Origin of the sequence: Pseudoduganella sp. R-43 (assembly GCF_049913255.1) — a bacterium.
Classification (GTDB): Bacteria; Pseudomonadota; Gammaproteobacteria; order Burkholderiales; family Burkholderiaceae_D; genus Rugamonas.
Window position 1 is genome coordinate 4,019,448 of the sequence record NZ_CP183988.1, and the last position, 56,721, is coordinate 4,076,168.

Sequence of the window (56,721 nt, forward strand, 5' to 3'; positions counted from 1 at the left end):
GCGGCACCTTTCTGCTTAAGGGTGTTGATCGCCAGATTCAGTTCGCCCGCCTGGCGCGCGCAACGGAGGTGCCAATGCCAGGAACGCCGTTGATGATGGCGCCGGCTTGTCCGGATTGATGTTGATGGCCACTGCTGCGAGCACTTGCGTGGCCGCCAGCTTTGCAGGCGCAACTGCGCCGCGTCTCACTACACTCATGTCTTCTCCATCCTATTTTTTTTGGCGATGCTGTCGATTGACAGTTTGGATTTCGCTTGAGGGACGGCACGTTCCACCTGCCCACCAAGTCGGCGGAGTGTAGCCCGAATATTGCGGCAAAAATACCCGCTGAAATGGGCTGCGGCATGCCATAACGGCCTCGGATGAAAAAAGCTGCACGGCCAGTAACGGTACTCGTGCAGATTTTGCTATTGATCTCTTAGCAGTCGGCTGTTCGATTCAGCCACCAACCTGGATCCCGTGGCCGCGCCGGCATCGCCGCACGCTGGATGCAAGGATGTGCAGCATCTATGCGACTATCTGCACCTTTGTAATATCTTCACAATTCGCGCTATTCCGGCCCGTATCCCGCCGTCTCCTTTTTGCAGCTCGCCTGGCCCGTACCGGCGGCGTGCGATACGGCACCATAGAGCGCAGTATCGGCTCACTGGAGCGGCACGCAGACCGATCGACTTTAATTTCCGGAAGAAGGCAGGCGTCGCACTCGAGGTACGAACGTTAAGCAACCGTAAATCGAATCATTGGTTGAGAGAAGGGTTTCACGCGAACGCCGGCGCCGGCGCCGGCGGGTACACCCGTGAAGGCGAGCGCGCTCAGCGCCGCCAGAGAAATGCGGGCTTAAGGCGTCGACTCCCGCGCCTCCGCTTTGCAGGCCTCCCGGAAAGCCTTGGGCGTGCATTGGTATTCTTCCTTGAAGAGCTTATTGAAGTACGAGGAATTCTTGTACCCGACCGAGTAGGCGATTTCAGCGATGCTGGCGTTGCTGTTTTCAACTAAGAGCCGCGATGCTTCGGTCAGTCTGAGCTTGTTCAGGTAACCAATAAAGGTATATCCCATTTCCGCCTTCAGTATGTCGTTGACCTTATTGCGGTTGACGCCGGTTTCGGATACCACGGTTTCCAGATCCAGTTCTGAATCGGCATAACGCGTCGCCAGCAATTTCAAAATGGCGGATTTTCCCTTTTCCCGGTGCGGCTCCAGCGCCAGCTGCTGATACGCCACCAGCGGCAGGTCTTTCTGCATCCGACCGTGCAGGTCATTGGCCAAAGCCGCCGCATACTGCTTGACGAACCAAAACCCGAAACCAGTCCAGGCTAGTATCAGGAACGCGGCGAGAAGATACAGGTAGCCGTATTTCCGCTCGTGCATTTCGATTCTGGCGATCTCAATACGCGATGGGACGCCGACGGGGCTCGCATTACTGGTGCCGACTTCGATCTGCGCAACCTCTGCCAGCGAATAGCCCTGGTCGGATGGATTGATTTTGTTCAGGGTGAGCCACCATTCCGGAATGGTCAAATGCGCTAGATCGAGTTCGGCTCGAGCTCCGTCTTGATTGCATTTGATGTATGCCGATGGCGAGCGGTAGGTCTCCAGCTGGTCCGGTTTGGAGAGCTTGTCATCGAAGGTGGTCAGGCCCACCCGGATTGTGCCGGCGGGGAAGCAGCGCAGCTCGAAACTGATCTTGCCGAACCTGGACCAGTCAAACAATGCCGGTTTGCCGCTGCGGTCCGTGAAGAACAGACTGGCCGATGCAAAGGAATAGGGAGTACTGTCCGACAGGACGTATTCCATGATGAGGCGCGTGCCATCGACTTTCGCGTTCAAGGGATTGGTCGCGTCGTTGCCGTTGTGCGACTTGCGCAACTGCCAGGAAAAATCTTCTTGCTCAAACAATGGGACGCGGTGATAGCTGCGGCTGACACACAAATACCCGACCAGGATACTCATACCGAGAAACAGGACCAGCCGAAGGAGTGCCTTTGAATGTAACGCGTGCATATAGATAAAGGTTGGATGGTCGGACAATGGCGAGCCCGCCGGCTGCCTGGGCCGCCGCAGTCGCGAATTCTCGCAATGTACAACATGTCCTGTTGTCTGTCACTGCCATCGCTCTGCCCAGGTCCTAAAACTCTCTCCGCCAGCCTGTTTGCGTTGAGTACTTACCTAACCCGCGTCTATCGATCAGCAAGACACGTTGGTCAAGGGCGCTCTTCAAGAAAGCCTGGTCGGAACAGTATCCTGGCTTTCATTTGCGAGGCACTTCTCGATCCGATCGGTGTTATAGCCGGCTTCATGCAACAAAGTCGATGCGGTGCGCCGGAGATCGTGGGGCGTGTAGTCGGCCAGCGGCCGGCCAGCGGCACGAGCAACCCGGGACACAGACGTTGTCACCTGGTTCAGCGTGGCATTCGAGATCGGCAGATCAGCATCGTAGCGTGAAGGCAGCACGTATATCGAGCCGGCGGCACAGGTACGCAGCGCAATAAATTTGTCGATAGCCTGCCGAAAGAGATAGCCGTTGTGCAGATTCCGCCGTGGGTCCCGAACGGCGAAGCTAAATCTGCAAAGCGCCAGCCATTGCAACCGGGGTACTTTGAAAACCAAAAAATAAAGCCCTGCAAAATAACAGGGCTGTTATTTAATCATTTTTGGAAACTTCCGTTTCCACAATGAAACCCTACTCCCACTCGATGGTCGCTGGCGGTTTACCGCTGATGTCGTACACCACACGGTTCAGCCCACGCACTTCATTGATAATGCGGTTGGACACCTTGCCCAGCAGCGAGTGCGGCAGGTGCGCCCAGTGCGCGGTCATGAAATCCTGGGTCTGCACGGCGCGCAGGGCTACGACGTAATCGTAGGTGCGGCCATCGCCCATCACGCCCACCGATTTCACCGGCAGGAACACTGCGAATGCCTGCGAAGTCGCGTCATACCAGTTCTGCGGTGCGTCCTCGCCTGCCATCACGGCGCCTTCGTATGGGGTGTTGCGCAGTTCTTCGATGAAGATGGCATCAGCGCGGCGCAGCAGGTCGGCGTATTCCTTCTTCACTTCGCCCAGGATGCGCACGCCCAGGCCTGGGCCAGGGAATGGATGGCGGTACACCATCTCGTGCGGCAGGCCCAGGGCCACGCCCAGCTTGCGCACCTCGTCCTTGAACAGTTCGCGCAGCGGCTCGAGCAGCTGCAGCTTCATGGTCTCCGGCAGGCCGCCCACGTTGTGGTGCGACTTGATGGTCTGGCCTTTCTTGCCCTTGCCCGCGGATTCGATCACGTCAGGGTAAATGGTGCCTTGCGCCAGCCACTTGGCGTTCACCAGCTTGGCCGATTCGGCCTGGAACACTTCCACGAACTCGCGGCCGATGATCTTGCGCTTCTGCTCCGGATCGGTCACGCCGGCCAGGTGGCCCATGAACTGTTCGGTCGCATCGACCTGGATCACTTTCACGCCCAGGTTCTTGGAGAACATGTCCATCACCATCTTGCCTTCGTTCAGGCGCAGCAGGCCGTGGTCGACGAAGACGCAGGTCAGCTGGTCGCCGATGGCGCGGTGGATCAGGGCTGCAGCCACGGACGAATCGACGCCGCCCGACAGGCCTAGGATCACTTCATCTTTGCCTACCTGGGCGCGGATCTTTTCCACGGCTTCGGTGATGTAGTCCGGCATGTTCCAGTCTGCCTTGCAGCCGCAGATCTCGTGCACGAAGCGGCCCAGCATGGCCTTGCCCTGCACGGTGTGGGTCACTTCCGGGTGCCATTGCACGGCGTAGAACTTGCGATCTTCGTCGGCCATGCCGGCGATCGGGCAGGATTCGGTGGATGCCATCAGCTTGAAGCCAGGTGGCAGGTCCAGCACCTTGTCGCCGTGGCTCATCCAGACCTTCAGCATGCCGTGGCCTTCATCGGTGACGAAGTCGTTGATGCCGTTCAGCAGCGCAGTGTGGTTGCGGGCGCGCACTTCAGCGTAGCCGAATTCGCGTACCAGGCCGTTTTCCACTTTGCCGCCCAGTTGCGCAGCCATGGTCTGCATGCCGTAGCAGATGCCCAGTACCGGCACGCCGATTTCAAATACGGCTTGCGGTGCGCGCGGGGAGTCGCCTTCCAGCGTGGAGTTGTGGGAGCCGGACAGGACGATGCCCGATGCGCCGTAGTTGCGAATGAATTCGTCGTCTACGTCGTATGGGTAAACCTCGGAGAACACACCCGCGTCGCGCACGCGGCGTGCGATCAGCTGGGTCACCTGGGAACCGAAATCAAGGATGAGGATTTTTGAATGCATATTTTCGGGGGCAAAAAATAGTGCGGCGACACTTGGTCGCCGCCTTGCGGAGTTTCTTATTCGGAGCGGTAGTTCGGCGCTTCTTTGGTGATCTGGACGTCGTGCACGTGCGATTCGCGCATGCCGGCCGACGTGATCTCGACAAATTCTGCCTTCTCTTTCAGTTCGTCGATGGTGGCGCAGCCGCAGTAGCCCATGGACTGGCGCACGCCGCCCACCAGCTGGAACAGGATCGCCAGCACGGAGCCCTTGTAGGCCACGCGGCCTTCAATGCCTTCCGGTACGAACTTGTCCTGCTTCGCGCTGGCGTCCTGGAAGTAGCGGTCTGCCGAACCATCGGCCATCGCACCCAGGGAGCCCATGCCGCGGTAGGACTTGTACGAACGGCCCTGGTACAGGATCACTTCGCCCGGTGCTTCTTCGGTACCGGCGAACATGGAGCCCATCATCACGGTCGATGCGCCGGCTGCCAGTGCTTTCGAAATGTCGCCCGAGAAGCGGATGCCGCCGTCGGCGATACATGGAACGCCGGTGCCCTTCAGCGCTTCGGCCACGTTGGAGATCGCGGTGATCTGCGGCACGCCCACGCCTGCAACGATACGGGTGGTGCAGATCGAACCTGGGCCGATGCCGACCTTGACCGCGTCCGCGCCGTATTCAACCAGCGCCTTCGCCGCGGCTGCGGTGGCGATATTGCCGCCGATGACGTCAACGTGCGGATACTTGGTCTTGATGTACTTCACGCGATCCAGGATGCCCTGGGAGTGGCCGTGGGCGGTGTCGACCACCAGCACGTCCACGCCTGCCGCTACCAGCAGGTCGATGCGTTCTTCGTCTTTCGCGCCGACGCCGACTGCCGCGCCAACCAGCAGCTTGCCGTGCTGGTCTTTTGATGCGTTCGGGTGCTCGGTCGATTTCTGGATGTCCTTGACGGTGATCAGGCCGCGCAGTTCAAACGCTTCGTTCACCACCAGCACGCGCTCCAGGCGGTGCTTGTTCATGAGGCGCTTGGCTTCTTCGGTGTTGGCTTCTTCGTTGACGGTGACCAGCTTTTCGCGCGGGGTCATCTTGGCGCGCACTTCAGCGTCCAGTTCTTTTTCAAAGCGCAGGTCGCGGTTGGTGATGATGCCGACCACTTCTTTGCCCTGAACGACCGGGAAGCCGGAAATACCATATTGCTCGGTCAGCTTGATCACGTCGCGGATCTTCATGTCCGGCGGAATGGTGATCGGGTCGCGCAGCACGCCAGCCTCGAAACGCTTGACCTTCGACACCTCACGCGCCTGGTCTTTCGGCTTCAGGTTCTTGTGAATGATGCCGATGCCGCCTTCCTGTGCCATCGCGATCGCCAGGCGGCTTTCAGTGACGGTATCCATTGCTGCGGACAGCAGGGGAATATTCAGGGAGATGTTACGGGTCAGGCGAGTCTTGAGAGACGTATCCGCAGGCAGGATGTTGGAATACGCGGGGACGAGGAGCACGTCATCGAAAGTGAGTGCTTTTTGGAGCAGACGCATAGTATTTCCTATAGGCGCAAAAGCAGATTATACAGGAAACATTCGCTTTCGTCTCGGCAATCCTCAAGCACAGTTCTGGCCTATATGGGCGAAGATGATGCTAGCGCTATCATCCAAACAACACCTTGCCGCACCGCACAATCCAAATTTGTTTACAAATTCTTGCGTTCGTCTAAACTTGATATCACTGATAGCGCTATCAGCCATTAAGGAGATTTATGGAGAACAATATGAACTTGCGCTGGGTTGTCATGGGCGTCAGTGGCGCCGGGAAAAGCGAGATCGGCGCGCGCCTGGCCGCGGCACTTGGCGTGCCCTTCCTTGAAGGCGATAGCTTTCACCCTGAAGAAAACGTGGCCAAGATGTCGGCCGGCATCCCTCTGAACGACGAGGACCGCGCGGGCTGGCTGCAAAAGCTGCGCTGTGAAATCAGTGCCGCCCGCGAACGCGGTGAGGGCCTGGTGCTGTCCTGCTCTTCGCTCAAGCGACGCTACCGCGACTTGCTTCGCAGCGGCGATCCGGAATTGCGCTTCGCCCACCTGCACGGCGAACGCGAAATCCTCGAGCAGCGCATGCGCACCCGCCCCGGCCATTACATGCCGGCCTCGCTGCTGGAAAGCCAACTGCGCGACCTCGAACCGCTGCAAGCCGACGAAGCCGGCGTCTATCTCGACCTGACACAGCCGCCGCAACAGCTGGTCAGCCAGATCCTGCAGCGCCAAGCCTAAAACCAACACTGGAGACAGCATGAAATCAGCCATCACCGCCAAGGTCGCCAAACGCCGCTGGGGCATAGGCGCCCTGCTAGGCATCGGCGTCCTGATCAACTATATCGACCGCATCGGCCTGTCGGTCGCCGCGCCGCAAATCCAGGAGGCCTTCAACCTGACGCCAGTCGACATGGGCCTTCTGTTCAGCGCCTTCGCCTGGTCTTACTCGCTGCTGCAGATCCCAGTCGGCATGGTACTGGACCGCTTCGGCCCGACCCGCGTTGGGCGCTGGGGCGCTTTCCTGTGGGGCCTGGCTTCCGTCATTACTGCCTTCTCCAGCGGCTTTGCCGGCATTTTCGCCGCCCGCATCCTGCTCGGCATTGCCGAAGCGCCGGCCTTCCCGGTCAGCTCCAAGGCCACCGGCTACTGGTTCCCGCGCAATGAACGCGGCACTGCCACCGCCATCTTCGATGCCGCCGCCAAATTCTCCAACGTGATCGGCGTGCCGCTGGTGGCCGTAACTGTGGTGGCCTTCGGCTGGCGCTGGGGCTTCGGCCTGACCGCGGTGCTGAGTTTCAGCTACTTCTTCGCCTTCCTGCTGTTGTATCGCGACCCGAGCGCCGATACCAGGTTGAGCAAGGCTGAACTCGATTACATCCAGCGCGGCGGCGCCGCACCGGAAGGCCCGGCAGAAGGCGGCGCCGTCAATATGCTGGGCTACCTGCTCACCAAGTCCAAGGTCTGGGGCCTGACCATCGGCTTTGCCGCCTACGGCTATACCTTCTACCTGTTCCTTACCTGGCTGCCTGGCTACCTGGTGCAGACCATGCACATGAGTATCATCAAGTCGGCCGGCTTTGCAGCCATTCCATGGGCCGTGGCGACGGTAACCGACCTCTTCGTCGGCGGCTGGCTGATCGACCACCTGATCGCCAAAGGCAAGAATGAATCCGTGGTGCGCAAGAGCGTGCTGGTGATCGGCATGCTGTTCGGCTTGGCGGTGTTCGGCGCGACGCAAACCACCGATCCGGCATGGGCCATCTTCTGGATCTCGATCGCACTGGGCGGCCTGGCATCCGCAGCACCGGTCGGCTGGTCGCTGCCCTCGCTGATCGCGCCGAAGGGCGGTGTCGGCACCGTCGGCGGCATCATGAACTTTGCTAATAACCTGATGGGTGCTGCTGCCCCTATCGTGACCGGCATGATCGTCGGCGCGACCAATTCCTTCGCCAACGCCTTCATGGTTGCCGGCGTGATCCTGCTGGTGGGCATTGTGTCCTTTGTCTTCGTACTTGGGAAAATCGAGCCCCTGCCAGATCCGGTCCCGCGTGGCAGCACGGTCCCTGCATAAGCGCGCCGCCCCCTAATCAAAAACGGAGACAGCATGAACAAACGCACTACTGCGGTGGCGACGCTCGCCCTTACCGTTTGCAGCAACGCCGCATTGGGGCAGAGCAATGTCGCTTTCTACGGCGTGATGGACCTTGGCATTTCACAGGACCGCGGCGGCCTGGCCGGCACCTCGACCCGCGTTACCAGCGGCATGGCGACCCAGAGCCGCTGGGGCTTCAAAGGCAACGAAGACCTGGGCGGCGGCCTGTCGGCCTTCTTCGTGATCGAAGGCGGCATCCACGGCGACGTGGGCAATTCGACCCAGAACAATACCTTGTTCGGCCGCACCAGCATCGTCGGCCTGCGCAGCGCCAAACTAGGCTCGGTGTCCATCGGCCTGCAGGACACGCCGCTGTTCACGACCCTGAACACGATTGTCGACCCGCTGCGCAACGGCATCGCTCGCTCCAACAACCTGATGCCTTCGACCGGGTTCCGCGCCAGCAACTCGGTACTGTTTCGCACCGCCGACATGCATGGCTTCAGTGCCGACTTCATGGTGGCGGCCGGCGAGGTGGCGGGTGACAGCAGCGCCAGCCGCGCGCTTGGCGGCTCGGTCGGCTACGCCAAAGGCCCCTTGAACATCCGGCTCGCCTACCACGACCGCAATAACGACAGCGCCAACGTGAAGAACACCGGCAGCGGGCGCAATTTCCTGCTCGGCGCAAATGTCGACTTCGAAGTGGCCAAGCTGTGGTTCGGCCTCGGCGTCGACAAGGGCTTGAACAGCGCGCCGTTGAACAGTTCAGGCGCGCCATTCGGCACTACGCCACCGACGCCATCGACCGACAGCCGCGACCTCCTCCTCGGTGTATCGGTCCCGTTCGGACCGCACACCATTGTCGCCACCGCCATTGCCAAGGACGACCGCGGCGTGCCGAAACAGGACGCGCAACAGTATGCCCTGGCCTATATGTACGCTTTCTCGAAGCGTACGGACGTCTACACCTCATACGCCCGCATCCGCAATCACAATGGCGCGGGCTATACAGAGGGCAATAGTGAAGAGCCGGGCTTGGGTGACCGCCAGTTCACGGTCGGCCTGCGCCACCGCTTCTGAGCTGTCACCGAACCAACGATTCTTTTGGGAAATAAATTTGACAACAGGGGGATTTCGGGGTGAAATGTGCGTTCTCACCCAAGGAATTCCCTCTATGAATCAACGTATTACCCGCCTGGCGCTGGCAACGGCGCTGATTGCCTGCACTTCCCTTGCCCAAGCGCAGTGGATGTGGGTGAACGACAAAGGCGTGAAGCAACTGTCCGACCAGCCGCCGCCACCGGGCACGCCACCAAACCGCATCCTGAAAGCACCACGCGGCGCTGCCGCTGCCGAGCTGCGCAAGGAAATGGCTGCGTCCGCCGCCAACGGTGACGAAGCCCCAGCCGCCGAAGAGAAAGCCGCACCAGTCAAGCCGACGTTGGCTGAACGCAACGCCGACTATAAGAAGCGCCAGCAGGAAGCCGCGGAAAAGACCGCCAAGGCCAATGAGCAGGCCAAGGTCGACGCCGAGAAGAAGAAGTACTGCGCGGAAGCCAAGAGCAATATCGGCATGCTGGAAAGCGGCGTTCGCGTATCCGAAATGGGCCCGAACGGCGAGCGCAACTTCATGTCCGACGAAGCCCGCGCGCAAAAGATCAAAGAACAGCGCGAGTCCGTCAACAACATCTGCAAATAAACGGGAACTCGCATTGCCGGGCATGGCCTGAGCATGCAACTGCCATGATCGGCGCCCTGCTGCGCCTGGCGCGAGTTTTCTAGGCTTTCTTCGCCCGGCGGCGCCGGGCGTCCTTCGGATCGGCGATCAGAGGACGGTAAATCTCGACCCGGTCGCGTGCACGGACCACGGTATCCAAGGTTTTCTTCTTGCCGTAAACCCCGACCGGCATCGTCACCAGGTTGATCTCCGGCGCCTCCTGCATGATGCCGCTGATCTCGATAGCCTGGCCGATCGTCGTGCCCTCATCCACTTCCAGCGCATACAGCAATGGCTGTGAAGCTGGCGCATAACACACGGTAATCTTGATACGTTCAGCCATAGACAGTCTCGGCACGCTTGCAGAAGGAATCGACCATGCTATTGGCAATCATGCCGAACACCGAACCGATCACCTGTTCCAGCAGCTTGCTGGAAAACTCGTAGTGCAAATCGAGTTCGACCTTGCAGGCATCATCGCGCAGGGCCTTGAAAGTCCAGGTACCGTCGAGGGTCTTGAATGGTCCGTCGACAAGCTTCATGCGGATTTCGCTGACCGGCGTATTCGTATTGGACGTGGTGAAGTGCTGCTTCACACCATGGAAATTGATCCCAACGCTGGCCACAACATGGTTCTCGCCCCGTTCGCGGACATCAACTCCGCCACACCAGGGCAAAAATTTGGGATAATCCTCGACCTTTGCCACTAAATCAAACATTTGCTCGGCGCTGTATCCCAGGAATACCGACTTGTGCACTACTGCCATTGAGTAACCGTTTGCTATGATGTTGTCCAAAGAACCCGTAGTTTAACCGACCCACGCATTTTTACCCATGTCCATTGCCGATAATCGCAAAGCCTTCCACGACTACTTCATCGAAGACAAGTATGAAGCAGGGATCGCGCTCGAGGGCTGGGAAGTCAAGGCGATCCGCGATGGGCGCGTTCAGATCAAGGAAGCTTACGTTACCATCCGCGATAACGAACTGTACCTGTTTGGCGCGCACATCAGCGCCCTGCCCACCGCTTCCACCCACATCCACCCGCAAGCAGTGCGCACGCGCAAGCTGCTGCTGCATCGCGCCGAGATTGACAAACTGGTCGGCAAGGTCGAGCGTGCCGGCTATACGCTGGTGCCGCTGAACCTGCATTTCAAAGGCGGCCGCATCAAATGCGAGATCGGCCTGGCCAAGGGCAAGAAGCAGCACGACAAGCGCGCCTCCGAGAAAGACCGCGACGCCAGCCGCGAGGTGGCGCAAGCCATGAAGCAGCACCGCCGATAACATTTCCAAGTGGCAACATTGATGGTACACTTTGCACCATCAATAATGCCCGGAAATGACATGGCGACCAAAATCGCATTCGCACTGATGGCAGCCGCTGCGCTCAGCGGCTGCAAGACTCCGTATTCGTCCGCACCGCTCGCCACCAATTTCCCCACCACCAGGCAGGAAAAGCTGCAGGCTGCGGCGCATTGGAACGCGATCGCCGGCCATCTGCAGCAACAGCTTATCGCCGAGCTGAAGAAGGCGCCGCCACGACCGCTGTATGTGGCAAGCCCTGTCAACCAGACTCCATTTCAACAGGCTATCAACAACCAGCTCATCTCCTCGCTGGTCAGGGACGGTTACGTGGTTTCGCGCACGCCCGCCGGCGCACTGCAAATCGACCTCGATATCCAGGCCATCACATTCAGCCCGAATCGCAAGCAAGCCCCGACGGTAGGCGTAGCAACCGCCATCGCCACGGGCGTTTGGGTGGTGGCCGAGCGTATTGGCGATCCGGTCGGCAAGCTTGGCCGCTTTGCAGGCGCAGCCGGGGTTGGCGCCGGCATCGACGCCTACCAATGGTACGGCAGCGAATTCGCGTCTGGACCAACGCCTCGCACCGAGATTATCATTACAGCGTCCGTGACCGATGAACATCGCTACCTTGCGCGCGCGGCTAACACCTACTATGTCGCCGACACCGATCGCGCCCTGTACGGCATACGGGACGAAGCCGTACTGCAAATTAGCCAGAGCTTCCAGGTAAAAGGAGACCGATGATGCGCGCTATCGCTGCCCTACTTCTTCCGCTCGCACTGGCAGGCTGCGCCTGGTTCTCCAACAAGCCGCCCGAGAACGACTACGCCTCCACCTCGCAAAACCAGTTTGTCGGGGCCAATTACCGGGCAGCAGACGCTCTGCTCGCGCAACTTAATGGCCGCGTGGCAGGCGACAAACCCTTGATCATGGCGACCGTGGTCAACATCGACGCGCTGGACCAGAGCTCCACGCTGGGCCGGCTGGTATCCGAACAGGTGTCGACGCGCCTGGCCCAGGGCGGCCTGCGCATGCTCGAAATGAAGCTGCGCAATTCGGTCTACATGAAGCGCCAACAAGGCGAAATGATGCTGACGCGCGAAGTGGGCGAAGTGGCGCACAACCACAATGCCCAGGCCGTAGTGGTCGGTTCATACGGCGAAACCAATGACGCCGTCTTCGTCAACATCAAGGTGGTACAGCCGCAAACCAACCAGGTAATGGCAGCCACCGACTACGTGCTGGCCAAGGACAGCGTAGTCCGTTCTATGCTGCTGGGACGCTGAGCAAGTCCACCAGCCGGGGCAGCACTTCCTGCGCGGGCGACTCCAGCTTCAGGGACAGCAGGCCGTCGGCGCGCGTCCTGCCTGCGTTGATCGCGGCAATCGGCTTGCCCGCCGCCGCAGCCATGCGGCAGAAGCGGTAGCCGGAAAACACCATCAGCGAAGAGCCGACCACCAGCAGCGCGTCGGCCGCCTCCATTTCAGCCAGTGCATGCGCGGTGCGTGCCGGCGGCACGTTATCGCCAAAGAAAACCACGTCGGGCATCAGCACACCGCCGCAGGCGGCGCAGGCCGGCGCATGGAAATCCACCAGCGCATCCGGTTCGATCGCAGCATCGCCGTCGGGCAGCGGCTGGGCAAGCATATTCGCCAGCTCGGGATTGTCACGCTTCAACTGCGGCTGCAGGCCGGCGCGCGAATAGCGGGCCTGGCATGCGAGACAGCTTACATGGTGCAGGTTGCCGTGCAATTCGATCAGGCGCTTGCTGCCGGCCCGCTGGTGCAAGCCATCGACGTTCTGCGTAATCACGCAATGCAGGTGGCCGCCGGCCTCCAGTTCGGCGATCGCGCGATGGCCGGCATTCGGCACGGCGCTCGCCATCGTGGGCCAGCCCACCATGCTGCGCGCCCAGTGGCGACGCCTGATCGCCTCGTCGCGGCGGAATTCCGGGCCCTGGATCGGCGTGCGTCCGCGCCGCACGCCGTCCTTGTCCCGATAGCCGGGAATGCCGGAGGCAGTACTCAGCCCCGCGCCGGTCAAGACCAGCACGCGGCTGTGGCGCGCCAGCCAGCGCGCCAGTTCAGCCTCAGTCGACAGCGGCGCATCCATTGGGCTTGAAAATGCGTTCGGTCGACGCCGGGTATTTTTCCAGCTTCGCTGTGGCGCGAGTTGGGCGCGGAGCGAAGTCGCCGCCGCAGTTCGGGCATTTGCCGTGCAGCTTCTCGTCCACGCAATCGGCGCAGAAAGTGCACTCGAAAGAACAGATCAAGGCATCCTGCGCACCGGGCGGCAAGTCCTTGTTACAGCATTCGCAGTTGGGTCGCATTTGCAGCATTTCCAGGTTCCTTTATTGATTCTTGTAGCTGATTGCATTCAGCAAAGCGCTGGTGGTGTCGATATCGGCCAGCGCCTCATTACTTGCGCGCGCAAAGCTGCGTTCACGGATGCGGGCCAGGCGTTCGAGCAATTCCTGCCTTGGCAGTCGCGATTGCACGATCGCCGCAGGATCAATGCCCTCGTAACGGCCCCCATTTGCTTCCAGCGTATCGAGCAGGCGCCGCACTTCAGCGTCGGCCAGGCTACCGTTGCCTGCTTGCTGTGCCGGCTGTTGCGCCAGTTGCTGGCGCATCGGCGCAAAGAAGGCCAGCGCCTCTTTCGACAACCCTTGCGGCTTGAGCGCCAGCAGCACCTGGCGGCCCTGCGGCCCGCCTGCGCGCAACAGGAAGTTCACTGCGCGCGTGAACACTTCCATGTCCGGGCTTTGCAGCAGCGGTTCAACGGCCGGCACGCTGGCTGGCGAGCCGACGAGCTGCAGCAAGTCCAGCACAGGTTTGACCAATGAAGGGTCGCGCAACAATGCGGCAAGATGACGCTCTGCCGCCGCGCCAAAGCGGCCATACAGCAAAGCGCGCACCCCGGTTTCGTCGATGGTAGAGCCTTGCTGCGGCAGCGGAATGCTCACGGCCTTGCGCAGGAAAGCGCGATCGACCAGCGGCAGCAGGCGCGCATCCTGGCTGGCCGCGGCAGCGTGCATCAGGCGGAATAGCTGCGGGCCATCGAGCGCCGCATCGGGATTGATGGCCAATGCCGCTTGCACGATAAGCGCCTCGTCGGATTCGGCGCCGTAAGCGGCCAGAAAGCAAGCGGCGTCCAGCAACAGGTGCTGGCTGGGGCGCGGCGAGCGCAATTCGGCAGCCAGTTCGCGGCGCAGCAAGGGAATTGCATCCTCACGGTAATCGCCGAAGAAGCGCCAGGCAGCATCGAGCTCGCGGCGCTGGGCTCCCGCTGCGGCGGCGTTGGCAGCCGCCGGCATGGCGCGGATCTGGGCGATGCGCGCAGTAATGGCGGCATCGGTAGCGGCATCGCCGGCATAAGCCGTGAAAGACGACGCTGCCAGGGCAGCGGCAAGAAGGCGCCTCATGCCGACAGCCTGCGCTGCAGGTCCGTCACGCCAGCGAGCCAATCCTCGTAATGTTCGCTGTCTTGCCACAACTCGCGCAACTCGGAAGCATCGGACAGCACCAGCCCCAGCACGCGCTGGGCCTTGTCGGCGATATCGGCCCGAGGCTTGTTGAGCTTCGCCTGCACCTCAGCCACCCACTCATCGACGCGCTCGGAATCCTCATCCCTCGCCCCGCCCTTGCCTTGCAGGCGCGACCAGGTTTCCACCGCCGCCAGCGCCTCGGCGCCAAATGGCGCCTCCAGGTACTCGGTGGTCTCCGCCTGCAACACGTTGTTCAACGTGTCCTCGATAAAGTAAAGGTCCCTCGATTCCTGCAGATCCTCCGCCCAATCCTGCGCGAAGTCATTGCCAAACGGTCCAACAGCCCAGGTTCCCACAAGCGCCTCCTGTATGATATAAGGCCGCATTGTACGCAATTACGGCAGACCTCGTGTCACACCCTGGGGTCACACCCCGAAAGTGACACGGGCTGAGCCATTTCCCGCTTGAGGCCGTGTCACACTTGGGGTGTGACCCCAAGGTGTGACACGGACTCTGCTGGAGCTTACTTCTGGGTCTTGACCACTTGCAGGGCGGTGGCGATCAGGCTACTCATTTCACCGACGTTGGCGGGCACGATCAGGCTGTTGTTGGTCTTGGCCAGTTCGCCGAAGGCGCTGACGTATTGCTCGGCCACTTTCAAGTTCATTGCCGCTTCGCCGCCGGGTTGCTGGATCGCTGCGCCAACCTGCTTCAGCGCGCCGGAAGTCGCTTCGGCAATTGCGAGGATGGCGGCAGCTTCGCCTTGCGCGCGGTTGATGGCCGCTTGCTTGTCGCCTTCGGAACGGGCAATCGCGGCTTCGCGCTCGCCGGTGGCGATGTTGATCTGCTCCTGCTTGCGGCCTTCGGAGGCTGCAATCAGCGCGCGCTTGCCGCGCTCGGCCGTGATCTGGGCCTGCATGGCGTGCAGGATTTCTTGCGGCGGCGTCAGGTCCTTGATTTCGTAGCGCAGCACTTTCACGCCCCAGTTGGCGGCCGATTCGTCGATCGCATTCACCACCGTGGAGTTGATGTGGTCGCGTTCTTCGAAAGTCTTGTCAAGCTCCATGCGTCCGATCACCGAGCGCAGCGTCGTTTGCGCCAGTTGCGTGATTGCGGCAATGTAGTTGGAGGATCCGTAGGAGGCGCGCATGGCATCGGTCACCTGGAAGTACAGGATGCCATCCACCTGCAACTGCGTATTGTCCTTGGTGATGCAAACCTGCGATGGCACATCCAGCGGTATCTCTTTCAGCACGTGCTTGTAGGCGATGCGGTCGATGAACGGCACCACGATATTCAGGCCGGGCCCCAGCGTGGCGTGGTATTTGCCAAGCCGCTCGACCACCCATGCGTGCTGCTGCGGCACCACATTGATGGTCTTGAAGACGAACACCAGCGCGACGATAAATACCACCAGCGTGACAGTGCCAAAACTGATTTCCATTCCCTTCTCCCTGTTATGCGCCGACGATCAGCCGGCTGCCGCGAATCTCGCGAATCCTGAATATGCCTGGTGCCGCTGCTTCGCCCGGCGCCAGTTCCACATCCCACATGGCGCCGCGATACATCACGCGTGCAGCGCCGTCCTGCCAGGCGGCCACGCTCACGGTCTGGCCGATGTCCAGGTTGACGTCCGGGTTGGACGCCGCCGGTGGCTGCGTGGTCTTGCCAAAGCGGCTGCGGCGCAGCAGCAGCGTGGCGATGGCGGCGACCATGGCGGCCACCAGCATCTGGCCCGGCATGTCGATGCGCGCCAGCGAAACAAGCGCGCCCGCCCCCATGCCGATGGCAATCATCAGCAGGTAGAACGTGCCGCTAAACAGTTCGAGGGTGACCAGCACGCCCGCGCCAATCGCCCACAACATCCAGTCAGCCATCACAACCTCCAAAAGTAAAAAACCCCCGCTGCCGACAAGGCCACGGGGGTTCAAGCCGCTTATCGGCGGTTTATTGTTGCATTTCTGCCAGCTTCTGCCAAGTGTCGATGACCGAGTCCGGGTTCAGCGACATGGTCTCGATACCCTGCTGCATCAGCCACACGGCCAGTTCCGGGTGGTCGGAAGGACCCTGGCCGCAAATGCCGATGTACTTGTTCAGCTTGATGCAGGCCGAAATGGCCATGCCCAGCAGCGCACGCACTGCTGGATCGCGCTCGTCGAAGTCGGCGGCCAGCAGTTCCATGCCGGAATCGCGGTCCAGGCCCAGGGTCAGCTGGGTCAGGTCGTTGGAGCCGATCGAGAAGCCGTCGAAGTGCTGCAGGAACTGCTCCGCCAGCACGGCGTTGGATGGCACTTCGCACATCATGATGACGCGCAGTCCATTTTCGCCGCGTTTCAGGCCGTTCTTGGCCAGCAGGCCAACCACTTTCTCCGCCTGGCCCAGGGTGCGCACGAACGGCACCATGATTTCGACGTTGGTGAGGCCCATTTCTTCACGCACGCGCTTCATCGCGACGCATTCCATCTCGAATGCGGCAGCGAAGTCTTCGGACAGGTAGCGCGCGGCGCCGCGGAAGCCCAGCATCGGATTTTCTTCATCCGGCTCGTAGCGCGAACCGCCGATCAGCTTCTTGTACTCGTTGGACTTGAAGTCGGACAGGCGCACGATCACTTTCTTCGGCCAGAAGGCAGCGGCGATGGTGGCGATGCCTTCCGCCAGCTTGTCGATGTAGAACTGCTTCGGCGAAGCGTGGCCGCGGGCGACCGACTCCACCGCCTTCTTCAGGTCGGCGTCGATGTTCGGGTATTCCAGGATCGCTTTCGGGTGCACGCCAATATTGTTATTGATGATGAACTCGAGGCGGGCCAGGCCCACGCCGTTGTTCGGCACGGACTGGAAGTCGAAGGCCAGCTGCGGGTTGCCCACGTTCAGCATGATCTTGGTCTTGATCGGAGGCAGTTCGCCGCGCGACACTTCGGAGATCTCGGTTTCCAGAAGGCCGTCGTAGATCTTGCCCTCGTCGCCTTCTGCGCAGGACACGGTCACGAAGTTGCCGTCTTTCAGGACGTCGGTTGCGTCGCCGCAGCCCACGACTGCCGGCACGCCCAGTTCACGCGCGATGATCGCTGCGTGGCAGGTGCGGCCGCCGCGGTTGGTGACGATGGCCGAGGCGCGCTTCATCACCGGCTCCCAGTTAGGGTCGGTCATGTCGGCTACCAGCACGTCGCCCGGCTGCACGCGTTCCATTTCGCTTGGGTCGTTGATCACGCGCACAGGACCGGCGCCAATCTTCTGGCCGATCGCACGGCCGGAGGTCAGCACGGTGCCGCTCGACTTCAGCTTGAAGCGCTGCTGCGAGTCAGTGGCTTTCTGCTGCGATTTCACGGTTTCAGGACGTGCCTGCAGGATGTACAGCTTGCCGTCGCGGCCATCCTTGCCCCACTCGATGTCCATCGGGCGGCCGTAGTGCTTCTCGATGATCATGGCGTACTTGGCCAGTTCGACGATTTCGGCATCGACCAGGGAGTAGCGGTTGCGCATCTCGATCGGCACATCGACGGTCTTCACGGAACGGCCGGCCTTGGCTTCGCTGGTGAATTCCATCTTGATCAGCTTGGAGCCGATATTGCGGCGGATGACGGCCGACTTGCCCTGTTCCAGCATCGGCTTGTGGACGTAGAATTCGTCCGGGTTCACGGCGCCCTGCACCACGGTTTCGCCCAGGCCGTAGGAGGAAGTGATGAAGACCACGTCCTTGAAGCCCGATTCGGTATCGATGGTGAACATCACGCCCGAAGCGCCCAGGTCGGAACGCACCATGCGCTGCACGCCGGCCGACAGCGCCACTTCAGCGTGGGTGAAGCCTTTGTGTACGCGATAGGAGATCGCGCGGTCGTTGTACAGCGATGCAAACACGTGCTTCATCGCTTCCAGCACGTTGTCGATGCCGACCACGTTCAGGAAGGATTCCTGCTGGCCTGCGAACGATGCGTCAGGCAGGTCTTCCGCGGTGGCGGAGGAGCGCACGGCGAACGACACTTCAGTGGTGGAGTCTGCGACCAGTTTGTCGTAGAAGGCGCGGATATCGGCTTCCAGGCGAGGCTGGAACGGAGTATCGATGATCCATTGGCGGATTTCTGCGCCCGATGCTGCCAGGGCGCGGACGTCGTCGACGTCCAGGTGTTCAAGGCGGTCAGCGATGCGCTTGGCCAGCGAAGGGCCACCGTCAACGCTGTGCGACAGGAAGTCGCGGAAGGCCTGGGCGGTGGTCGCGAAGCCGCCAGGCACCCGCACACCTGCGCCGGCCAGCTGGGAGATCATCTCCCCCAGCGACGCGTTCTTGCCGCCGACGGATTCGACATCCGTCATGCGCAAATTCTCGAACGAGGCAACGTACACCCCGTCGGATTGCTCCTTCAATGCTGCGTTAGTCATAAAGACACCTTTTTGATGATAAAAATCTTTACGCAGGCATGCTTGGCATCGTTCTTGTCATTCTTGGCGCCGTGCAGCACAATCTTACCGTTGGCAAGCATTTTACAGCCTGCGCAGCAAATTGACGATTCATCCACTGGAAAAGCTTTTTTGATGCCACAAGATCAACGTTTATTGCCGGCTTCGAGCCGCACCGTCTTTTTCGTCTCTGACGGCACGGGCATCACTGCCGAAACTTTCGGCCATTCCGTGCTGACGCAGTTCGACCTGCGCTTCCGCCAGATCCGTCTGCCCTTCATCGATACCTGCGACAAGGCTTATGATGCAGTGCGCAAAATTAACGAGATCGGGGCCGAGGATGGCGCCAAGCCGATTGTCTTTTCGACCCTGGTGAAAGCGGAGCTGTCGGAGGTGATCCAGCGCGCCAACGCCATGCACATGGACCTGATCCAGACCTTCGTCGCGCCGCTTGAGCAGGAATTGGGCGTCAAGTCGACCCACACCATCGGCCGGTCTCACAATGTGGTGGACAGCGAGGAATACAAGAACCGTATCGAAGCGATCAACTTCTCACTCGCGCACGATGATGGCCAGTCGAACAAGAACTTGTCCTCGGCGGACGTGATCCTGGTCGGCGTCTCGCGTTCCGGCAAAACCCCTACTTCGCTGTACCTGGCCATGCAATACGGCGTGAAAGCGGCCAATTACCCCCTGATTCCCGACGATTTCGAGCGCGGCAAGCTGCCTTCGGCGCTGTATGCGTACAAATCGAAGATTTTCGGCCTGAGCATCGAGCCGCAGCGCCTGTCGGAGATCCGCAACGAGCGCCGTGCCGGCTCCAAGTATGCTTCGCTGGAAAACTGCCGCTATGAGGTCAACGAGGCGGAAGCCATGATGCGGCGCGAAGGCATCCGCTGGCTCTCGTCCACCACCAAGTCGATCGAAGAGATTTCCACCACCATCCTGCAGGAAATCAAGCCGAACCGCTCGGTTTATTGAGGATTTCCGCCCGCATCGCCCGCTGGAACTCGGCCCACAGGGCTGCCAGCGGGCGTCCATAGGCGCCGCTCACCGCCCCGGCAAACGCGTCGCCCCGCCCGACCGCCGCCAGCAGGCGCTTGAACGCTGCCGGGTCTCTTTCGTCCATCCACGCTACCAGCACCGACGCCTGGCGGTAATACATGGCATGCGCCAGCCCGTAGCTGGGCGCCTGCTTGGGCGCGAACAGGGAGCCCTCATCTTCAGGAACCATGTGCCGGCCGTGTACGAAGGCCTGCACCGCCTCCTCACGTGTCACGTTGCCAGCGCCGCCACCGCCCGACAGATAGGTCGGCAAGCCTTCCCAGAACCAGTTGGGTAACTTGCCGATGCCGGACATGCCGATCCGCTGCACCAGGTGCAAGTGCGCCAGTTCGTGCGTCACGATGGCCTCCCTGCGCTCGGTTGCCCAGGCCTGCATTTTCGGCGCAAGGTGCACATCGCCCAGCACCACCACTCCGGCTGCGCGCGGGGCAACAGCGCCGTAACGCGAGAAACTCTCGTCACTGGCATACACATTGACGCGTACCGGAGCCACGTACGCCATGCCGAAGGCCCGTTCATCATGCCCGATGGCGGCCGGCAGGAGCGGCGCAATGGCTGCGCCGAAGGCCTCGGCGCCGGGCTCGCACCAAATGCGGGGATCGGGCGTGCACTGCGTGAAATGGTCCTTGCTGGACAGCCAGGCACGCGCGCCGTAAAAGGCCATCTGGCCAACGGGCGTGAAGGCAGCGGCGACCGGCAGGCTGACCGCGATTAGCAGCCCCGCAATCCATCGTTTTTTCATTAGAAGAAGTCTTTCCAGTCATCCAGCCAGCCGGGGATGTCGTCCACCGGCATCGGGTTGGCAATATAGAAACCCTGGGCATAGGTGCAGCCCAGCCCTTGCAGGAAGTCCCAGTCATCCCTGGTTTCCACACCCACTGCGCAGGCATGCCGCGACAGGCTGCGCGCCAGGCCAAGGCAGGTTTTGAGGACGGTGCCGATGGGGCGCTTGCGCGAGGCGCCATCGACGAAACCGGGATCGATCTTCAGCTCGGAGAACGGAATGGCGGCCAACAGCTGCAGGTTGGAGCGCCCGGTGCCGTAATCGTCGATCGCCAGCCCGAATCCCATCATGCGCAGGCGCAAAAGGCGTTCGATGAAATGCGGATTGGTGGTCAGTACTGAAGCTTCCGTGATCTCGAACGTGAGGTAGTCGGACAGGATGCGGTGGCGCTCCAGGCAGGCCGTCATCTGGGCGATGAATTGCGGGTGCGCCAGCGTGCCAGGGTCCACATTGAGCGAGATCGAAATCGGAATCCCCTTGTCGTGCAGGCCGCGACAGGCTGCGACCGACTTCTCGATCATGCACCAGTCGAGGAAATCGATGCGCCGCACGCTTTCGAGCACCGGCACAAATGCCGATGGACCAAGCACCCCATGCTCGGGATGGCGCCAGCGGGCGAACACTTCCAGCCCTTTGACAGTGCCGGTCTCCAGTTCGATCTTGGGCTGGAAATAGGGATCGAATTCGCGTCCCTGGAGCCCGCGCCCTACTTCGGCAAAGCTGAACTCGGGATGCTGCGGGCCCGCTTCCGGCTCGGCGGAAGGCTCCCGGTAGTTGGCAATCAGTTCCTGCAGCCTGGCCGAGGTGACTGGCTTGGCCGAACTGCCCAGCACATCGAGTCCATAGGCTTCGGCCATGGTCTCGACGGAAAACAGCACGTCGGCGCTTTGCGAGGCGAAGATGATGATGCCCGCCCGGCAGTCGATTTCGGCCAGGCGCCGTAGCACTTCCAGGCCGTCCATGCCGGGCAGCGTCAGGTCCATCAGGGCGATGTTGGCGGGGGGATTGAGGCCGATTTCCAGCAGGCGCAGTGCACTCAGCCCATCTGATGCCTGGGTCACCTGCCGGGCGCCCAAGTGGCGCAGCATGCCGGCCAATAGCTCACGCTGGACGGGTTCGCCCTCGGCGACCAGGAAGTGCAAGCTTGCAATTTCCATAACGCCCATTCCAGCATGGTTAGTTTTATTAAGCCAGATTTTGCCTTACTTGCTCGAAAAAGCATACTGCCGCGCATGCGGCGACATTCAGCGATTCGACCTTGCCCAGGTGGGGCACGATGACGCGGTGGGTGGCCGTGCTTAACAGCATGTCCGAGACACCCTGCCCTTCATGCCCGAAGATCCAGGCCACGGGGCGTTTCAGGTCCAGCCGGTACAACTGTTCGGCTGCGTAGCCGCTGGTGGCCAGGGTGGCGATTTGCGCGCCCTGCACCAGTTGCGGCAGGTCGACGTTTTCGTAGATATCGAGCACAAAGTGGGCGCCCATGGCGGCGCGCAGCACTTTCGGCGACCAGCAGAAGGCGGTGCCGGGTGCGCAATACACCTCCTTCACGCCTGCAGCGGCGGCGCTGCGCAGGATCGAACCGACGTTGCCCGGGTCCTGCACGTTATCCAGCAGGACGGCGTTGACGCTCAGCGCCTGAGGCACATCTTTTTGGGGCGTGGCGATCAGGAACATCAGGCCGACGCCGTGTTCGACCTGACTGACGGCGTGGTAAAGCTGGTCGGTCAGGCACAGGATATGGGCGTGCTCTGCCTCCAGGCGGGCGATGATGGCGGCCACCTCCGGGTTGTGCAGCGCGCCTTCGGCCACGATGGCTTGTTCGGGATGGCCGCGCAACTCGAGCCAGGTCTCGCACAGGTGCACGCCATCCAGCAGGCTGCGGCCGGCCTTGCGACGCGCCTGCGAGTTGGTGGCGAGCTTGGCCAGTTCCTTGTATTGCGCGTTGTCGCGCGAAGTGATGTTCTTCACAGGTCACGCTCCAGGACTTCACGCACCGGCGCAAAGCTGCGGCGGTGCACCGGCGAGGCGCCGTGCTCGCGCAAACGCTCCAGGTGCAGCGCCGTGCCATAGCCTTTGTGCTGGTCGAAGCCGTATTGCGGGTATTTCTTGTGCAGCTTGACCAGCGCGGCGTCGCGCGCGGTCTTGGCCAGGATGGAGGCGGCTGAAATGGATTCGATCTTGTCGTCCCCTTCCACGATGGCGATGCTCTGGATGCGCATGACCGGGCACTTATTGCCGTCGATCAGCGCGAGGGTCGGCACGGTTTGCAGCGCATACACCGCACGCTTCATGGCCAGGAGGCTGGCCTGGAGAATGTTCAGGCGGTCGATTTCCTCTTCCGAAGCCTTGGCCACGGCCCAGGCGATCGCGTGCTCGCGGATCAGGGGCGCCAGCTCGTCGCGCTTTGCCTCGTTGAGCTTCTTGGAATCGCGCAGGCCCGGAATCGGCCGGTTGCGATCGAGGATCACGGCAGCGGCAAACACCGGGCCGGCCAACGGACCGCGCCCGGCCTCATCGACGCCGCAAATGATCTCGTCGAGGGAATATGGAAGGTCGTCAAACAGACCGGATTGTTGGGACATCACTCAATTCTTTCTACTGTCCAGTTCGTGTCACACCTTGGGGTCACACCCCAAGTGTGACACGAACTGATCCATTCTCACGGCAGCGTCCGTGTCACCGTTGGGGTGTGACCCCATGGTGTGACACGGGCTTATCTGTTGATGACCTTAAGGACTGCCGCGGCGCCTTCCTGGGCGCTGTTACGCAGCAGGCTGTAATGCATGTCGGTAAAGCGTTGCGCCAGCTGCAGGCGGTGCGGGACGTCGCTCAGTTGTTTCCACATGGCGTCGGCCAGCGTCTCGGCTGTTGCGGCGTTCTGCAGCATTTCCGGTACCAGGAATTCGCGCGCCAGGATGTTCGGCAGGCCGATCCACGGCTGGTATCCCATATGCCTCATGATATGCCAGGATGCGGCCATCATCTTGTAGGCAATGACCATCGGCTTCTTGAACAGGGCTACCTCCAGCGAGGCGGTGCCGGAGGCTACCAGCACGGCATCGGCGGCGCAGATGGCTGTGTGCGACTGGCCATCCAGCAGCATCAGCTCGACATCCTGCAGGCCGGCTTCGGCCACCAGTTCCAGGAAATACTTGCGCTGCTTTTCGCCCGCCATCGGCACCACGAATTTCAGCGTGCGATCGCGCTGCTGCAGCAGCTTGCAGGCGCCAATGAAGGCGTCTGTGTTGTACTTCAGTTCGGCCATGCGGCTTCCCGGCATCACCGTGACGACGTTGGCATCTTCCGCAATGCCCAGTTGGCGGCGCGCGGCCGCTTCGTCCGGCTGCACGGGGATCACTTCTGCCAGTGGGTGGCCGACGTAAGTCACGGGCACGCCAGCCTTCTTGTAGATCTCTTCCTCGAACGGGAAGATCACCAGCATGTGCGAGACAGATTTGATGATCTTCTTGATCCGGCCGCCGCGCCAGGCCCAGATTTGCGGGCCGATATAGTGCACGGTCGGGATGCCTGCGGCGCGCAACTGCGCTTCCAGGCCCAGATTGAAGCCCGGATAGTCGGCGCCAATGAAGCAGGCAGGCCGTTCGGCCAGCAGCTGGTCACGCAGCGTGTTCTGGATGCCTTTCAGCTCGCGGTAGCGGGGAATGATCTCGAACAGCCCGCGCACGGTCATCTTCTCGATCGGCCATTGCGACTCGAAGCCATGTTCCATCATGGCCGGGCCGCCGATGCCGTGGAAGCGCGCTTCGGGCAGGTGCGGGCGCAGGCCGCCCAGCAGGCGGCCCGCCAGCAGGTCGCCGGAAGGTTCGCCGGCGACGACTGCAATCGATACGTCAGCGGACGATGCCACGGGTGGTCGTATCGAGGAATTCGCGCATCGAGCGCGCGGCGGCGGCGCAATCTTCCGGCAGCCCGGCTTCGGCTTCCAGCATGGCTGCCCTGGCTTCGTCCAGCGTCAGGCCGGAACGGTACAGGATCTTGTAGGCGTTGCGGATGGCGTTGATCTGCTCGCGCGTGAATCCGCGGCGTTTCAGCCCTTCGATGTTGACGCCATGCGCTGCTGCCGGATTGCCGTTCAACAGCACGTATGGCGGCACGTCCTGGGTCAGGCTGGTGCTCATGCCGACGAAGGCGTGGGCGCCGATCTTGCAGAACTGGTGCACGTTGGCGAAGCCGGACATGATCACCCAGTCGCCGATCTCGACGTGGCCCGCCATCTGCGCGTTGTTCGAGAAGATGGTGTTGTTGCCGACCACGCAGTCATGCGCCAGGTGGACGTAGGCCGAAATCCAGTTGTTGTTACCCAGCTTGGTCACGCCCTTGTCCTGCACCGTGCCGAGGTTGAAGGTGCAGAATTCGCGGATGGTGTTGTCGTCGCCGATTTCCAGGCGGGTCGGTTCGCCGTTCCATTTCTTGTCCTGCGGCGCGGCGCCGATGGAGGAGAACTGGAAGAACTTGTTGTTCTTGCCGATCGTGGTATGGCCCTCGATCACGACGTGCGGGCCCACCACGGTGTTCTCGCCAATCACCACGTTCGGGCCAATGATCGTGTAGGGGCCGATCTCGACGCCGGCAGCCAGTTCGGCTTTCGGGTCGACAATCGCTGTTGGGTGGATGGTTGCCATGGTCTTACTCCACGGAGCGGATGGTGCACATCAGCTCAGCTTCCAGCGCTACCTGGCCGTCGACCGAGCCGACCGCCTTGTATTTCCAGATGCCGCGCGCATTGCGCAGGATTTCCACGTCCATCTTCAGCTGGTCGCCAGGACCGACTGGGCGCTTGAAGCGCGCATTGTCGATACCGACGAAGTACACCACCGAATTCTCGTCCGGCTTGATGCCCATGGACTTGAACGACAGCAGGGCTGCGGTCTGCGCCATCGCTTCGATCATCAGCACGCCGGGCATGACAGGCTTGTGCGGGAAGTGGCCGTTGAAGAACTCTTCGTTCACGGTCACGTTCTTGATGGCGGTGATGGACTTGTTCTCTTCATAAGAGATGACGCGATCAACCAGCAGCAGCGGGTAGCGGTGCGGCAGGTAAGCCTTGATCTCGCAGATGTCCATCGTTTTGTTTTCGGTAGTCGTCATGATTCTTCGTCTTCGGTTTTAGTTTTAATGGTCTTTTCCAGCGCGCGCATTTTATCGCGCATGGTCGGCAGGTTCCGGACAATCGCAGCCGACTTCTCCCAGTCGCTGTTCTTGGCCAAGGGGTAGAAACCCGTGTATTGGCCTGGTTCGGTGATCGAGCGCGATACCAGGCTGCCCGACGAAATATGGACATGGTCCGCAATCGTCAGGTGGCCAAGGATCATCGCCGCGCCACCGAAAGTGCAGTACTTGCCGATTTTTGCGCTGCCTGCCACGCCGACGCAGCCGGCCATGGCCGTGTGCGCGCCGATATGGCAGTTGTGGCCGATCTGGATCTGGTTGTCCAGCTTCACGCCGTCTTCAATAATGGTATCCGCCAGCGCGCCGCGGTCCACGGTGGTGTTGGCGCCGATATCGACATCGTCGCCGATCACTACGCGGCCCACTTGCGGGATGCGTACGTAGACCCCGCCGTCATTGGCAAAGCCGAAGCCGTCGGTGCCGATCACCGCGCCCGAGTGGATGATGCCGCGCTTGCCAATCACGCACTTCGAATGGAAAGTCACATTGGCAAAGAAATGCGTGCCCTCGCCCACCCGCGCATCGCGGCCGATGGTGCAGCCGGCATCAAGCACCACGCCAGCGCCGATCACGGCGCCCGCTTCGACCACCACTTTGGGGCCGATATGGGCAGTGGCGTCCACGCTCGCAGCCGGGTCGACATACGCCGTCGGGTGCACGCCGGCCGGGCGCACATAGGCCGTCTGCGCTTCGAAGATCTGCGCGGCGCGAGCAAAGTACACGTAGGGATTCTTGACGACGATGCGGGCACCCTTGTAGGTTTCTGCCACGGTGGCATCGTCATTGGCGCTGACAATCAGGGCTGCCGCCTGGCTTTGCCCTGCTTGTGAACGGAATTTGCTGTTACTGAGGAAGCTGATATGCGAAGCGCCTGCATCGGTCAACGGCGCGATCCCGGCAACATAAAGTTCCGGGTCCCCCACCAGTTGGCCGCCCAGGCGCTCGACCAGTTCTCCTAGCCGAAGGCCCATCTGTAATCCAATCTATCTGTTATTTGTCCAACGCTTCCAGCACCTTGTTGGTGATGTCGATGCGCGGGCTGGCCCACACGGCGTCCTGCAGGACGATGTCGTAGCCTTCGGTATTTGCAAGCTGCTTGATGATCTTCGTCGCCTTTTCGGCAATCGCAGCACGCTCCTCGTTGGTGCGCTGGTTCAGGTCTTCGCGGAATTCACGCTGGCGGCGCTGGAAGTTCAGGTCCGCCTCGTAGGCTTCGCGCTGCAGCTTGCTGCGCTCCGGCTCGGGCTTGCTGGCGCCTTCCTTTTCCCATTTCTCGGCCGCCGCCTTGGAGCGCATGGCCAGTTCCTGCAGCGCTTTCTCGCGGCTGGAGAATTCCTCGCGCAGCTTGTTGTCGGCCGACTTGGCCAGCTTCGATTCGTTGTAGATGCGCTCGGCGCTCAGCCAGGCAATCCGGGAGGACTGCGCCAGCGCCGGTGCCGCGGCCATCATGCCCAGCGCCAGTACGGCAGCGATTTTGCCCAGGGTAGCGGTTGCAGTCTTCAACTCGATTCTCCGTCCAAATAAGTTGCTTTGGTGCACTAAATGCATCAGAAACCAGTGCCCATCTGGAACTGGAAGCGTTCCAGGCGGTCACCCAGTTTGTCGTTCAGAGGCAAAGCATAACTCAACTTCAGCGGCCCCACCGGGGAAATCCAGCTCAAGCCCAGGCCGGCCGAGAAGCGCAGCTCGGACAGGCGCATCTTCTGGCGTTCCTGGTAGACCTGGCCGCCATCGAGGAAGCCGAACCAGCGCAGCGAGCGGTCCTGGCCCTGGCCTGGGAACGGCATCTGCAGTTCGGCATTGCCGATCAGGCGCGAAGCACCGCCCAGCGAGTCGCCGTAGCGCGGGTCGACCGCGCCCAGCGAGGAACTCTGGTAGCCGCGCACCGAGCCGATGCCGCCGGCGTAGAAGTTCTTGAAGACCGGGTAGTTCTTGCCGCCGAAGCCGCGGCCATAGTCGACCTCGCCCTTCAGCGCCAGGGTGATCTTGTTGGTCAGCGGCTTGTACCACTGGGTTTCGTACACCGCTCGCCAGTACTTCGATTCGCCGATCGCATCCAGTTCCAGGTTGATGCGCTGCATGTAGCCGAGGGTCGGGGTCATGGCGGAGTCGCGGCTGTCGCGCGCCCACGCCGCGGTCAGCGGAACCGAGTAGGCGTTGACCGAGCCGACGCCGCTGGCCGGGCCGCCCAGGTCGCGCACGTACTGCTTGAAGTAGGTCGGCGACGATTCGTCGGTTTCCACGTTCGACTTTTCCAGCCCGATACCGAAGAAGATGGTGTCCTGCTCGGAGAACGGCACGCCGAAGCTCACGCGGCCGCCGGTCTGCTTGATGGTGTACAGGCCGGTGTTGACTGCAGGCGGGCGGAAGGTGCGCAGGTAGAGCTCATAGCTGCGCGAGATGCCGTCCGGCGTGAAGTACGGATTGGTGTGCGAGAACGCGATGGTGCGGCTGTACTTCGAGGTATTCAGTTCCAGGCCCACGGTGTTGCCCGAGCCGGCGAAGTTGGCCTGCTGGATCGCCGCGTTGAAGGTGAACTTTTCAGCCTGCGAGAAAGCGCCGCCGATCTGGAAATTGCCGGTCGGGCGTTCGACCACGGACAGGTTGATGTCCACCTGGTCGGAGGTGCCCTGCGCTTCCGGCGTGTCGACGGTCACGTCCTTGAAATAGCCGGTGCGGTCGACGCGGTCGCGCGAAGCCTTGATCTTGGAGGCGTCGTACCAGCTCGATTCGAACTGTCGGAACTCGCGGCGGATCACTTCGTCGCGGGTGGTGGTGTTGCCCGAGATATTGATGTGGCGCACATAGGCGCGCTTGCCCGGGTCGATGAAGAAGGTGAACGCGACTTCGCGCTTGGCCTGGTCGATCTCAGGGTTGGCATTCACGTTGGCGAAGGCGAAACCGAAGGTGCCGAGGCGGTCGGTAATCAGCTTGTTGGTGGCGGTCAGCAGCTTGCCGGAGTACAGCTTGCCCTTTTGCAGCAGCACCAGCTGGCGCAGTTCGTCTTCGCGGCCGAACATTTCGCCTTCGAACTTGATGTCGGAGACGGTGTACTTTTCACCCTCGGTGATATTGATGGTGATGTAGATGTCCTTCTTGTCCGGCGTGATCGAGACCTGGGTCGAATCCACGTTCATCTCGATATAGCCGTGGTCCAGGTACCAGGACTTCAGGGTCTCGATGTCGCCATTCAGCTTGGTCTTGGAATACTGGTCGGACTTGGTGTACCAGCTGAACCAGCCGCCGGTATTCAGGGCGATCTGCTCTTTCAGTTCCTTGTCGCTGAAAGCCTTGTTGCCGACGATATTGATCTGCTTGATGCGCGCCACGTCGCCTTCATCGACGTCGAAGTCGATGCTGACGCGGTTACGCTCCATCGGGGTAACGGTGGTGGTGATTTTCACGCCGTACAGGCCGCGCGACAGGTACTGACGCTTCAATTCCTGTTCGGCGCGGTCCACCGATGCCTTGTCGAAGGTCTTGGCTTCGCCGACGCCGATATCCTTCAGCGCCTTGACCAGCATGTCCTTCTCGAATTCGTGGGTGCCTTTGAAGTCCACCTTGGCGATCGCCGGGCGCTCTTCCACGATCACCACCAGCACATTGCCGTCGCGCTCCAGCTTCACATCCTTGAAGATGCCGGTCGCGTACAGGGCCTTGATGGTGGCTACGGATTTGTCGTCACTGAAGGTTTCGCCCACGCGCACCGGCAGGTAGCTGAACACGGTGCCGGCTTCGGTACGCTGGATGCCTTCGACGCGGATATCCTTGACGACGAACGACTCGGCGGCCATTGCGCTGCCGGAGCAGAAAGCCAGGACGGCTGCGCCTACCAGGGTACGGCGGAATTGGGGAGCGATACGATCAGTGTGTAATTTCATCGGCAAATCGAAAAAAATTAAAGCAGGCGGGCCAGGTCATTGAATATCGCCAGCGCCATTAAAGACACCAGCAATCCCAGTCCAATACGCTGCGCCATTTCGCCAAAGCGCTCGGAAACGGGGCGCCCTGTCAAAACTTCCAGCGAATAATACAGCAAATGCCCCCCATCCAGAACAGGAATTGGCAGCAAATTCATCAGTCCAAGGCTCACGCTGATAAAGGCGACGAAGGCAATAAAAGGCTCGGCGCCCATTTTCGCCGTTTCACCGGCATATTCGGCAATGGTCAGCGGGCCGGTAATATTCTTCAGCGAGACTTCACCAACAATCATGCGGCCCAGGATCTTGAAGGTCATCGTGCAGATTTCCTTTACCTGGCGCACCGCCTTGGCGCCTGCCTCCAGCGGGCCGTAGTGCACCACCATCGTATCAACAGCGCCCACCAGTTCGGCCTTGATCTTACCGACTGTTACAAGACCTTTGCTGTTTGCCTGCTTGTCCTCTACCGCATCCGGGGTCAGCTCGAGCTCCAGCCTGCGCCCCTCGCGCAGCACGGTCACGACCAGCTTTCGGCCCGGCGAGCGCAGGACTTCGGCCACGAAGCCGCGCGCATCGTCAATCGGCTGGCCGTCGACAGCCTGGATCACATCGCCCTTCAGCATTCCGGCGCGGCGGGCGGCGCCGCCCTCCTCCATGCGGCCAATGACTGGCGGCGGGCGCATCAGGTCGAGGCCGATCACCGCCGGCACGTCGTCCTCGAGGCTCACATGGCCCGCCGCTTCGGCCGGCAGCGAAGCGCGAACTTCGCCGTAACCGGGGCGTTCGACCACCAGGCTCAGGGCTTCCTTGTGAATTGCAGACTGGATGATGGCCCAGCGCAGCTCGGACCAGCCCTGCACCGGATCGCCATTGACCGACTTGACCAGGTCGCCCCGGTGCAGGCCGGCGGCAGCTGCTGCCGTCGCTTTCGCCGGTTCCGCAATACGGGCCGTCGGCTCGCGCACGCCGGACATGTACAGGCCGGCGTATAGGGCGATAGCAAGCAGGAAGTTGGCCAGCGGGCCGGCGGCCACGATGGCGATGCGTTTCCACACGCTCTGGCGGGTAAATTCACGGGCCAGGTCTTCGGCCGGCAGGCCGGATACATCGCCTTCGCGGGCATCCAGCATCTTCACGTAGCCGCCCAAGGGGATGGCAGACAAGGCCCATTCGGTCTGGTCCTTGCCGAACCTGCGCATCCAGACGATGCGGCCCATGCCGACCGAGAAGCGCAGCACCTTGACACCGCACCAGCGCGCCACCAGGTAGTGCCCCAACTCGTGGATGATGATCAGGGAACCGAGACAGACAATCGTGGCGAGAATGGTGCGGAAAGTGTCCATGGCTGGCTGCTTATCCGGCGATGATCCGTTCTGCTGCGGCCCGTGCCAGCGCATCCTGCGCCATCACGGCATCAATGCTGCTGGCCGCTCCATGCGGCAATTCGTCCATCACCTGGCGAATCACGCGGTCGATGCGGCGGAAGCCGATGCACTCGTCGAGGAAGGCCTGTACCGCCACCTCGTTGGCCGCATTCAGCAAGGCTGGCGCGGTGCCGCCTGCACGCAAGGCCTCGTAGGCCAGTGCCAGGCAAGGGAAACGGTTGAAGTCCGGCTTTTCGAACTGCAGGGTGCCGACCTGGGTCAGGTCAAGCTGTGCCACGCCGGAGGCGACGCGCTCCGGGTAAGCCAGCGCATGGGCGATCGGCGTGCGCATGTCCGGGTTGCCCAGTTCCGCCAGTACGGAGCCGTCGTTGTAGGACACCATCGAGTGGATCACCGATTGCGGGTGGATCACGACCTCGATCTGTTCGGCCGGGGCGCCGAACAGCCAGTGGGCCTCGATCACTTCCAGGCCCTTGTTCATCATGGTCGCGGAATCGACCGAAATCTTGCGGCCCATGACCCATTTAGGGTGCTTGCAGGCCTCGTCCGGGGTCACGTTTTCCAGCGTGGCGACGTCGCGCTTCAGGAACGGGCCACCGGAAGCGGTCAACAGGATCCTGGTAACGCCGAAGGCAGAAGGCACGCGGCCATAGCCTTGCGGCAGGCACTGGAAGATCGCATTGTGCTCGGAATCGATCGGCAGCAGCACGGCGCCGCTTTCGGCCACGGCATCCATAAACAACTGGCCGGACATGACCAGCGCTTCCTTGTTGGCCAGCATGACCTTCTTGCCGGCGCGGGCGGCAGCCAGGGTTGGCGCCAGACCGGCGGCGCCGACGATGGCGGCCATCACGGCATCGGTTTCGGAGGCTGCGGAAACCGCGCACAGCGCAGCTTCACCCCACTCCACTTCGGTGCGGCAGCCGGCGGCACGCAGCAAGGCGCCCAACTGGTCGGCGGCAGCGGCGCTGCCGACTACGGCGCGAGCCGGTCGGAACTGGACGCACTGTGCAGCCAGTTCTTCGACGCGGCTATGGGCGGTCAACGCGTAGACAGAATAACGGTCCGGGTGGCGCGCAATCACGTCCAGTGTGGAGACGCCGATCGAGCCAGTGGCGCCGAGGATGGTAATGCGTTGCATGGAATTCCTTAGAACAGCCTTGGAGTGATCAACGCAGCGATGGGCAGCACCGGCACCAGCGCGTCGATACGGTCAAGCACGCCGCCGTGGCCAGGCAGCAGGTTGCTGCTGTCCTTCATGCCGGAGCGGCGCTTGAGCATGGATTCAAACAGGTCGCCCACAATGGATGCGGCGACGATCAGCACCAGCACGGCCAGCATGATGCCCCAGCCCATGCGGGTCGCCAGGCGCACCGCGAAAGTGTCCTGCAGCAGGGGTACGGATGGCGCCAGCAGCACGGTCACGACGGCCAGCAGCAGCACGGCAACCAGGCCGCCTACCGCGCCCTCCCACGACTTGCCGGGAGAGATGGTCGGTGCCAGCTTATGCTTGCCGAAAGCCTTGCCGGAGAAATAGGCGAAGATGTCGGCCGCCCACACAATGGCCATGACCGACAGCAGGTAGACAGGGCCGCGCGCGAACAGCAGCAGGATGGCGACGAAGCAGGACACCAGGGTCACGGCGTACACCATGCTCAGCATGGTATTGCCCATGCCTTCGGCCGGCGGCAAGCCCAGTTTGAGGGCCGGCGCAAAGCGGATCAGCCAGATGGCCGCGCCGATGGCCAGCCAGAACCTGGCCTGTTCGAGTCCCGCGTTGAAGAAGAAGGTATAGACAAACGCCGCCGCCCACGCGGCCGCCACGACGATCGCGGCGCGGTTCTTGAACAGGCGGAAGGCTTCCCACACGGCAGCGGCAAAGAACACAGCCACCACCACATTCACCGCCGGCTGGTAGCCGGAGAACAGGACAGGCAACAATACCGCCAGCAGCAGGACGGCGGTAATCACGCGGGTTTTCAGCATTGTTTTAGCTCTTATTTGCTTTTCTTTGCCACCTGGTCGCCAGTGCGGCCAAAGCGGCGTTCACGGCCCTGGTAGGAGGCAATTGCCTCATCCAGGCGTTCGGCATTGAAGTCGGGCCAGTAGGTGTCGGTGAAGTGCAGTTCCGTATAGGCCAGTTGCCACAGCAGGAAATTGGAGATGCGCTCTTCACCGCCGGTACGGATGAACAGGTCCGGCTCCGGGGCATATGCCATCGACAGGTAGGGTGCCAGTTGCTCTTCCGAGAAATCGGTCGTGCCGGGGTGCTCGGCCACCATCTTGCCGATCGCCTGCATGATATCCCAGCGGCCGCCATAGTTGGCGCACACGGTGACGGTCATGCGGGTGTTGTTGGCGGTCTTGCGCTCGGCATTGGCGATCATGTCCTGCAGCTTCTGGTCGAAGCGCGACAGGTCGCCCACCACCTTCAGGCGGATGTTGTTCGCATGCATTTTCGACACCTCACGCTCCAGGGCCGTCACGAAAAGCTTCATCAGCAGCGATACCTCTTCTTCCGGCCGGCGCCAGTTCTCGGAACTGAACGCAAAGACGGTCAGGTACTCGATGCCCCGCTCGGCGCAGGCTTCCACCACGGTGCGCACCGCTTCCACGCCTTTGACGTGGCCCGCCACGCGCGGCAGGAAACGCTTGGTTGCCCAGCGCCCGTTGCCGTCCATGATGATCGCCAGGTGGCGCGGCACCTTGGGCGCATCAGGCACGTCGGTTGTCGAACTAGAATATTTCATAGGTGCGTAAACTAAAAATCCGGGGAGGCAGGGGCAATACCCCTATCCTCCCCGGTTTCGGGACCTTAGACGGTCAGGACTTCTTTCTCTTTTTCGGCGACGGTCTTGTCGATGTCGGCGATGAACTTGTCGGTCAGCTTCTGCACTTCGTCAGCTGCGCGGCGCTCTTCGTCTTCCGAAATGGCCTTGTCCTTCACCAGCTTCTTCAGGCCTTCGTTGGCGTCGCGGCGGATGTTGCGCACGGCGACTTTAGCGTCTTCGCCTTCGCCCTTGCACAGCTTGACCATTTCCTTGCGGCGCTCTTCGTTCAGCGGCGGGGTCGGCACGCGGATCATGTCGCCCTGCGAGGCCGGGTTCAGGCCCAGGTCGGAATCGCGGATCGCCTTTTCAATGACGGCGCCCATTTTCTTTTCGAACGGGGCTACGCCGATGGTGCGCGCGTCAACCAGGGTCAGGTTGGCGACCTGGTTCAGCGGGGTCGGGTTGCCATAGTAGTCCACCATCACGTGGTCCAGGATGCCTACGTGGGCGCGGCCGGTACGCACTTTGGCCAAGTCGGCCTTCAGGGTTTCCAGCGATTTGACCATGCGGTCCTGAGTATTCTTTTTAATGTCAGCGATAGACATTGCTGCTCTCCTGTTGCAATTACTTGAAATATTTTAAACGTGAACCAGTGTACCCTCTTCCTCGCCCATAATCACGTTCATCAACGCGCCCGGCTTGGTAATTGAGAATACTTTGATCGGCAGTTTCTGGTCGCGGCACAGCGCGAAGGCGGTGGCATCCATGACTTGCAGGTGCTTGGCGATCGCTTCGTCAAAGCTGATCTTGTGGTACATGGTGGCGTTCGGGTCTTTCTTCGGGTCGGCGGTGTAGATGCCGTCGACCTTGGTGGCCTTCAGCACGATTTCCGCGCTCACTTCCGAGCCGCGCAGGGCCGCTGCGGTGTCGGTGGTAAAGAACGGGTTGCCGGTGCCGGCGGCGAAGATCACGACCTTGCCCTCTTCCAGGTACTGCAGCGCTTTCGGGCGCACATAAGGCTCGACCACCTGCTCGATGCCGATAGCCGACATCACGCGCGCGGTCACGCCCACGTGCTTCATTGCGTCGGCCAGGGCCAGCGCGTTCATCACGGTAGCCAGCATGCCCATGTAGTCGGCGGTGGCACGGTCCATGCCCTGGGCGCCAGGCGCCACGCCACGGAAAATGTTGCCGCCGCCAATGACGACCGCCAGTTCAACGCCCAGCTTTGCTACTTCGGCGACGTCCGCCACCATGCGTTCGATGGTGCCGCGGTTGATGCCGTACGGGTCATCGCCCATCAGGGCTTCGCCGGACAATTTCAGGAGGACGCGCTTGAAGGCTGGTTTTGACATGAGCTGGGGCTCCTTTTAAATGTTTTGTTCGGTGTGGCTTCGGCGGCAATGATAACGGAAATGCCATTGTCCACCGTTTAATTCAGGATTGAAAGCCTTAAAAGAGGCTTAACAACCTTAAAACCGGTAAACCAGTGCCTGACCCGCAGGGTCAGGCACTTGCCCGCTGCCGCCGCGTATCGGGTGTCAGACCCTGCGGGTCTGACACTGGTTTACCGGTTTGGCAAGCAGCAGGCTTAAAAAAACGGGCCTTTCGGCCCGTTTTCTTGATTATGCGCCTTTGGAGGCAGCCATCTGGGCTGCGACTTCCGCCGCGAAATCGTCAACTTTCTTCTCAATGCCTTCGCCAACCACGTACATGGTGAATGCCTTAACGGTGGTGTTAGCGGCTTTCAGCATCTGCTCGACGGACTGCTTGTCGTTCTTCACGAAAGCCTGGTTCATCAGCGACACTTCTTTCAGGTACTTGGCAACGGCGCCATCGATGCGCTTGGCAACGATGTCGGCTGGCTGGGCTGGCTTGCCAGCGGCAACAGCGGCAGCAGCGTCTTCGTCCGACTTGGCCTGGGCAACCGAACGCTCTTTAGCGATCAGATCGGCAGGAACTTGCTCGGAGGACAGAGCCACTGGCTTCATTGCAGCGATGTGCATGGCCACGTCTTTACCAACTTGCTCGTCGGCGCCGTCGAACTCGACGATTACACCGATCTTGGTGCCGTGCAGGTATGCAGCCAGCTTGCCGGTGGTTTCGAAACGCTGGAAGCGACGGATCGACATGTTTTCGCCGATCTTGCCCACCAGGGCAGCGCGCACTTCTTCCAGGGTCTGGCCGTTGCCAGCTGGCAGGGCCAGCAGGGCAGCAACGTCAGCTGGGTTGTTTTCAGCGGCCAGCTTGGCAGCCAGGGCAGCCAGGGCCAGGAAGTCGTCGTTCTTGGCAACGAAGTCGGTCTCGGAGTTCACTTCAACCAGGGCGCCGATGTTGCCGGCGATGTGGGAAGCAACCACGCCTTCAGCGGTGATGCGTGCGGAAGCTTTGGCAGCCTTGCCGCCCAGCTTAACGCGCAGCAGCTCTTCCGCTTTGTCCATGTCGCCGCCGGCTTCGGTCAGCGCTTTTTTGCATTCCATCATTGGCGCGTCGGTCTTAGCGCGCAGTTCACCTACCATTGCTGCAGTAATTGCTGCCATGTGATTCTCCTGTATTCGGTTTGGGATTCAGTCCGGGGCGGCGCCAAAGGCAGCCTGCTCATCCGGGTAATTCTGTTTAAAAAAAAGGGGGAGCTGGTGGGCCACCCCTTTCTCAAGCTGAAGCTGCCTTGCGGCAGCCAGGCAGTTAAGCCTGCTCGTTAACTTCTACGAACTCGTCGCCAGCTGCAGTCTTGATGGATTCCAGGACTTCAGTGGTAGCGTTTGCACGACCTTCCAGGATCGCGTCTGCCACGCCGCGGGCGTACAGGGTGATCGCTTTGGAGGAGTCGTCGTTACCAGGGATAACGTGAGTCACGCCTTCTGGGGAATGGTTGGTATCGACCACGCCGATCACTGGGATGCCCAGTTTTGCGGCTTCGGTGATCGCGCCTTTGTGGTAGCCAACGTCAACCACGAAGATTGCGTCAGGAACACCGCCCATATCCTTGATACCGCCGATCGACTTCTGCAGCTTTTCCAGTTCGCGACGGAACAGCAGAGCGTCTTTCTTGGTCAGCTTTTCAACGGAACCGTCTTCGATCGAAGCTTCCATGTCTTTCAGGCGCTTGATCGAGGTCTTGATGGTCTTGAAGTTGGTCAGCATGCCGCCCAGCCAACGCTGGTCAACAAACGGAACACCGGCGCGCTGAGCTTCAGCAGCGATGATGTCGCGAGCCTGGCGCTTGGTGCCAACCATCAGGATGGTGCCACGGGAAGCGGAGATTTGACGGATGGTTTTCATCGCGTCCTGGTACATGGCCAGGGTCTTTTCCAGGTTGATGATGTGAATCTTGTTGCGGTGGCCGAAGATGAACGGAGCCATCTTTGGGTTCCAGAAACGGGTTTGGTGACCGAAGTGGACGCCGGCTTCCAGCATTTCACGCATCGTTACAGACATTATTTACTCCAGGGTTGGGTCTGGAATCCTCCCAGTCACCCTTGCGGGCACCCTTGTTGGGGGGATTCGGGTTTATAAAATAAGAAAATTTACTACTTTGCAAGACACTAGGTCAGGCAACCATAAATTTTAGCGTATTGGAGGGGGCTCATGCAAGCGTATTGCAGCCTTCCACACAGTGCGCCGGGCCGCATTTTAGTGCAAACTTGATAATAAATACAAAGATTTCCGAAAATTTTCGTATTTCTTGTCGATTCTTGGCGCGCTGGCGCGTCGTGCCTGTACCAACCCACCCAAATGGAGATTACTGAAATGGCTACGAATACCATCAAACTGCATCGTGTACTGCGCGCTTCCCCTGAGCGCATCTACAAGGCCTGGACCACCGCCTCGGCCTTCAACAAATGGCTGCCGCCAAACGGTTACCTGGGCGAAGTGCACGAAATGGATGCCAGCGTTGGCGGCAAGTACCGCATGTCCTTTGTTGACCTGGGCACCGGTTTTACCCACTCCTTCGGCGGCGAATACCTGGAACTGCATCCGGGCGAGAAAATCCGCTACACCGCGGTGTTCGACGATCCGAACCTGCCGGGCCAGATGCAGACCACCATCAATCTGCGCGCCGTCTCCTGCGGCACCGAAGTCGACATCGTCCAGGAAGGGGTGCCAGCTGTAATCCCGGCGGAGCAATGCTATCTCGGCTGGCAGCAGTCGCTGGCCTTGCTGGCTTTACTGGTTGAACAGTAAGGAGGCGGCCATGGGATCTCCCTCCTCCTACTTCCCCTCGATCGAAGCAAAGTACGGCAAGCCGGTCGAGCATTGGCTCAAGCTGCTGAAGGGCATGAAAGACTTGAAGCACATGGATATGGTGGCTGCGCTGAAGGCCGAACACGGCATGGGCCACGGCCATGCCAATGCCCTTGTTGCGCACTTCAAGACGGAGAACAGCAAAGCTTGATCCGCATCTAAGCGGCAGGAGGGGAGCGTCGCCACAATGGGGAAACACGTCGAGGTGCCCTCATGAGCCTGGTTGACATCAATCCCCTACCCGCCGAAGATGAAATCATGGATCCAGCAACCAAACAGTATGTTGATTCCAGCCTCCTGATCGCTGAGGGGCGTTCTGACGTAAAGCTCGCGGAATTCCGCTCCACGATTGAAGCGTACACTGCCCGGGCTGACGAACGCGAGGCGGCTGCCCGGGCGCGCGAAGCCCTCGACGCAAAAGCCTTCGTGCAACATATGAGCGAGATTGCTGCGCGGGCCGCTGAGCGCGATGCGGCCGCACGGGAGCGCGAGGCAGCCATTGTGGAGCGCGAGGCCATCCGGGCCAAGGCATTTGAACGACGGATGGACGGCTATGAGGCACGGGCCGACGAGCGCCAAAGGGCCACGGAGGCAAGGCTTGATCGAATCGAAGCTTCAATTGCAAGCTTGAAAAAACTCGTCGTGGGAGCTTCCCTCAGCACCGTGCTGGGCGTGGGGGCGATCTACGTAGCACTGGTCCAGAATTATCACGCTGCCTTCGACTCGGCTCGCTATCTTACGACGGCCGAGCGGGACGTGGCGGCGCAGCGCCAGCGCACCGAAGCGCTGCTGACCGCCATCGATGCCCGCTTGGCCGCCATGCAGAAAGCTGGCGGCCAGCAGGACCCTTCACCTTAGGCGCCTTACTTCGTGACGCTCAGCGTGTAGTTGCCGGAGCCGCTATACGAGTACACAGTGATCCGGTAATAGGCTACCGCGGCACTGTAGCTGATCGCTTCGGTCGACGTCGGGCTGGTCGACGAAGCCACCTGCACCCACGCACTGCCATTCCACTTCTCCAGCTTCAACTCAAAGTCGGCGTTCGACGGGCCGGACAGGTTGGCCTTGATCGTGCCGCCGTTGTAGTAGAAGTATGGCGATGGGTGGATGGCGGATGCATTGGTGCCGGACAGGTAGCCGGTGTAGGTTTCACCGCCGCCCGTGCCGTCGCCCTTCACGACATCGAAGGAGATCGTCTTGGCGGCCGCGCTGATATTGGCAAGGCCGAAGTTGGAACCGCTGCCGCTCCACCAGCGCGAGTTGGTGCCATGGCTGGCGTAGTTGTTCGGCACCGTGTCATAGAAGGCCTTGTAGATTGCGCCGTCATACAGGTCGGTGCCGTCGCCGCGATTCACATTGTTTTCGGGATCGCGGCGGCCATCGGCATGTTCCATCTGCACGTATGGATGCCACTCGTCGGAGTTGTTGCCCGCCGGGTCGATGTGCCACACGGCCAGGCCGGAACCCAGTTGGTACAGGTTCTGGTCCGCTTTGTAGATCGCTTCCACGTAGAAGGCCTCATCGGTCTTGGCCGGATTGGTCCAACGATACAGGCTGTGCGAACCGGAAGTGTGACTCAGGCGGCCTTTCGGCGCATTGGCGTTCAGCGCCGGATTCAGCTCGGTCACCGTATCCCAGCCCACCTGGTAGCGGAAGAAGCCATTCGGCGGCACCGGGCGGTACTGGCTTTGCGCGCCAATGCTGCCGAAGCCCATGATGCAATAGCTGGCCGCCGAACCTTCGGAGCTGCCGTCATAGTCATACAGGTCCGGCCAGCCCATTACCAGGTGTCCGGTCTCGTGAGAAAAGGTGCCGATTGCCAGGCTGTTGCCCATATTAGTGATCTGGTAGTAGCCGGTGCAGACGCCGTCCGCGCAGAACTGCTTGCCCAGCCAGCCCATGTGCGGCCACAGGCCCTTGGACCAGGCGCTGTCCGCGCCGCCGGAGTAGAAGAAGTTCAGGCCGCGAATGCGCTTGTTGGCATCAACGCTCAGCGATGCGAAGTTGAAGCCTTGGGTGTATTCCAGCCAGTTCAATGCTTCGGAAATCAGCTCCTGCGAACGCACGCCGGAATCGAGCGAGCTGTCGGCGTAATAGGCCTTGTTTTTCTTGGCGCGGTAGTAGATCGTGGTGGTGTTGGTGTAATCCAGCTTGCCGCCCGAGACCGATTGCCAGTAGCCGCGCACGGACTGCGCGTTGCCGAAGCCGGTGTACGGCATGTCGTTCAGGAAGGAATTGACCTGGGCCTGGGTGATCGTACCGGGAACGTCCGGGAAATCGATGATCACGGTCAGGCCTTTGACCTGGCCCGTTACAGGGGCCGCCAGGGCCTGCGGCGCGCTCATGGCGGCGCTCGCCGATTTGCGGGCGCTATCCAGCGTGCGGCCGTTCATCTTCTCGAACTTTTCCTTGGCCTTGCGGGCGCGGGCTTCCTGGCTCAGGCCTTCTTGCTTCTTCGCGGTACCGCCCAGGCTACGCACCTTGGCGTTGGTCGCCAGCACGCCGGTCGACACCAGTTCGTCGCCGGCGGCGTTCACGGTGGCGTAGCAGAAGCCTTTCTTTGCGGCGTCGTACACGACCAGCGAGCCGTCATCGGTACGTTGTTCGGCGTAGTAATCGTTACCATCCAGGTGAACGCGCAGCTTTTCACCGCCTGGCTGCTTGAACTCATAAACGCTGTCTTTGTAGGGAATACCAGCCTGCGCAAACAGGCTGGCCATCAACATCGCAGCTGCAGTAACTACTTTCAATCGCATTTCGGTCTCTCCGTTTCTTGTTGTAAAGAAAGGAAAGTAAATCACGCACGATTGTGCAAGTCTTGATGAATTTATAAGTGCGCGGTGTAGAAATCGGCACAATCGCGCACCATCGACATCAAGTCACCGTGAAGGCAACCGGGCCTGCAAGGGCCGAATAGCCGTCGTTATACAGCAGCCAAGCTGCATAGCTGCCGGCGGCCAGGCCGGACGTGGCGAAGGCTGCCGTGCCGGCGCCGCTGGCGACGTACTGCCATGCCAGCGAGGCGGTCGAGCCTGGCGTGACGCCGTTACGGTAAATGCCGATCCAGTTCTTGCTGTTAACCTGCGGGGCGGGAACCGAGTAGCTGAAGCTGATTGGAGTGCCGCGCGGGACCGAAGCGGCGCTGGCCGACAACGTAGCCCTGGGACCGGCTGGCGTGCGGCCCAGTACCGGGTCGGTGCGGCTGGCCTGGCCGTTTTCCACGCGGCCGGCCATGCGGCGCAGGTATTGCGCGTCGAAGTCGCAAGTCACGGCCAGGTCGTACCAGCCGTAGCTGGCTCCAACCGGAATGCTCACGACGGCCTGTTGGCCGGCAGCCACAGTGTGGCTCGTGGCGGCGCGCCCATAGGCATTGTCGACAATGCGGAAGGTGGCGGCACGCAAACCCTCCACATTGGAGAGGACGATATCAACCGACATGGCGAGCGGGTTGGCGTTCAGCCACGCCTCCGGGCGCGCACCGCCAGTCGCAGTCGCCAATGCCAGCACGCCGGCAAACTCACGCTGGAAACCGCCCGGCCCCACAACGCTCAGGTGATAGTTGGGCGTAGACCAGTTCCATGCTTCGCGTTCGATCTTCTTGCTTGCTTCGACCGTGTAATACCATGGGCCGTCGCTACGGACCTGGGAATAGACGATAAACGCACCGCCTGCCAAGCCCTGGTTGAAGAACGACAGCTCCACCTGCTTCGACAAATTCACCCGTGCCGTAGCGGCAAAGGCGTACGGCAAGGCGCAGGAGTAGCGCGGGCTGCCGCCCTCTTGCACCGGCAAGGTCTGCACTGCCGGCGGTTGCGGATAAGGCTTGCCCGACACCAGCTGGTAGGTGGTCGATTTCGGCACGGTCGATGGCCACGACGAATTCGGCGTCTTGAAATCAAAGGCCGAAGTCAGGTCGCCGCACACCGCGCGGCGCCATGGGGAAATGTTCTCGCAGGCGATGCTGGAGCGATGCTTGCCCAGGCCGGCCACCAGCCATTCTTCGAGAAAGCGCAGCTTGGAGGTATGGTCGAACAACTGCGAGCACACACGGCCACCTTTGCTCCACGGCGAAATGACCAGCATCGGTACGCGCGGGCCTAGGCCGACCGGAATGCCGTTGTAGTTTTCGTATTGACCGTTATCGGCCAGCGTGCTGCGCCCCATGCCGGTGTTCAATGGGGCCATATGCGAAGGGATGTGATCGAAGAAGCCGTCGTTTTCGTCGTAGGTAAGAAGGAAGACCGTTTTCGACCACACGTCGGGGTTGGCGACGAGTGCGGCGAGCAAGCGCGCAGTGAGGTTCTCGCCGGCGTTGGGCGAGTTCGGCGAATGTTCCGTGTAATCGTTGGGAGCGACGATCCACGACACTTGCGGCAACCGGTTATTGCGCACATCGTCGGCGAAGGAATTCACCAGCCAGTCGCCCTTGGTGCCGCGCGCGTTGCTTTCATAGGAACCCGGCGCGATGACCCGGCCCTTCTGGTATAGCGGGCTGCTCTCCGACAGGCGCGTGCCATCGGCATTGACGCGGAAGTTGCGGAAATAGGCCAGGTAGTTGTCGCCGTAGTTGTCCCATTCCTGGTACACCTTCCAGCTTACGCTGTTCGCCTCCAACACTTCGGCATAGGTGCGCCAGTTCGGCGCGCTGGCCGTCACGGACGGCGTGATGTTGTCGTATTTCGGATCGTTGTTGTAGTAGCCAGCCGAATCTATGTTGTACAGGCTGCCCATCGCGCCGAGCCAGTTCTGGTTGCTGCCGGTCAGCGAGTACATGCGGTTCGGGTCGGTGGCGCCGAAGATCGAGCAATGGTAATCGTCACAGATGGTGAAGGCGTCGGCCAACGCGTAGTAGAACGGCAGGTCGCCGCGGTCGAAATAGCCCATGCTCTGGGCGGTCTTCTGCTTGACCCAGGCGTCCCAGCCCTGCCATGTGGTTTGCGAACCTTTCCAGCTATGGTTGGTGCCCAGCGAGAGTGCGCTGGTATTCTTGGCGTCGAAATGGAATGGCAGCACATAGCCGCCAGTGCCGTTGGGCTGGTACCAGACCGCTTTCCCGCCCGGCAGCGTGATCGCGCGCGGGTCGTTGAAGCCGCGCACGCCAGCCAGGGTGCCGAAGTAATGGTCGAAGGAGCGGTTTTCCTGCATGAAGATGACGACGTGCTGCACGTCGGCCAGGGTGCCGGTGGCGCTGTAGGCCGGCACCGCCAGCGCTTGCCTGATCAGGTCGGGGAACAGGGTGCTGGCGGCGCCAGCGGAGGCCATGCCAAGGAACTTGCGGCGGCTGGTGGACATCGTTTTTCCTTATCGGTCTGGTTGTAGGGTGTGCCGATGCTAAGGTGCATTTATGACCATTTCATGTCGCCTGTCACCCGTGCGCCACGCCTTTGACCGATTCGCAACCCAGCGTCCCGCAATTCGGCATAGGCGGCCGACCGGGCGCGCGCTGAGGCTGTCGTTTATAATCTTGCTGATAACGCCCCTGAGTGGCGTACCCTGTACAGAACAGCAAGATCCCATGACTATCAATATCAAAACTCCCGAGGACATCGCAGGCATGCGCGAGGCCGGCCGCCTCGGCTCCGAGGTGCTCGACTACATCACCCCCTTCGTCAAGGCTGGCGTCACCACCGGCGAGCTGGACCGCCTGTGCCACGAGTACATGACCAATGTGCAGGGCACCGTCCCGGCGCCGCTGAATTACTGCCCGCCAGGTTATACGCCCTACCCTAAAGCCATCTGCACCTCGGTCAACGACGTGATCTGCCACGGCATCCCTGGCGACAAGGTGCTGAAGGATGGCGATGTGGTCAACCTGGACATCACCGTCATCACCAAGGATGGCTACCACGGCGACAACAGCCGCATGTTCTTCATCGGCAAGCCATCGATCCTGGCCAAGCGCCTGTCGGACGTCACCTTTGAATGCATGTGGCTGGGCATTCAGCAGGTCAAGCCGGGCGCCACCCTGGGCGATATCGGCCACGCGATCCAGGTGCATGCCGAGAAAAACGGCTACAGCGTGGTGCGCGAGTTCTGCGGCCATGGCATCGGCAAGGTCTTCCACGAAGAACCGCAGATCCTCCACTACGGCAAGCCAGGCACCGGCCCCGTGCTGGAAGCAGGGATGGTCTTCACCATCGAGCCGATGATCAATGCCGGCCGCCGCGAGATCAAGGAAATGCCGGATGGCTGGACCATCAAGACCAAGGATCGCAGCCTGTCCGCACAATGGGAACATACGCTGGTCGTTACCGAAACCGGTTACGAGGTGCTGACCCTGTCCGCCGGCAGCCCGCAGCCGCCAGCTTTCATCACTGAAAAAGCCGCAGCATAAAAACGCATGCCCCACGCCGCGATGAAGAAGGACCTCCGGGAACAGCTCAAGGCCCGGCTTAAATCGGACCGCCAACGCATCATTGCCAACTTCCATGAAGACGGCATGCCAGAGAAGCTGTTGCGCAACCTGCGCAGCAGCGTCGACGACATCCTGACGCAAGCGTGGGCAGCAAACCGCCTGCCGCCGCAAGCCGCCCTGGTGGCGGTCGGCGGCTACGGGCGCGGCGAACTATTCCCCTACTCTGACGTCGACGTCCTGATTTTGCTGCACGAAGCGCCGGACGACGCCGCGCGCGGCAAGCTGGAAGAATTCGTCCAGCTGCTATGGGACCTGGGCCTGGACGTGGGCCACAGCATCCGCACCATCGACGAATGCCTGGCCGAATCGAAGGCCGACATCACCGTGCAAACCAGCCTGCTGGAAGCGCGCATCATCACCGGCAACATGGTGCTGTTCGCGCAACTGCAGGACGCCTACAACAAGGCCATGGACCCGCGCGCCTTCTTCGAGGCCAAGACCATCGAAATGCGCCAGCGCCATGCCAAGTACGAGGACACCCCTTTCAGCCTGGAGCCCAACGTCAAGGAAAGCCCGGGCGGCCTGCGCGACCTGCACGTGATCCTGTGGATGGCCAAGGCCGCCGGCCTGGCCAACTCCTGGCGCACCCTGGCCGTGCGCGGCCTGATCACCCAGACCGAAGCGCGCCAGCTGATGGAGAAGGAACGCGCCTTCAAGGATATCCGCGTGCGCCTGCACCTGGTGGCCGGCCGCCGCGAGGACCGCCTGGTGTTCGACGTGCAGACCGCCGTGGCCGAAACCCTGGGCCTGAAAGCCACCGGCACCGGCGTGCACATGCGCCGCGCCAGCGAATACCTGATGCAGCGCTACTACTGGGCTGCCAAGACCGTGGTGCAGCTCAACACCATCCTGCTGCAGAACATCGAGTCCTACCTGTTCCCACACGACGAGAAGCCGGTGCGCATCAACGAGCGCTTCAGCGAAGTGAACGGCATGATCGACATGAACGACGACGACACGTTTGAAAAGACGCCGTCGGCCATCATGGAAATCTTCGTGCTGCTGTGCGAGCGCCCTGCCCTGAAAGGCATGACCGCGCGCACCATGCGCGCACTGTGGCATGAGCGCTTCAAGATCGACGCCGACTTCCGCGCCGATCCGGTCAACAAGGCTTACTTCCTGCGCATCCTGCAGGCGCCACAGGGCATCATCCACAACATGCGCCGGATGAACGAGCTGTCGATCCTGGGCCGCTACCTGCCAAGCTTCCGCAAGATCACGGGCCAGATGCAGCACGACCTGTTCCACGTCTACACGGTGGACCAGCACATCATGATGGTGCTGCGCAATATGCGCCGCTTCACCATGACCGAGCACGCACACGAGTATCCGTTCTGCTCGCAGCTGATGGCCAACTTCCCGCAGCCATGGCTGCTGTACGTGGCGGCCCTGTTCCACGACATCGCCAAGGGCCGCGGCGGCGACCACTCCAAGCTGGGCGTGGCCGACGTCGAGCAGTTCTGCCAGGAGCACGGCATCAACGAGGAGGACACAGAACTGGTGGCCTTCCTGGTCGAGCAGCACCTGACCATGTCGCACGTGGCACAGAAGCAGGACATGTCGGACCCGGACGTGATCCAGGCCTTCGCCAAGACGGTGGGCGATGAACGCCACCTGACTGCGCTCTACCTGCTGACGGTGGCAGACATCCGCGGCACCAGCCCGAAAGTGTGGAATGCCTGGAAAGGCAAGTTGCTGGAAGACCTGTACAAGATGACGCTGCGCGTGCTGGGCGGCGAACCGCATTCCGCCGACCGCGAACTGAAAAACCGCCAGCAGGAAGCGCTGGCCACCCTGCGCCTGTACGGCCTGCCGCCCGACGCGCACGAAGCGCTGTGGAAGCAGCTCGACCTGGCCTACTTCCTGCGCCACGACGCCAGCGACATCGCCTGGCAGACGCGCGCGCTGTGGGATCGGCTGGACAGCGAACAGCCGGTAGTGAAAGCGCGCCTGGCGCCGATCGGCGAAGGCTTGCAGGTGGCCGTCTACATCAAGGACCAGCCCGACCTGTTCGCGCGCATCTGTTCCTACTTCGACCGCAAGAACTTCAGCATCCTCGATGCCAAGATCCATACGACGAAGCACGGCTATGCGCTCGACACCTTCCTGGTCACCGAGCAGAATTTCGCCAAGAGCTACCGCGACATCATCAACCTGATCGAGCATGAGCTGTGCGAACTGCTGGTAACACAAGGCCCGCTGACCGCGCCAAGCAAAGGCCGGCTGTCGCGCCTGTCGCGCACCTTCCCGATCCAGCCAACGTTGGACCTGCGCCCTGACGAACGCGGCCAGTACTATCTGCTGTCGGTGGCGGCCAACGACCGCACCGGCCTGCTGTACTCGATCGCCAACGTGCTGACCAAATACAAGATCAACCTGCATACGGCCAAGATCATGACCCTCGGCGAACGCGTGGAAGACGTGTTCATCGTCGACGGCCCTGCCCTGGCCAATGCCCGTACCCAGCTGCAGCTGGAAACCGACTTACTCGAAGTACTGAAAATCTGATGTCCGAAGAATTGTTACGCCTTTCCAAGCGCATGTCCGAACTGGGCCTGTGCTCCCGCCGTGAAGCCGATCAATGGATCGCCAAGGGCTGGGTGCGCGTGGATGGCAAGGTGGTGTCCGAACTGGGCACCAAGGTTTACCCGAGCCAGAAAGTCACCGTGGAACGCCAGGCTGCGGCCGAACAGGCGCGCCGCGTCACGATCCTGATCAACAAGCCGGTCGGCTACGTCTCAGGCCAGGCTGAAGACGGCTACCAGCCTGCCGTAGTGCTGATCAAGCCGGAAAACCGCTGGGCCGAAGACCGCTCGCCGGAACGCTTCGATCGCAACCAGTTGCGCAGCCTGGTGCCGGCAGGCCGTCTCGACATCGATTCGGTCGGCCTGCTGGTACTGACCCAGGACGGCCGCGTCGCCAAGCAGCTGATTGGCGAGAACACCAACGTTGACAAGGAATACCTGGTCCGCGTCGAATACACCAAACCAGGCCGCCTGCCGGACAGCGACCTGCAGCGCCTGAACCATGGCCTGTGGATGGACGGCAAACCGCTGCTGCCGGCGAAAGTACGCTGGCAGAACGACGACCAGCTCAGCTTCACCCTGCGCGAAGGCAAGAAGCGCCAGATCCGCCGCATGTGCGAAATGGTTGGCTTGCGCGTGGTAGGCTTGAAGCGCGTGCGGATTGGTCGTGTCAAACTTGGAAACTTGCCAGAAGGGCAATGGCGCTACCTCAGCCCGGACGAGCGCTTCTGAGTCGGCATCAACGCAACAGAAAAGCAGCATTCATTGCCGTTTAGCAAGCGCTGAGCGCCGGAACGCGGTAAAGTGTTGGCGTCCTCTCCCAAAAAACGAGAACCTGAGCTGTGAACGATCCAATGCCAAACGACTTCCGCAAGGGACCGCCCCGTCCACAAGACGCGGTGGAGCCGATTGCCGCGGGGTCACATCCGCACGATATCGTGGACCCCGATGAAATCGGCGACGCACTGGCGGCGCTGGCCGATGCGGGCGACGCGATTTCTATCTACCACCGGGACAACGTCGAGCCGGTGATGGCGCGCCTGCTGTCCGTCGATCCCGAACTGCCGCACTTCGTGATCCAGCTGAACGAAGGTTCAACCCTGCCACCGGGTGAATGCACCTTCGTGGCATGGCTGCGCAGCGCCAAGTTCCAGTTCAAGCTGGACGACCCGCAATGGAACGCCCTGCCCGAGCAGCCAACCCTGGTCCCGGCGCAATTCCCCGAACGCTGCCAGGTGCTTAACCGCCGCGCGGCGCCGCGCCTGGAGACGCCGCTCGGCACCTACCACACCGCCTCCTTCGTCCTGAATGGCAAGCCGTACGAAATGCAGCTGTACGATTTCGCTGTCGGCGGCGTCGGCATGCGCTGCTCGCCGCGCGATGCAGTCGGCTTGCATGTCGGCCGCAAGCTGCAGCGCGTACGGCTGGACATGGGCCCCGGCTCGGTGCTGATCTGCGACCTGGAGATCCGCCTGGCGCGCCATTTCCGCTCCTTCCTGCTCGGCGAGCAGGTGCAGATTGGCTGCCAGTTCCAGAACCTCTCGCCCATGATGCAGGACGAACTGCAACGCATCCTGGAAAGGCTTAACACTACCCGCGGCGGCCAGCGCTAAGCCCCGGCTTACGCCGCCTAGAACGAAGTCCGCAGCGACAGCGTGTAGCTGGCGCCGGGCTTGTACTCGTCGAAGATCGCGTTGCTGAATTGGGTATAGGTCTGGCTGATCGCCTTGTTGGCATTCCAGACGCTGAGCGTCAGGTCGGTGTTGTACCTGAAGCCGAACATCTGCTTCAGGTTCATGCCGACCGACGCATCGACCTGGGTGCGCTCCGTGGTGTAGGCATACGCCCCTCCCGCAACATTCAAGCCGGTACTGGTGTTCACGACATGGCTTGCCGTGTATTGGCGTGCCACGCGGATATTCAGGCCGCCGCGTTCATAGTACAAGGTAAGGTTGTTGGTGCGCGGCGGCACGCCGGCCACTGGCGGCGCATTCGGCGCGTCGTCCGTCTGCTTGGCATAGGTGAAGTTGGCGGTGAAGCCAAAGCCCTTCACCGGCAGCATGTCCAGCGGCTGCTGCCAGGTGGCTTCCAGGCCTCGAACCTTCAGCTTGCTGTCGATGTTGTACGGCTCGGTGATTTCCACCAGATGCTTGTCGCGGCCACCGCTGGCCGTCACCGCCTGCTGCTGCGCCTCCGTCAGGCCGACGGTGCCGAACATCTGGTCCAGCTGCGCCAGCGAATAGGTGTTGATGCGCTGGCCCGGGCGGCTGGTGATGTCTTTGCCGAAGGCGCTCAGGGAAACATAGGCTTCCTTGCTCATGTAATACTCGAGCCCGATATCCAGGTTGTTCGCCTCGAATGGCTTCAGGTTCGGATTGGTCACGCTGCCCTGGCGCGCGCCCTGGTCGCCCAGCGTAAGTTGGGTCTGGCGCAGGTCGGCCGGGTTGGCACGCGTCAGCGACTTCGACCCGGAGGCGCGCAGGATGGTATTCGGCGTGACGTTGTAGGCCAGCGTGGCCGACGGCAGCGTGTTGCTGTATTTGGTGGTCTCGTACCTCCACACACTGAGGTTGTCATACAGGCCGCCGTTCTTCAGCGTCGCGTTGCGCGGGTCGGCGCCGACACTCAACACGCCGATGGTCTGCTCGGTCTGCGCATAGCGCACCCCGGCGTTATAGCGCAAGGTGCGGCCAAAGAGCTGCACGCGGCCGGTGGTTTCCGCATAGGCCGCGTCCACCACTTCGCGGATGTAGCCGCCGCTGCCGTTCTGGAAGCCCTTATGGATGTTGTCGCGGAAGTACTGGTAATCCGTATCAGCGGCAAACCTTGGCCAGTCGACGGTAATGAAACCATTGCTGCCCGCTTTCACGTAGTTCGGGATTGCCGAATTCGGAACCACCGAACCGAGATACATCAGGGGCGCCGCCCCGGCGGTGGAACCGGTGCCGTAACCCGGGTAGGCAGTGGTGACATCAGCCACCGGGCCTGGCGTGCTGCGGCCATCGCAACCGGGGCTGCGGATCTGTGTGTTCGGTGCGAAGAAGCGGTAGCTCATGTTATTGCCACATGCGACGTTCATCCAGGCGTCGGCGACGGAATAGCTGCGGTAGCGCCGTTCGATGTCGTCACGCGAACCGCCAAACTTGATGCTGAAGTCCGCGTCGCCCCAGTTGACGTTCAGGCGAGTGCCTTTGGTCTTGTTGGTGCGCTCGTAGAGGTCCATGCGCAGCCCGGACAGGCTCTGGCCCGCCTGGTACCAGCCGAAGTTGTTCGGATCGTTGATGTCCAGGTTGGAGGTGTAGACCGGCGTCTGCCCCGGCGTGCTGTTGTCGTAATAGATGACGGAATTGGGCGACCTGGTTGCCACCAGCACGGTCGGCATGTCGCGGAAGAAGGTGCTGTTGGTGGCGTTGAAATGGCCGTCGATGGTCCACTTGTCGCTGGGACGGAATTCGAAGCCCGGATTGATGCTGCGGAACTTGGTCTCCTCCTTCATCGGGCGGTATTCCAGCGCCCAGAAAGTATTGGCAAACGTCGCCTTGGTGATGGTGCACCCCAAGGTGCAGTCGCTGCGGTCGAATTCCATGCCGATCGGTATCGGCGTATTGGCGCGGGTGCCGGCGTTCATGCCCTCGTAGGTCATCCTGTTCTTCTTCTGCGCGAACATGGTGTCGAGGTAGATATCGAGCATATCGTTCGGCTGCCATTGCAGGCTGATGACTTCACCGGCGCGATTACGCTTGCCTTCGTAGACAAAGTGCCGTCCCAGTCGGCCCATCAAGCCGTTGTCGATCTGCTGCAGCGTGGCGCCGGGGTTCAGCGCCAGCAGCATGGCGCGGTCGATCTGCTTGCCCGGCACCAGGATGGGGCGTGCAAATTCCGGCAAGGCGCTCAATGCCAGGCCGGACGGAACGGTGTCGGGCGTCGATTGCGAGCCGCCGCCGGTGCTGTTCAATTTGTCCGACGCATTGCCCTGGAAGGATTTCAACTGGAAGTTGCGCATGTCGACCGTCTGGAACCCGTCGGTCTTGTAGCCGGTGTTCCCCCAGGCGATGCCGGCCAGGGCGCCGAACTTGCCCCAGCCGGCGGTGGTCCAGGTATTGCTCACCAGGGCCGATCCGGTATTGCCGGTCTTGCTGTTTTGCTCGCGGTAGTTGCCGCTCAGGGTAAACGCGGAGCGAAAGCCGGCCTTGTCGAAAGGACGTACGCTGCGCATATCGACGGTGCCGGCAATGCCGCCTTCGATCAGGCTGGCCTTCTGGCTCTTGTAAACGCTGGCGCTGCGAAATAATTCCGAAGGCAGGAAGTCCATGTCGACTTCGCGGTTGGCGCTGATCGAACCGCCCCAACTTCCCGCCGACGCCGACGCCATGGGCGCGCCGTTCAGCAAAACGCGCGTGAACGCCGCGCCCATGCCGCGGATCGAGATGTTCAGGCCCTCGCCGTCGATCTCGCCGCGCCGCACGTTCACGCCCGGCACCCGCGCCAGGGCATCGGCAATGTTCGGGTCGGGGAATTTGCCCATGTCTTCGGAGAAGACGGTATCGCTCAAGCCGATGTTGTCGCGCTTTTCCATTGCCGACAGCGCGAGCGAGCTGCGATAACCGCTCACGGTGACTACCGGCAGCACCTTGTTCGCTGCAGTTGGCCTGGCATCCGTTGCCGGCGTGGCTTCGGCGGAGGGCTGCGACTCGGTGGCCGCAGTGGCTGGCGGTTGCGGCGCTTCGCTTTGCGCGTAGGCCGTGGAAATCATCCCCGCGAGTATGGTCATGACGAGGATTTCACCGCGCGTGCCGAAGCGGCGCACGCGTCCTCCCAGTTGCTGGTTCATGCTGTCTCCTTTATATATGGCCTCATGGGCCTTGATTTAGTTAGCGCTATCAATGCGCTTGCAAAGTTACATTTGCTCCTTGTAATGCGGGCGCTTGCGCCCGCACGGTGATGGCTCCCTTCTGTCCAGGCTTGCCGCGCACGATGGCCAGGCACAAGCCGTTGAAGGCTGGTCGTTCGGTGGATGGGAAAGGCACGAAGCTGGTCGGGTCGCCGTTATCGGTCGCCACGATCTCGCCCGGGCCTTCGATGCTGAATTTCACGTTGTCCTTTGCCATGGGGACGGTATTGCCTTCCTGGTCGGTCACGTGCAGGGTGATGAACGAGAGGTCGGCGCCATCGGCCGCGATCTCGCTGCGGTCAGGCACCAGGTCGAGCTTTGCCGCAGGGCCCACGGTGCGTACCGTCGATGCCGCCCATTCCTTGCCCTCTTTGTACGCGATTACCTTCAACTCGCCCGGCTCGTAGGTCACCAGGTCCCAGCGCAGGCGGTATTCGAATTCCGCGCGCTTTTTGCGGCCCTGGCTTTTGCCGTTCACGAACAGTTCGGCCTCGGCGCCCGAGGTGAATACGTGGACCGGCGTGAACTTGCCTTCCCTGCCCGGCCAGGTCCAGTGCGGCAGGATGTGCGCCAGCGGAAGGTCCGGGCGCCAGCGCGCCTGATACAGGTAGAAGCGGTCCTTCTTGAAGCCCGCCAGGTCGATGATGCCGGAATAGGAACTGCGCGAAGAGTAGAACGGCGTCGGCTCGCCCAGGTAATCCCAGCCTGACCAGACGAATTCGCCCGCCACATAGGGGTATTGGTCCTGCGCGGACCAGGAGCGGTCGGCTGAAGTGCCGAAGTCGGACGCATACAGCTCGTAGGCGCTGACCTGGTGCGTATTCCAGTCGCCGCCGGCGTCGGGCCGTACCGAGGATGTGAGCGCGCCCGTCACCGGAAACTGATACTCGCCGCGGCTGCTCAAGGCCGAAGCGCTTTCGCTGCTGAAAATCATCTTGCCTGGGAAGCGGGCACGGAATTCAGGGAAGCGGCCTGGATTGCTGCGGATGCCCGCGCCCTGGTAGTTCACGCTGACCAGGTCCACCGTGGCCGGCAGCGGCATGTGGGCACGGGCGTAATTCATGGCGGTCATGGTCGGGCGGCTGCGATCCTCTTGCCGCACGATGGCAGCCAGCTTGCGGCCGATCGCGGCGCCCTCTTCACCGGTGTACTGCTCCCCCACCTCGTTGCCGATACTCCAGATCACAATCGAGGGATGGTTGCGGTCGCGGCGGATCATGGCGCGCAGGTCCTGCTCGTGCCAGTCGGGGAAGATCAGGTGCGTATCGAGCGCGGTCTTTTTCCGTTCCCACACATCGAACACTTCGTCGATCACCACGATGCCCATGCGGTCGGTCAGCTCCAGCAACTCCGGAGCCGGCGGATTGTGGCTCATGCGCAGCGCATTGGCGCCCATTTCCACCAGCATTTGCAGCTGCCGTTCCGCAGCGCGCACATTGAAGGCGGCGCCGAGTGCGCCCAGGTCATGGTGGTTGTTCACGCCCTTCAGCGCAATGCGCTCGCCGTTGACCAGCATGCCTTTGTCAGGGTCCATGCGCACATCACGAATGCCGAACCTTGTCTCGAATTCGTCGATCCCAACGCCGTCGCGCCGGACGGTGGTGACGGCCACGTATCGATGCGGATGCTGGGTCGGCGGCGGCCCCCAAAGGCGCGGCCGCGCGATGGTTGTGCTGCCTGTTGCGACATTGCTTGCGCCTGCGGCCACTTGCAGGCGCTGCGGCTGGATGTGCGCAACCGGCTGGCCGCTGCGGGTCCCCTGTTCGTCCAGCGCGTATATCGCCGTTGCCACACTGACGGTGGCGCCGCTGCGCGAGTCGTTGTCCACCGCGACTTCCAGCGACACCTCGGCGGAGTCCCGGCTCACGCGCGCCGTTCGCACATGGGTGCCCCAATGCGCGACATGGATGGGCGCCATCTTGGTGAGCCACACATTGCGGTAGATGCCCCCGCCCGGATACCAGCGCGAAGACTCCGGCGGGTTATCCAGCCGTATCGCGAGCATATTGCTGCCGCCGGGGACGACGTATGGCGTCAGGTCCAGCCGCCAGGAGTTGTAGCCGTAAGGCCAGCCGCCGACCAGCTTCCCGTTGAGCCACACCGTCGCATACGACATCGCGCCGTCGACATCGAGGAAGATCGAGCGGCCGCGGTCGGAAGCCGGTATGTCGAGTGCCTTGCGGTACCAGCCGATGCCCCAGCTGGGCAAGCGGCCAACGCCGCCATAAGGACCGGTCTCCAGGAAGGGCCCGGCAATGGCCCAGTCGTGAGGCAGGTCCACGCGCTTCCATGCGACGTCGTCGTAGCCGGGCTTCAGGTAGGCCACGTCCAGTTGCGGCTCCTGCGCCGGGCGCCGATGGCGTCGAGCGGGATCGCTGATAAAGGCGTTGCCGCTCGGGAGTATCCACGGCTTGAGGACCTGTTCCTGTGCTGCGGCCGCAAGCGCCGCAGCCTGCGGCACCGCATCGGCAGCCTTGCCGTCTTCACTTGCCGTCACCTCGGGTCGCACGTCGTAGCGCAGCGAAGCGGAGGTACCGGGTGGATCGCCCATCGTGAAGCGCCAGCCGGCATTGATCGACAGGCGTTCTCGCGGAGCGGCGGCAGCAAGCAGCGCGACAGCCCAAAGCAACAGGGACGCCAGCGCCCTGCATTTCGTCAGACGTTTCATGTTTTCCCGTAGTTCGAAGTAAGCCGTCGCGCAAACAACCAACCACTAACACGAAACCGATAGCGCAACCATTTCAGTCTATATTTGGCGTCATAGAAATGTCAACAACTTGTTGGCGAGACTGTTGCGCACGATTGAAAGGCGTTGTTTGCGCTATTCATTTGGCGCAGGCCTTCGATCAACATGGTGATTTTCTGGCGTACCGCAGCCGTGCCCCCGTTGACTGGCCACTGCCACTGCTTTGATACTTCAACGGCAACATACCAAAAAAATCCCCAAGGAGACATCGTGAAAACTTTCCGGTTGAATGCCTGCGCGGCAGGTATGGCCTTGCTCGTCCTCTTTTCCGGCTGGTTCGCCGGCAATGCCCATGCGGCCGACTTCGGACTTACTGAAGACAGCAATTTCTACACCATCGACACCGGCGCCGGCCTGGTGTTCAAGATCCGCCGTACCGACAATGGCGTGAGCACGCAGTCCGCCGGCGACATCGCTTCGATGATTTACAACGGCGTACAGTACCAGGACCAGTCGCGCGGCAGCCAGGTGAATTCCGGCTTTGATTTCCTGTACACCGGGGTTTCCGCAGTCAGCGTAAACGCCACCACGCTCGGCCCCGACTTCATCAAGGTGACGGTGCAGGCAGGCGACCTGACGCACTACTATATCGCCCGCCGCGGCTATCCGCACATCTACATGGGCACCTATTTCACCAGCGAGCCAAGCACGCTGGGGCTGACACGCTATATCCTGCGCGTGCCGATTGCCGCCTTGCCGAACGGGCCGGTGCCATCGGATATCCGCAACAATACGGGCGCCATTGAATCGGGCGATATTTTCGGACTGGCCAACGGCCAGACCCGCTCCAAGCATTATTCCAACATGCGCCTGAAGGACTGGTCGTACATCGGCGCCACCGGTCCCGGCGTCGGCCTGTGGGTGGTACGCGACAACAACGAAGGCAATAGCGGCGGCCCCTTCTACCGCAGCCTGCTGAACCAGGGCACCTCGACCACGCAGGAGATTACCTATATCGTCAACTATGGCGAGGCCCAGACCGAAGCGTTCCGGCCCGGCATCCTGAACACTTATTCGCTGGTGTTCAACAACGGCAGCGCACCGACGACTCCCGACACCTCCTTCTTCGCCAGCATGGGCATGACCGGATTCGTCGGCCCTGAAGCGCGCAGCCGCGTGGCCGGCGTGGGCCTGCAGGGACGCGACACGCGCTATGAATACACGGTGGGCTTCTCCAATGCCACCGCCCAGTACTGGGCCAAGGCCGATGCGGCAACCGGTCACTTCGACAGCCCCGGCATGATTCCCGGCACCTACACCATGAAGGTCTACAAGAACGAACTGGTGGTCGATACGCGCAGCGTGACTGTGGCGGCGGGACAGACGGTGGCGCTGAACACCATCAATATCGCGGGCGACCCCAGCACCGCGGCAGCGCTATGGCGCATCGGCGACTGGGACGGCACGCCGGCGGAACTGCTGAACGGCGACAAGGTCACCACCATGCATCCATCCGACGTGCGCATGGCTTCCTGGACGCCGGGCGACTTTGTGATCGGCAGTTCCAGCGCGGCCACCGGATTCCCGGCTTATCAATGGAAGAGCGTCAACGGCACCATCACCATCCGTTTCAACCTCAAACAAAGCCAGCTTGTGCCGCTCACGCTGCGGGCCGGGATCACCGTCGCCTTCGCAGGCGGGCGGCCCAAGGCACAGGTGAACGGCTGGGTCTCGGCCAACCCGGCCGCCTCCAGCCAGCCTTCAACGCGTACACTGACCGTAGGCACCTACCGTGGCAACAATACGCTGTACACCTTCAATATCCCGGCCAGCGAACTGGTGGTCGGCGAGAACGTGCTGACCCTCACCGCCATCAGCGGTTCCAGCGGCACCACTTACCTGAGCCCCGGCTACGCCTGGGATGCCGTCGACCTCATTCCTACGCCATGAACAAGATAAGACTACTCACCCTGTCGGCAGCGCTGGCCGCTGCCGCCGCAGTGCCGGGCGCGGCATCGGCAACCGTGATGCGTACCTTGGCTGCGCCGCCCTCCTCGCT

The 56,721-nt window shown here is 61.5% G+C and carries 51 protein-coding genes and 1 pseudogene (1 of these 52 cut by a window edge); 17 read left to right on the top strand and 35 right to left on the bottom strand.

Annotated elements, in window-relative coordinates; genetic code table 11:
- Window positions 1–837: 837 nt before the first annotated feature.
- The 4 genes and pseudogenes from ACN9M3_RS18155 to guaB form a co-directional block, all read right to left on the bottom strand.
- Window positions 838–2,028, bottom strand: coding sequence for a helix-turn-helix domain-containing protein (locus tag ACN9M3_RS18155; RefSeq protein WP_426318214.1), 1,191 nt, complete (start codon window positions 2,026–2,028; stop codon window positions 838–840).
- 213 nt (window positions 2,029–2,241) lie between these two features.
- Window positions 2,242–2,547, bottom strand: a pseudogene (locus tag ACN9M3_RS18160) (tyrosine-type recombinase/integrase); the annotation flags it as partial.
- Between the two features lie 133 nt (window positions 2,548–2,680).
- Window positions 2,681–4,282: a glutamine-hydrolyzing GMP synthase gene (gene guaA, locus ACN9M3_RS18165; protein ID WP_426318215.1), complete on the bottom strand. Its 1,602-nt coding sequence runs from the start codon at window positions 4,280–4,282 to the stop codon at window positions 2,681–2,683.
- Between the two features lie 56 nt (window positions 4,283–4,338).
- Entirely contained in the window at window positions 4,339–5,799 is a 1,461-nt protein-coding gene (gene guaB, locus ACN9M3_RS18170) for an IMP dehydrogenase (RefSeq protein WP_130312186.1), read from the bottom strand.
- 230 nt (window positions 5,800–6,029) lie between these two features.
- Between guaB and ACN9M3_RS18175 the strand changes: the two genes are divergently transcribed.
- The 4 genes from ACN9M3_RS18175 (at window position 6,030) to ACN9M3_RS18190 (ending at window position 9,580) form a co-directional block, all read left to right on the top strand.
- The gene (locus tag ACN9M3_RS18175) at window positions 6,030–6,527 is read left to right on the top strand and encodes a gluconokinase (protein WP_426318216.1); all 498 of its coding nucleotides are present in this window, start codon (window positions 6,030–6,032) and stop codon (window positions 6,525–6,527) included.
- Between the two features lie 19 nt (window positions 6,528–6,546).
- Complete coding sequence (locus ACN9M3_RS18180; RefSeq protein ID WP_426318217.1) at window positions 6,547–7,860, top strand: MFS transporter; 1,314 nt, start codon at window positions 6,547–6,549, stop codon at window positions 7,858–7,860.
- A 33-nt stretch (window positions 7,861–7,893) separates the two neighbouring features.
- A complete protein-coding gene (locus tag ACN9M3_RS18185) occupies window positions 7,894–8,961 on the top strand; it encodes a porin (protein ID WP_426318218.1) in 1,068 nt (355 codons plus the stop codon).
- 94 nt (window positions 8,962–9,055) lie between these two features.
- On the top strand, window positions 9,056–9,580 hold the full coding sequence (locus ACN9M3_RS18190) for a DUF4124 domain-containing protein (protein ID WP_426318219.1): 525 nt from the start codon (window positions 9,056–9,058) through the stop codon (window positions 9,578–9,580).
- A 79-nt stretch (window positions 9,581–9,659) separates the two neighbouring features.
- Here ACN9M3_RS18190 and ACN9M3_RS18195 read toward each other — a convergent pair whose 3' ends face one another.
- Both ACN9M3_RS18195 and ACN9M3_RS18200 read right to left on the bottom strand, forming a co-directional pair.
- On the bottom strand, window positions 9,660–9,941 hold the full coding sequence (locus ACN9M3_RS18195; RefSeq protein WP_426318220.1) for an RnfH family protein: 282 nt from the start codon (window positions 9,939–9,941) through the stop codon (window positions 9,660–9,662).
- Window positions 9,934–10,365 (bottom strand): type II toxin-antitoxin system RatA family toxin, encoded by a 432-nt coding sequence (locus tag ACN9M3_RS18200; protein ID WP_426161894.1) that lies wholly within the window; start codon window positions 10,363–10,365, stop codon window positions 9,934–9,936. Before ACN9M3_RS18200 ends, ACN9M3_RS18195 begins: the two co-directional genes overlap by 8 nt.
- A 67-nt stretch (window positions 10,366–10,432) precedes the next feature.
- Here ACN9M3_RS18200 and smpB point away from each other — a divergent pair, with 67 nt between their 5' ends.
- Genes smpB through ACN9M3_RS18215 form a run of 3 tightly spaced genes read left to right on the top strand, consistent with a single transcriptional unit; the run spans window position 10,433 to window position 12,189 of the window.
- Window positions 10,433–10,882, top strand: coding sequence for an SsrA-binding protein SmpB (gene smpB, locus ACN9M3_RS18205; protein ID WP_130312176.1), 450 nt, complete (start codon window positions 10,433–10,435; stop codon window positions 10,880–10,882).
- Between the two features lie 60 nt (window positions 10,883–10,942).
- Complete coding sequence (locus ACN9M3_RS18210) at window positions 10,943–11,647, top strand: hypothetical protein (protein ID WP_426318221.1); 705 nt, start codon at window positions 10,943–10,945, stop codon at window positions 11,645–11,647.
- On the top strand, window positions 11,644–12,189 hold the full coding sequence (locus ACN9M3_RS18215; RefSeq protein ID WP_426161896.1) for a FlgO family outer membrane protein: 546 nt from the start codon (window positions 11,644–11,646) through the stop codon (window positions 12,187–12,189). Before ACN9M3_RS18210 ends, ACN9M3_RS18215 begins: the two co-directional genes overlap by 4 nt.
- Here the strand turns inward: ACN9M3_RS18215 and ACN9M3_RS18220 are convergent.
- The 7 genes from ACN9M3_RS18220 to ppsA all read right to left on the bottom strand — a co-directional run bounded on the left by ACN9M3_RS18220 (window position 12,170) and on the right by ppsA (window position 18,764).
- On the bottom strand, window positions 12,170–13,015 hold the full coding sequence (locus ACN9M3_RS18220) for an NAD-dependent protein deacetylase (protein ID WP_426318222.1): 846 nt from the start codon (window positions 13,013–13,015) through the stop codon (window positions 12,170–12,172). The genes ACN9M3_RS18215 and ACN9M3_RS18220 overlap by 20 nt on opposite strands.
- Window positions 12,993–13,241 (bottom strand): DUF1272 domain-containing protein, encoded by a 249-nt coding sequence (locus ACN9M3_RS18225; protein WP_426161898.1) that lies wholly within the window; start codon window positions 13,239–13,241, stop codon window positions 12,993–12,995. Before ACN9M3_RS18225 ends, ACN9M3_RS18220 begins: the two co-directional genes overlap by 23 nt.
- Before the next feature lie 12 nt (window positions 13,242–13,253).
- The gene (locus ACN9M3_RS18230) at window positions 13,254–14,327 is read right to left on the bottom strand and encodes a hypothetical protein (protein WP_426318223.1); all 1,074 of its coding nucleotides are present in this window, start codon (window positions 14,325–14,327) and stop codon (window positions 13,254–13,256) included.
- Complete coding sequence (locus ACN9M3_RS18235; RefSeq protein WP_426318224.1) at window positions 14,324–14,746, bottom strand: DUF4259 domain-containing protein; 423 nt, start codon at window positions 14,744–14,746, stop codon at window positions 14,324–14,326. Before ACN9M3_RS18235 ends, ACN9M3_RS18230 begins: the two co-directional genes overlap by 4 nt.
- Window positions 14,747–14,913: 167 nt before the next feature.
- Window positions 14,914–15,834, bottom strand: coding sequence for an SPFH domain-containing protein (locus ACN9M3_RS18240; protein WP_426161902.1), 921 nt, complete (start codon window positions 15,832–15,834; stop codon window positions 14,914–14,916).
- A 13-nt stretch (window positions 15,835–15,847) separates the two neighbouring features.
- Window positions 15,848–16,267: an NfeD family protein gene (locus ACN9M3_RS18245; protein WP_426318225.1), complete on the bottom strand. Its 420-nt coding sequence runs from the start codon at window positions 16,265–16,267 to the stop codon at window positions 15,848–15,850.
- A gap of 70 nt (window positions 16,268–16,337) precedes the next feature.
- Complete coding sequence (gene ppsA / locus ACN9M3_RS18250) at window positions 16,338–18,764, bottom strand: phosphoenolpyruvate synthase (RefSeq protein ID WP_426161904.1); 2,427 nt, start codon at window positions 18,762–18,764, stop codon at window positions 16,338–16,340.
- Window positions 18,765–18,917: 153 nt separating this feature from the next.
- Here ppsA and ppsR point away from each other — a divergent pair, with 153 nt between their 5' ends.
- Complete coding sequence (ppsR, locus tag ACN9M3_RS18255; RefSeq protein ID WP_426161906.1) at window positions 18,918–19,763, top strand: posphoenolpyruvate synthetase regulatory kinase/phosphorylase PpsR; 846 nt, start codon at window positions 18,918–18,920, stop codon at window positions 19,761–19,763.
- Here the strand turns inward: ppsR and ACN9M3_RS18260 are convergent.
- From ACN9M3_RS18260 to rpsB, 18 genes are all read right to left on the bottom strand, one after another.
- A complete protein-coding gene (locus ACN9M3_RS18260; RefSeq protein WP_426318226.1) occupies window positions 19,738–20,589 on the bottom strand; it encodes a hypothetical protein in 852 nt (283 codons plus the stop codon). The genes ppsR and ACN9M3_RS18260 overlap by 26 nt on opposite strands.
- Complete coding sequence (locus ACN9M3_RS18265; RefSeq protein ID WP_426318227.1) at window positions 20,589–21,788, bottom strand: EAL domain-containing response regulator; 1,200 nt, start codon at window positions 21,786–21,788, stop codon at window positions 20,589–20,591. The genes ACN9M3_RS18260 and ACN9M3_RS18265 overlap by 1 nt, the downstream gene beginning before the upstream one ends.
- Window positions 21,789–21,816: 28 nt before the next feature.
- Window positions 21,817–22,602: a TrmH family RNA methyltransferase gene (locus tag ACN9M3_RS18270; protein ID WP_426161911.1), complete on the bottom strand. Its 786-nt coding sequence runs from the start codon at window positions 22,600–22,602 to the stop codon at window positions 21,817–21,819.
- On the bottom strand, window positions 22,599–23,216 hold the full coding sequence (gene rnhB, locus ACN9M3_RS18275; RefSeq protein ID WP_426318228.1) for a ribonuclease HII: 618 nt from the start codon (window positions 23,214–23,216) through the stop codon (window positions 22,599–22,601). Before rnhB ends, ACN9M3_RS18270 begins: the two co-directional genes overlap by 4 nt.
- 131 nt (window positions 23,217–23,347) lie before the next feature.
- Window positions 23,348–24,502 (bottom strand): lipid-A-disaccharide synthase, encoded by a 1,155-nt coding sequence (lpxB, locus tag ACN9M3_RS18280; RefSeq protein ID WP_426318229.1) that lies wholly within the window; start codon window positions 24,500–24,502, stop codon window positions 23,348–23,350.
- The gene (lpxA, locus tag ACN9M3_RS18285) at window positions 24,486–25,277 is read right to left on the bottom strand and encodes an acyl-ACP--UDP-N-acetylglucosamine O-acyltransferase (RefSeq protein WP_426161914.1); all 792 of its coding nucleotides are present in this window, start codon (window positions 25,275–25,277) and stop codon (window positions 24,486–24,488) included. The genes lpxB and lpxA overlap by 17 nt, the downstream gene beginning before the upstream one ends.
- Before the next feature lie 4 nt (window positions 25,278–25,281).
- Window positions 25,282–25,743, bottom strand: a complete 462-nt coding sequence (gene fabZ, locus ACN9M3_RS18290; protein ID WP_055924214.1) for a 3-hydroxyacyl-ACP dehydratase FabZ — start codon at window positions 25,741–25,743, stop codon at window positions 25,282–25,284.
- Window positions 25,740–26,795, bottom strand: a complete 1,056-nt coding sequence (gene lpxD, locus ACN9M3_RS18295) for a UDP-3-O-(3-hydroxymyristoyl)glucosamine N-acyltransferase (protein WP_426318230.1) — start codon at window positions 26,793–26,795, stop codon at window positions 25,740–25,742. The genes fabZ and lpxD overlap by 4 nt, the downstream gene beginning before the upstream one ends.
- A 19-nt stretch (window positions 26,796–26,814) precedes the next feature.
- The gene (locus ACN9M3_RS18300) at window positions 26,815–27,327 is read right to left on the bottom strand and encodes an OmpH family outer membrane protein (RefSeq protein ID WP_426161916.1); all 513 of its coding nucleotides are present in this window, start codon (window positions 27,325–27,327) and stop codon (window positions 26,815–26,817) included.
- A gap of 44 nt (window positions 27,328–27,371) precedes the next feature.
- The gene (gene bamA, locus ACN9M3_RS18305; RefSeq protein WP_426161917.1) at window positions 27,372–29,705 is read right to left on the bottom strand and encodes an outer membrane protein assembly factor BamA; all 2,334 of its coding nucleotides are present in this window, start codon (window positions 29,703–29,705) and stop codon (window positions 27,372–27,374) included.
- A 17-nt stretch (window positions 29,706–29,722) separates the two neighbouring features.
- Window positions 29,723–31,087, bottom strand: coding sequence for an RIP metalloprotease RseP (gene rseP / locus ACN9M3_RS18310; RefSeq protein ID WP_426318231.1), 1,365 nt, complete (start codon window positions 31,085–31,087; stop codon window positions 29,723–29,725).
- Between the two features lie 10 nt (window positions 31,088–31,097).
- Window positions 31,098–32,270 carry a 1-deoxy-D-xylulose-5-phosphate reductoisomerase gene (gene ispC / locus ACN9M3_RS18315; protein WP_426318232.1) on the bottom strand — a complete coding sequence of 391 codons (1,173 nt, stop codon included), beginning with the start codon at window positions 32,268–32,270 and terminating at the stop codon, window positions 31,098–31,100.
- A gap of 8 nt (window positions 32,271–32,278) precedes the next feature.
- Window positions 32,279–33,115, bottom strand: coding sequence for a phosphatidate cytidylyltransferase (locus tag ACN9M3_RS18320; protein WP_426318233.1), 837 nt, complete (start codon window positions 33,113–33,115; stop codon window positions 32,279–32,281).
- Between the two features lie 11 nt (window positions 33,116–33,126).
- Complete coding sequence (gene uppS / locus ACN9M3_RS18325) at window positions 33,127–33,879, bottom strand: polyprenyl diphosphate synthase (protein WP_426161921.1); 753 nt, start codon at window positions 33,877–33,879, stop codon at window positions 33,127–33,129.
- 65 nt (window positions 33,880–33,944) lie between these two features.
- Window positions 33,945–34,505, bottom strand: coding sequence for a ribosome recycling factor (frr, locus tag ACN9M3_RS18330; protein ID WP_057262710.1), 561 nt, complete (start codon window positions 34,503–34,505; stop codon window positions 33,945–33,947).
- Between the two features lie 33 nt (window positions 34,506–34,538).
- Window positions 34,539–35,255 (bottom strand): UMP kinase, encoded by a 717-nt coding sequence (gene pyrH, locus ACN9M3_RS18335; RefSeq protein ID WP_130312126.1) that lies wholly within the window; start codon window positions 35,253–35,255, stop codon window positions 34,539–34,541.
- A 270-nt stretch (window positions 35,256–35,525) separates the two neighbouring features.
- On the bottom strand, window positions 35,526–36,440 hold the full coding sequence (tsf, locus tag ACN9M3_RS18340; protein WP_426161922.1) for a translation elongation factor Ts: 915 nt from the start codon (window positions 36,438–36,440) through the stop codon (window positions 35,526–35,528).
- A gap of 145 nt (window positions 36,441–36,585) precedes the next feature.
- Window positions 36,586–37,338 carry a 30S ribosomal protein S2 gene (rpsB, locus tag ACN9M3_RS18345; protein ID WP_130312122.1) on the bottom strand — a complete coding sequence of 251 codons (753 nt, stop codon included), beginning with the start codon at window positions 37,336–37,338 and terminating at the stop codon, window positions 36,586–36,588.
- A gap of 312 nt (window positions 37,339–37,650) precedes the next feature.
- On the opposite strand from rpsB, the gene ACN9M3_RS18350 reads away from it, so the two are divergent.
- The 3 genes from ACN9M3_RS18350 to ACN9M3_RS18360 all read left to right on the top strand — a co-directional run bounded on the left by ACN9M3_RS18350 (window position 37,651) and on the right by ACN9M3_RS18360 (window position 39,003).
- On the top strand, window positions 37,651–38,085 hold the full coding sequence (locus ACN9M3_RS18350; RefSeq protein ID WP_426318234.1) for an SRPBCC family protein: 435 nt from the start codon (window positions 37,651–37,653) through the stop codon (window positions 38,083–38,085).
- 10 nt (window positions 38,086–38,095) lie between these two features.
- Window positions 38,096–38,296: a DUF4287 domain-containing protein gene (locus ACN9M3_RS18355; RefSeq protein ID WP_426161925.1), complete on the top strand. Its 201-nt coding sequence runs from the start codon at window positions 38,096–38,098 to the stop codon at window positions 38,294–38,296.
- Window positions 38,297–38,358: 62 nt separating this feature from the next.
- Window positions 38,359–39,003 carry a hypothetical protein gene (locus ACN9M3_RS18360; RefSeq protein ID WP_426318235.1) on the top strand — a complete coding sequence of 215 codons (645 nt, stop codon included), beginning with the start codon at window positions 38,359–38,361 and terminating at the stop codon, window positions 39,001–39,003.
- A 5-nt stretch (window positions 39,004–39,008) separates the two neighbouring features.
- Here the strand turns inward: ACN9M3_RS18360 and ACN9M3_RS18365 are convergent, their stop codons facing one another.
- Window positions 39,009–40,901 (bottom strand): M6 family metalloprotease domain-containing protein, encoded by a 1,893-nt coding sequence (locus ACN9M3_RS18365; RefSeq protein WP_426318236.1) that lies wholly within the window; start codon window positions 40,899–40,901, stop codon window positions 39,009–39,011.
- 118 nt (window positions 40,902–41,019) lie between these two features.
- The gene (locus ACN9M3_RS18370) at window positions 41,020–43,437 is read right to left on the bottom strand and encodes a phosphocholine-specific phospholipase C (RefSeq protein ID WP_426318237.1); all 2,418 of its coding nucleotides are present in this window, start codon (window positions 43,435–43,437) and stop codon (window positions 41,020–41,022) included.
- Between the two features lie 223 nt (window positions 43,438–43,660).
- Here ACN9M3_RS18370 and map point away from each other — a divergent pair, with 223 nt between their 5' ends.
- From map to ACN9M3_RS18390, 4 genes are all read left to right on the top strand, one after another.
- Window positions 43,661–44,479: a type I methionyl aminopeptidase gene (map, locus tag ACN9M3_RS18375; RefSeq protein ID WP_426161931.1), complete on the top strand. Its 819-nt coding sequence runs from the start codon at window positions 43,661–43,663 to the stop codon at window positions 44,477–44,479.
- A 6-nt stretch (window positions 44,480–44,485) separates the two neighbouring features.
- Complete coding sequence (locus ACN9M3_RS18380; protein WP_426318238.1) at window positions 44,486–47,068, top strand: [protein-PII] uridylyltransferase; 2,583 nt, start codon at window positions 44,486–44,488, stop codon at window positions 47,066–47,068.
- Window positions 47,068–47,817, top strand: a complete 750-nt coding sequence (locus ACN9M3_RS18385) for a pseudouridine synthase (RefSeq protein ID WP_426318239.1) — start codon at window positions 47,068–47,070, stop codon at window positions 47,815–47,817. Before ACN9M3_RS18380 ends, ACN9M3_RS18385 begins: the two co-directional genes overlap by 1 nt.
- A gap of 122 nt (window positions 47,818–47,939) precedes the next feature.
- Window positions 47,940–48,698, top strand: coding sequence for a flagellar brake protein (locus ACN9M3_RS18390; protein WP_426318240.1), 759 nt, complete (start codon window positions 47,940–47,942; stop codon window positions 48,696–48,698).
- Between the two features lie 17 nt (window positions 48,699–48,715).
- On the opposite strand, the gene ACN9M3_RS18395 is transcribed toward ACN9M3_RS18390, so the two are convergent.
- Entirely contained in the window at window positions 48,716–51,916 is a 3,201-nt protein-coding gene (locus ACN9M3_RS18395) for a TonB-dependent receptor (RefSeq protein WP_426318241.1), read from the bottom strand.
- A 49-nt stretch (window positions 51,917–51,965) separates the two neighbouring features.
- Window positions 51,966–54,644, bottom strand: a complete 2,679-nt coding sequence (gene galB, locus ACN9M3_RS18400; protein WP_426318242.1) for a beta-galactosidase GalB — start codon at window positions 54,642–54,644, stop codon at window positions 51,966–51,968.
- 288 nt (window positions 54,645–54,932) lie between these two features.
- On the opposite strand from galB, the gene ACN9M3_RS18405 reads away from it, so the two are divergent.
- On the top strand, window positions 54,933–56,612 hold the full coding sequence (locus ACN9M3_RS18405) for a rhamnogalacturonan lyase B N-terminal domain-containing protein (RefSeq protein WP_426318243.1): 1,680 nt from the start codon (window positions 54,933–54,935) through the stop codon (window positions 56,610–56,612).
- Window positions 56,609–56,721, top strand: the start of a protein-coding gene (locus tag ACN9M3_RS18410) for a PEP-CTERM sorting domain-containing protein (RefSeq protein ID WP_426161941.1). Its footprint extends 532 nt past the window's final position; the window shows 113 of its 645 coding nt (coding positions 1–113); the start codon lies at window positions 56,609–56,611; its stop codon lies beyond the right edge, outside the window. The genes ACN9M3_RS18405 and ACN9M3_RS18410 overlap by 4 nt, the downstream gene beginning before the upstream one ends.

Excerpts from the sequence above, each read along its gene's own strand:
- guaA (WP_426318215.1), bottom strand. The coding sequence starts at position 4,282 with ATGCATTCAAAAATCCTCATCCTTGATTTCGGTTCCCAGGTGACCCAG.
- guaB (WP_130312186.1), bottom strand. The coding sequence starts at position 5,799 with ATGCGTCTGCTCCAAAAAGCACTCACTTTCGATGACGTGCTCCTCGTC.
- ACN9M3_RS18175 (WP_426318216.1), top strand. The coding sequence starts at position 6,030 with ATGAACTTGCGCTGGGTTGTCATGGGCGTCAGTGGCGCCGGGAAAAGC.
- ACN9M3_RS18180 (WP_426318217.1), top strand. The coding sequence starts at position 6,547 with ATGAAATCAGCCATCACCGCCAAGGTCGCCAAACGCCGCTGGGGCATA.
- ACN9M3_RS18185 (WP_426318218.1), top strand. The coding sequence starts at position 7,894 with ATGAACAAACGCACTACTGCGGTGGCGACGCTCGCCCTTACCGTTTGC.
- ACN9M3_RS18190 (WP_426318219.1), top strand. The coding sequence starts at position 9,056 with ATGAATCAACGTATTACCCGCCTGGCGCTGGCAACGGCGCTGATTGCC.
- ACN9M3_RS18195 (WP_426318220.1), bottom strand. The coding sequence starts at position 9,941 with ATGGCTGAACGTATCAAGATTACCGTGTGTTATGCGCCAGCTTCACAG.
- ACN9M3_RS18200 (WP_426161894.1), bottom strand. The coding sequence starts at position 10,365 with ATGGCAGTAGTGCACAAGTCGGTATTCCTGGGATACAGCGCCGAGCAA.
- smpB (WP_130312176.1), top strand. The coding sequence starts at position 10,433 with ATGTCCATTGCCGATAATCGCAAAGCCTTCCACGACTACTTCATCGAA.
- ACN9M3_RS18210 (WP_426318221.1), top strand. The coding sequence starts at position 10,943 with ATGGCGACCAAAATCGCATTCGCACTGATGGCAGCCGCTGCGCTCAGC.
- ACN9M3_RS18215 (WP_426161896.1), top strand. The coding sequence starts at position 11,644 with ATGATGCGCGCTATCGCTGCCCTACTTCTTCCGCTCGCACTGGCAGGC.
- ACN9M3_RS18220 (WP_426318222.1), bottom strand. The coding sequence starts at position 13,015 with ATGGATGCGCCGCTGTCGACTGAGGCTGAACTGGCGCGCTGGCTGGCG.
- ACN9M3_RS18225 (WP_426161898.1), bottom strand. The coding sequence starts at position 13,241 with ATGCTGCAAATGCGACCCAACTGCGAATGCTGTAACAAGGACTTGCCG.
- ACN9M3_RS18230 (WP_426318223.1), bottom strand. The coding sequence starts at position 14,327 with ATGAGGCGCCTTCTTGCCGCTGCCCTGGCAGCGTCGTCTTTCACGGCT.
- ACN9M3_RS18240 (WP_426161902.1), bottom strand. The coding sequence starts at position 15,834 with ATGGAAATCAGTTTTGGCACTGTCACGCTGGTGGTATTTATCGTCGCG.
- ACN9M3_RS18245 (WP_426318225.1), bottom strand. The coding sequence starts at position 16,267 with ATGGCTGACTGGATGTTGTGGGCGATTGGCGCGGGCGTGCTGGTCACC.
- ppsA (WP_426161904.1), bottom strand. The coding sequence starts at position 18,764 with ATGACTAACGCAGCATTGAAGGAGCAATCCGACGGGGTGTACGTTGCC.
- ppsR (WP_426161906.1), top strand. The coding sequence starts at position 18,918 with ATGCCACAAGATCAACGTTTATTGCCGGCTTCGAGCCGCACCGTCTTT.
- ACN9M3_RS18260 (WP_426318226.1), bottom strand. The coding sequence starts at position 20,589 with ATGAAAAAACGATGGATTGCGGGGCTGCTAATCGCGGTCAGCCTGCCG.
- ACN9M3_RS18265 (WP_426318227.1), bottom strand. The coding sequence starts at position 21,788 with ATGGAAATTGCAAGCTTGCACTTCCTGGTCGCCGAGGGCGAACCCGTC.
- rnhB (WP_426318228.1), bottom strand. The coding sequence starts at position 23,216 with ATGTCCCAACAATCCGGTCTGTTTGACGACCTTCCATATTCCCTCGAC.
- lpxA (WP_426161914.1), bottom strand. The coding sequence starts at position 25,277 with ATGGCAACCATCCACCCAACAGCGATTGTCGACCCGAAAGCCGAACTG.
- fabZ (WP_055924214.1), bottom strand. The coding sequence starts at position 25,743 with ATGACGACTACCGAAAACAAAACGATGGACATCTGCGAGATCAAGGCT.
- lpxD (WP_426318230.1), bottom strand. The coding sequence starts at position 26,795 with ATGGGCCTTCGGCTAGGAGAACTGGTCGAGCGCCTGGGCGGCCAACTG.
- bamA (WP_426161917.1), bottom strand. The coding sequence starts at position 29,705 with ATGAAATTACACACTGATCGTATCGCTCCCCAATTCCGCCGTACCCTG.
- rseP (WP_426318231.1), bottom strand. The coding sequence starts at position 31,087 with ATGGACACTTTCCGCACCATTCTCGCCACGATTGTCTGTCTCGGTTCC.
- ispC (WP_426318232.1), bottom strand. The coding sequence starts at position 32,270 with ATGCAACGCATTACCATCCTCGGCGCCACTGGCTCGATCGGCGTCTCC.
- ACN9M3_RS18320 (WP_426318233.1), bottom strand. The coding sequence starts at position 33,115 with ATGCTGAAAACCCGCGTGATTACCGCCGTCCTGCTGCTGGCGGTATTG.
- uppS (WP_426161921.1), bottom strand. The coding sequence starts at position 33,879 with ATGAAATATTCTAGTTCGACAACCGACGTGCCTGATGCGCCCAAGGTG.
- frr (WP_057262710.1), bottom strand. The coding sequence starts at position 34,505 with ATGTCTATCGCTGACATTAAAAAGAATACTCAGGACCGCATGGTCAAA.
- pyrH (WP_130312126.1), bottom strand. The coding sequence starts at position 35,255 with ATGTCAAAACCAGCCTTCAAGCGCGTCCTCCTGAAATTGTCCGGCGAA.
- tsf (WP_426161922.1), bottom strand. The coding sequence starts at position 36,440 with ATGGCAGCAATTACTGCAGCAATGGTAGGTGAACTGCGCGCTAAGACC.
- rpsB (WP_130312122.1), bottom strand. The coding sequence starts at position 37,338 with ATGTCTGTAACGATGCGTGAAATGCTGGAAGCCGGCGTCCACTTCGGT.
- ACN9M3_RS18350 (WP_426318234.1), top strand. The coding sequence starts at position 37,651 with ATGGCTACGAATACCATCAAACTGCATCGTGTACTGCGCGCTTCCCCT.
- ACN9M3_RS18355 (WP_426161925.1), top strand. The coding sequence starts at position 38,096 with ATGGGATCTCCCTCCTCCTACTTCCCCTCGATCGAAGCAAAGTACGGC.
- ACN9M3_RS18360 (WP_426318235.1), top strand. The coding sequence starts at position 38,359 with ATGAGCCTGGTTGACATCAATCCCCTACCCGCCGAAGATGAAATCATG.
- ACN9M3_RS18365 (WP_426318236.1), bottom strand. The coding sequence starts at position 40,901 with ATGCGATTGAAAGTAGTTACTGCAGCTGCGATGTTGATGGCCAGCCTG.
- ACN9M3_RS18370 (WP_426318237.1), bottom strand. The coding sequence starts at position 43,437 with ATGTCCACCAGCCGCCGCAAGTTCCTTGGCATGGCCTCCGCTGGCGCC.
- map (WP_426161931.1), top strand. The coding sequence starts at position 43,661 with ATGACTATCAATATCAAAACTCCCGAGGACATCGCAGGCATGCGCGAG.
- ACN9M3_RS18380 (WP_426318238.1), top strand. The coding sequence starts at position 44,486 with ATGCCCCACGCCGCGATGAAGAAGGACCTCCGGGAACAGCTCAAGGCC.
- ACN9M3_RS18385 (WP_426318239.1), top strand. The coding sequence starts at position 47,068 with ATGTCCGAAGAATTGTTACGCCTTTCCAAGCGCATGTCCGAACTGGGC.
- ACN9M3_RS18390 (WP_426318240.1), top strand. The coding sequence starts at position 47,940 with ATGCCAAACGACTTCCGCAAGGGACCGCCCCGTCCACAAGACGCGGTG.
- ACN9M3_RS18395 (WP_426318241.1), bottom strand. The coding sequence starts at position 51,916 with ATGAACCAGCAACTGGGAGGACGCGTGCGCCGCTTCGGCACGCGCGGT.
- galB (WP_426318242.1), bottom strand. The coding sequence starts at position 54,644 with ATGAAACGTCTGACGAAATGCAGGGCGCTGGCGTCCCTGTTGCTTTGG.